Source organism: Sphingomonas pituitosa NBRC 102491 (assembly GCF_001598435.1).
Taxonomy (GTDB): Bacteria; Pseudomonadota; Alphaproteobacteria; order Sphingomonadales; family Sphingomonadaceae; genus Sphingomonas; species Sphingomonas pituitosa.
In genome coordinates this window covers 57,337-112,271 of the sequence record NZ_BCYY01000008.1, presented here as the reverse complement: position 1 = coordinate 112,271, position 54,935 = coordinate 57,337, and the positions used below count along the sequence as shown (strand labels likewise).

The 54,935-nt window shown below is 68.2% G+C and carries 54 protein-coding genes and 1 pseudogene (2 of these 55 only partly in view); 32 read left to right on the top strand and 23 right to left on the bottom strand.

From position 1 onward, the window contains the following. Both glpX and SPI01S_RS08845 read left to right on the top strand, forming a co-directional pair. A protein-coding gene (glpX, locus tag SPI01S_RS08850) for a class II fructose-bisphosphatase (protein ID WP_066721286.1) crosses the window boundary here: on the top strand, positions 1-740 show its 3' portion. Its footprint begins 229 nt before the window's first position; 740 of the gene's 969 nt are visible here — the last part of the coding sequence; its start codon lies off the left edge, out of view; it ends in the stop codon at positions 738-740. An 82-nt stretch (positions 741-822) separates the two neighbouring features. Beyond that, a complete protein-coding gene (locus tag SPI01S_RS08845; protein ID WP_066721284.1) occupies positions 823-2,670 on the top strand; it encodes a CocE/NonD family hydrolase in 1,848 nt (615 codons plus the stop codon). A 243-nt stretch (positions 2,671-2,913) separates the two neighbouring features. Here SPI01S_RS08845 and SPI01S_RS08840 read toward each other — a convergent pair whose 3' ends face one another. The 6 genes from SPI01S_RS08840 to SPI01S_RS08815 form a co-directional block, all read right to left on the bottom strand. Beyond that, positions 2,914-4,188: a methyl-accepting chemotaxis protein gene (locus SPI01S_RS08840; RefSeq protein WP_245653521.1), complete on the bottom strand. Its 1,275-nt coding sequence runs from the start codon at positions 4,186-4,188 to the stop codon at positions 2,914-2,916. Positions 4,189-4,473: 285 nt separating this feature from the next. Continuing rightward, positions 4,474-5,244, bottom strand: coding sequence for an ABC transporter permease (locus SPI01S_RS08835; RefSeq protein ID WP_066721283.1), 771 nt, complete (start codon positions 5,242-5,244; stop codon positions 4,474-4,476). Further along, positions 5,241-6,167 (bottom strand): ABC transporter ATP-binding protein, encoded by a 927-nt coding sequence (locus SPI01S_RS08830; protein ID WP_066721281.1) that lies wholly within the window; start codon positions 6,165-6,167, stop codon positions 5,241-5,243. Before SPI01S_RS08830 ends, SPI01S_RS08835 begins: the two co-directional genes overlap by 4 nt. A 139-nt stretch (positions 6,168-6,306) precedes the next feature. Next, complete coding sequence (locus SPI01S_RS08825) at positions 6,307-7,071, bottom strand: DsbA family protein (protein ID WP_066721279.1); 765 nt, start codon at positions 7,069-7,071, stop codon at positions 6,307-6,309. Further along, on the bottom strand, positions 7,071-8,447 hold the full coding sequence (locus SPI01S_RS08820) for a M48 family metalloprotease (protein ID WP_066721277.1): 1,377 nt from the start codon (positions 8,445-8,447) through the stop codon (positions 7,071-7,073). Before SPI01S_RS08820 ends, SPI01S_RS08825 begins: the two co-directional genes overlap by 1 nt. Before the next feature lie 101 nt (positions 8,448-8,548). After that, the gene (locus tag SPI01S_RS08815) at positions 8,549-11,200 is read right to left on the bottom strand and encodes an Rne/Rng family ribonuclease (RefSeq protein ID WP_218017587.1); all 2,652 of its coding nucleotides are present in this window, start codon (positions 11,198-11,200) and stop codon (positions 8,549-8,551) included. Positions 11,201-11,692: 492 nt separating this feature from the next. Between SPI01S_RS08815 and SPI01S_RS08810 the strand changes: the two genes are divergently transcribed. The 7 genes from SPI01S_RS08810 (at position 11,693) to SPI01S_RS08780 (ending at position 21,181) form a co-directional block, all read left to right on the top strand. Continuing rightward, positions 11,693-12,607, top strand: coding sequence for an N-acetylmuramoyl-L-alanine amidase family protein (locus SPI01S_RS08810; RefSeq protein WP_245653519.1), 915 nt, complete (start codon positions 11,693-11,695; stop codon positions 12,605-12,607). 65 nt (positions 12,608-12,672) lie between these two features. Next, positions 12,673-15,174 (top strand): penicillin-binding protein 1A, encoded by a 2,502-nt coding sequence (locus SPI01S_RS08805; protein WP_066721273.1) that lies wholly within the window; start codon positions 12,673-12,675, stop codon positions 15,172-15,174. Positions 15,175-15,255: 81 nt separating this feature from the next. Further along, positions 15,256-16,383 (top strand): peptide chain release factor 2, encoded by a 1,128-nt coding sequence (gene prfB, locus SPI01S_RS08800; protein WP_066721271.1) that lies wholly within the window; start codon positions 15,256-15,258, stop codon positions 16,381-16,383. 32 nt (positions 16,384-16,415) lie between these two features. Next, positions 16,416-17,153: a class I SAM-dependent methyltransferase gene (locus SPI01S_RS08795; protein WP_066721486.1), complete on the top strand. Its 738-nt coding sequence runs from the start codon at positions 16,416-16,418 to the stop codon at positions 17,151-17,153. Between the two features lie 182 nt (positions 17,154-17,335). Next, the gene (gene ileS, locus SPI01S_RS08790) at positions 17,336-20,254 is read left to right on the top strand and encodes an isoleucine--tRNA ligase (protein WP_066721269.1); all 2,919 of its coding nucleotides are present in this window, start codon (positions 17,336-17,338) and stop codon (positions 20,252-20,254) included. After that, positions 20,251-20,775 carry a signal peptidase II gene (gene lspA, locus SPI01S_RS08785; protein ID WP_245653518.1) on the top strand — a complete coding sequence of 175 codons (525 nt, stop codon included), beginning with the start codon at positions 20,251-20,253 and terminating at the stop codon, positions 20,773-20,775. The genes ileS and lspA overlap by 4 nt, the downstream gene beginning before the upstream one ends. Beyond that, entirely contained in the window at positions 20,768-21,181 is a 414-nt protein-coding gene (locus SPI01S_RS08780) for a DUF3035 domain-containing protein (protein ID WP_066721267.1), read from the top strand. The genes lspA and SPI01S_RS08780 overlap by 8 nt, the downstream gene beginning before the upstream one ends. A 124-nt stretch (positions 21,182-21,305) precedes the next feature. Here SPI01S_RS08780 and SPI01S_RS08775 read toward each other — a convergent pair whose 3' ends face one another. From SPI01S_RS08775 to SPI01S_RS08760, 4 genes are all read right to left on the bottom strand, one after another. Then, complete coding sequence (locus SPI01S_RS08775) at positions 21,306-22,091, bottom strand: TorF family putative porin (RefSeq protein ID WP_066721265.1); 786 nt, start codon at positions 22,089-22,091, stop codon at positions 21,306-21,308. A gap of 218 nt (positions 22,092-22,309) precedes the next feature. Then, positions 22,310-22,774, bottom strand: coding sequence for a RidA family protein (locus SPI01S_RS08770; RefSeq protein ID WP_066721263.1), 465 nt, complete (start codon positions 22,772-22,774; stop codon positions 22,310-22,312). 42 nt (positions 22,775-22,816) lie between these two features. Beyond that, positions 22,817-23,428 carry a hypothetical protein gene (locus SPI01S_RS08765; protein WP_066721261.1) on the bottom strand — a complete coding sequence of 204 codons (612 nt, stop codon included), beginning with the start codon at positions 23,426-23,428 and terminating at the stop codon, positions 22,817-22,819. Beyond that, positions 23,425-23,691: a DUF3572 domain-containing protein gene (locus tag SPI01S_RS08760; RefSeq protein ID WP_066721259.1), complete on the bottom strand. Its 267-nt coding sequence runs from the start codon at positions 23,689-23,691 to the stop codon at positions 23,425-23,427. Before SPI01S_RS08760 ends, SPI01S_RS08765 begins: the two co-directional genes overlap by 4 nt. A 33-nt stretch (positions 23,692-23,724) precedes the next feature. On the opposite strand from SPI01S_RS08760, the gene SPI01S_RS08755 reads away from it, so the two are divergent. Then, entirely contained in the window at positions 23,725-24,102 is a 378-nt protein-coding gene (locus SPI01S_RS08755) for a response regulator (protein ID WP_066721257.1), read from the top strand. Positions 24,103-24,192: 90 nt separating this feature from the next. On the opposite strand, the gene rpmG is transcribed toward SPI01S_RS08755, so the two are convergent. Then, positions 24,193-24,360 (bottom strand): 50S ribosomal protein L33, encoded by a 168-nt coding sequence (rpmG, locus tag SPI01S_RS08750; protein ID WP_010125625.1) that lies wholly within the window; start codon positions 24,358-24,360, stop codon positions 24,193-24,195. A 252-nt stretch (positions 24,361-24,612) separates the two neighbouring features. Here rpmG and SPI01S_RS08745 point away from each other — a divergent pair, with 252 nt between their 5' ends. Then, positions 24,613-25,107 (top strand): Dps family protein, encoded by a 495-nt coding sequence (locus SPI01S_RS08745; protein ID WP_066721255.1) that lies wholly within the window; start codon positions 24,613-24,615, stop codon positions 25,105-25,107. A 49-nt stretch (positions 25,108-25,156) separates the two neighbouring features. Here the strand turns inward: SPI01S_RS08745 and SPI01S_RS08740 are convergent, their stop codons facing one another. Continuing rightward, a complete protein-coding gene (locus SPI01S_RS08740) occupies positions 25,157-25,483 on the bottom strand; it encodes a hypothetical protein (RefSeq protein ID WP_066721253.1) in 327 nt (108 codons plus the stop codon). Positions 25,484-25,563: 80 nt separating this feature from the next. Continuing rightward, positions 25,564-26,391, bottom strand: a complete 828-nt coding sequence (locus SPI01S_RS08735; RefSeq protein ID WP_066721251.1) for a metallophosphoesterase — start codon at positions 26,389-26,391, stop codon at positions 25,564-25,566. A gap of 120 nt (positions 26,392-26,511) precedes the next feature. Here SPI01S_RS08735 and SPI01S_RS08730 point away from each other — a divergent pair, with 120 nt between their 5' ends. The 3 genes and pseudogenes from SPI01S_RS08730 (at position 26,512) to SPI01S_RS08720 (ending at position 29,809) form a co-directional block, all read left to right on the top strand. Continuing rightward, positions 26,512-28,089 carry a cisplatin damage response ATP-dependent DNA ligase gene (locus SPI01S_RS08730; RefSeq protein ID WP_066721249.1) on the top strand — a complete coding sequence of 526 codons (1,578 nt, stop codon included), beginning with the start codon at positions 26,512-26,514 and terminating at the stop codon, positions 28,087-28,089. A gap of 182 nt (positions 28,090-28,271) precedes the next feature. Further along, positions 28,272-28,409 (top strand): annotated as a pseudogene (locus SPI01S_RS23340) (hypothetical protein); the annotation flags it as partial. A 245-nt stretch (positions 28,410-28,654) separates the two neighbouring features. Then, complete coding sequence (locus tag SPI01S_RS08720; RefSeq protein WP_066721245.1) at positions 28,655-29,809, top strand: sensor histidine kinase; 1,155 nt, start codon at positions 28,655-28,657, stop codon at positions 29,807-29,809. Here SPI01S_RS08720 and SPI01S_RS08715 read toward each other — a convergent pair. Both SPI01S_RS08715 and SPI01S_RS23240 read right to left on the bottom strand, forming a co-directional pair. After that, entirely contained in the window at positions 29,806-30,450 is a 645-nt protein-coding gene (locus SPI01S_RS08715; RefSeq protein ID WP_066721241.1) for a DJ-1/PfpI family protein, read from the bottom strand. The two genes, SPI01S_RS08720 and SPI01S_RS08715, sit on opposite strands and share 4 nt — an antisense overlap. 87 nt (positions 30,451-30,537) lie before the next feature. Beyond that, the gene (locus SPI01S_RS23240; RefSeq protein WP_066721239.1) at positions 30,538-31,353 is read right to left on the bottom strand and encodes a cold-shock protein; all 816 of its coding nucleotides are present in this window, start codon (positions 31,351-31,353) and stop codon (positions 30,538-30,540) included. A 343-nt stretch (positions 31,354-31,696) separates the two neighbouring features. Here SPI01S_RS23240 and SPI01S_RS08705 point away from each other — a divergent pair, with 343 nt between their 5' ends. From SPI01S_RS08705 to SPI01S_RS08680, 6 genes are all read left to right on the top strand, one after another. After that, positions 31,697-32,317 (top strand): ribonuclease D, encoded by a 621-nt coding sequence (locus SPI01S_RS08705; protein WP_066721237.1) that lies wholly within the window; start codon positions 31,697-31,699, stop codon positions 32,315-32,317. A 53-nt stretch (positions 32,318-32,370) separates the two neighbouring features. After that, positions 32,371-33,015, top strand: a complete 645-nt coding sequence (lptC, locus tag SPI01S_RS08700) for an LPS export ABC transporter periplasmic protein LptC (protein WP_066721235.1) — start codon at positions 32,371-32,373, stop codon at positions 33,013-33,015. Further along, entirely contained in the window at positions 33,015-33,557 is a 543-nt protein-coding gene (locus tag SPI01S_RS08695; RefSeq protein WP_066721233.1) for an LptA/OstA family protein, read from the top strand. The genes lptC and SPI01S_RS08695 overlap by 1 nt, the downstream gene beginning before the upstream one ends. Positions 33,558-33,682: 125 nt before the next feature. Continuing rightward, positions 33,683-34,465, top strand: a complete 783-nt coding sequence (gene lptB / locus SPI01S_RS08690) for an LPS export ABC transporter ATP-binding protein (RefSeq protein ID WP_066721231.1) — start codon at positions 33,683-33,685, stop codon at positions 34,463-34,465. Between the two features lie 5 nt (positions 34,466-34,470). Further along, entirely contained in the window at positions 34,471-35,991 is a 1,521-nt protein-coding gene (gene rpoN / locus SPI01S_RS08685) for an RNA polymerase factor sigma-54 (protein ID WP_066721229.1), read from the top strand. Beyond that, the gene (locus SPI01S_RS08680; protein WP_066721227.1) at positions 35,991-36,833 is read left to right on the top strand and encodes an endonuclease/exonuclease/phosphatase family protein; all 843 of its coding nucleotides are present in this window, start codon (positions 35,991-35,993) and stop codon (positions 36,831-36,833) included. The genes rpoN and SPI01S_RS08680 overlap by 1 nt, the downstream gene beginning before the upstream one ends. Positions 36,834-36,840: 7 nt before the next feature. On the opposite strand, the gene SPI01S_RS08675 is transcribed toward SPI01S_RS08680, so the two are convergent. The 3 genes from SPI01S_RS08675 to SPI01S_RS08665 form a co-directional block, all read right to left on the bottom strand. Then, positions 36,841-37,308, bottom strand: a complete 468-nt coding sequence (locus SPI01S_RS08675) for a hypothetical protein (RefSeq protein WP_066721225.1) — start codon at positions 37,306-37,308, stop codon at positions 36,841-36,843. A 201-nt stretch (positions 37,309-37,509) separates the two neighbouring features. After that, on the bottom strand, positions 37,510-38,115 hold the full coding sequence (locus tag SPI01S_RS08670) for an SOUL family heme-binding protein (RefSeq protein ID WP_066721223.1): 606 nt from the start codon (positions 38,113-38,115) through the stop codon (positions 37,510-37,512). Between the two features lie 13 nt (positions 38,116-38,128). Next, positions 38,129-39,124 (bottom strand): ligase-associated DNA damage response exonuclease, encoded by a 996-nt coding sequence (locus tag SPI01S_RS08665; protein WP_066721220.1) that lies wholly within the window; start codon positions 39,122-39,124, stop codon positions 38,129-38,131. Positions 39,125-39,202: 78 nt separating this feature from the next. On the opposite strand from SPI01S_RS08665, the gene SPI01S_RS22215 reads away from it, so the two are divergent. From SPI01S_RS22215 to SPI01S_RS08645, 5 genes are all read left to right on the top strand, one after another. Further along, positions 39,203-39,376 (top strand): hypothetical protein, encoded by a 174-nt coding sequence (locus SPI01S_RS22215; RefSeq protein ID WP_157084615.1) that lies wholly within the window; start codon positions 39,203-39,205, stop codon positions 39,374-39,376. Between the two features lie 48 nt (positions 39,377-39,424). After that, a complete protein-coding gene (gyrB, locus tag SPI01S_RS08660; RefSeq protein ID WP_066721482.1) occupies positions 39,425-41,917 on the top strand; it encodes a DNA topoisomerase (ATP-hydrolyzing) subunit B in 2,493 nt (830 codons plus the stop codon). A gap of 120 nt (positions 41,918-42,037) precedes the next feature. Next, positions 42,038-43,243 carry an acyltransferase family protein gene (locus SPI01S_RS08655; RefSeq protein ID WP_066721217.1) on the top strand — a complete coding sequence of 402 codons (1,206 nt, stop codon included), beginning with the start codon at positions 42,038-42,040 and terminating at the stop codon, positions 43,241-43,243. Positions 43,244-43,313: 70 nt separating this feature from the next. Continuing rightward, positions 43,314-44,048: an SDR family NAD(P)-dependent oxidoreductase gene (locus SPI01S_RS08650; RefSeq protein WP_066721216.1), complete on the top strand. Its 735-nt coding sequence runs from the start codon at positions 43,314-43,316 to the stop codon at positions 44,046-44,048. Between the two features lie 37 nt (positions 44,049-44,085). Further along, positions 44,086-45,345 (top strand): DUF445 domain-containing protein, encoded by a 1,260-nt coding sequence (locus SPI01S_RS08645; protein ID WP_245653517.1) that lies wholly within the window; start codon positions 44,086-44,088, stop codon positions 45,343-45,345. 120 nt (positions 45,346-45,465) lie between these two features. Here SPI01S_RS08645 and SPI01S_RS08640 read toward each other — a convergent pair whose 3' ends face one another. Together SPI01S_RS08640 and SPI01S_RS08635 are read right to left on the bottom strand one after the other, a co-directional pair. Next, positions 45,466-45,684, bottom strand: coding sequence for a hypothetical protein (locus SPI01S_RS08640; RefSeq protein ID WP_066721212.1), 219 nt, complete (start codon positions 45,682-45,684; stop codon positions 45,466-45,468). A gap of 65 nt (positions 45,685-45,749) precedes the next feature. Beyond that, positions 45,750-46,730 carry an SDR family oxidoreductase gene (locus SPI01S_RS08635; RefSeq protein WP_066721210.1) on the bottom strand — a complete coding sequence of 327 codons (981 nt, stop codon included), beginning with the start codon at positions 46,728-46,730 and terminating at the stop codon, positions 45,750-45,752. Between the two features lie 149 nt (positions 46,731-46,879). Here SPI01S_RS08635 and SPI01S_RS08630 point away from each other — a divergent pair, with 149 nt between their 5' ends. Together SPI01S_RS08630 and SPI01S_RS08625 are read left to right on the top strand one after the other, a co-directional pair. Beyond that, entirely contained in the window at positions 46,880-47,710 is an 831-nt protein-coding gene (locus SPI01S_RS08630; RefSeq protein WP_066721208.1) for an amidohydrolase family protein, read from the top strand. A gap of 59 nt (positions 47,711-47,769) precedes the next feature. After that, positions 47,770-48,777 carry a zinc-binding alcohol dehydrogenase family protein gene (locus SPI01S_RS08625; RefSeq protein WP_066721480.1) on the top strand — a complete coding sequence of 336 codons (1,008 nt, stop codon included), beginning with the start codon at positions 47,770-47,772 and terminating at the stop codon, positions 48,775-48,777. 17 nt (positions 48,778-48,794) lie between these two features. Here SPI01S_RS08625 and SPI01S_RS08620 read toward each other — a convergent pair whose 3' ends face one another. Continuing rightward, positions 48,795-49,139 (bottom strand): L-rhamnose mutarotase, encoded by a 345-nt coding sequence (locus SPI01S_RS08620; protein ID WP_066721206.1) that lies wholly within the window; start codon positions 49,137-49,139, stop codon positions 48,795-48,797. A gap of 132 nt (positions 49,140-49,271) precedes the next feature. On the opposite strand from SPI01S_RS08620, the gene SPI01S_RS08615 reads away from it, so the two are divergent. Continuing rightward, entirely contained in the window at positions 49,272-50,312 is a 1,041-nt protein-coding gene (locus tag SPI01S_RS08615; RefSeq protein WP_084253349.1) for a LacI family DNA-binding transcriptional regulator, read from the top strand. Between the two features lie 16 nt (positions 50,313-50,328). Here the strand turns inward: SPI01S_RS08615 and SPI01S_RS08610 are convergent, their stop codons facing one another. Together SPI01S_RS08610 and SPI01S_RS08605 are read right to left on the bottom strand one after the other, a co-directional pair. Then, on the bottom strand, positions 50,329-51,642 hold the full coding sequence (locus SPI01S_RS08610) for a sensor histidine kinase (protein WP_066721205.1): 1,314 nt from the start codon (positions 51,640-51,642) through the stop codon (positions 50,329-50,331). Then, positions 51,639-52,310 carry a response regulator gene (locus tag SPI01S_RS08605; protein WP_066721476.1) on the bottom strand — a complete coding sequence of 224 codons (672 nt, stop codon included), beginning with the start codon at positions 52,308-52,310 and terminating at the stop codon, positions 51,639-51,641. Before SPI01S_RS08605 ends, SPI01S_RS08610 begins: the two co-directional genes overlap by 4 nt. Positions 52,311-52,422: 112 nt before the next feature. Here SPI01S_RS08605 and SPI01S_RS22210 point away from each other — a divergent pair, with 112 nt between their 5' ends. The 4 genes from SPI01S_RS22210 to arsB all read left to right on the top strand — a co-directional run. Then, the gene (locus tag SPI01S_RS22210) at positions 52,423-53,028 is read left to right on the top strand and encodes a hypothetical protein (protein ID WP_157084614.1); all 606 of its coding nucleotides are present in this window, start codon (positions 52,423-52,425) and stop codon (positions 53,026-53,028) included. Positions 53,029-53,129: 101 nt separating this feature from the next. Further along, entirely contained in the window at positions 53,130-53,459 is a 330-nt protein-coding gene (locus SPI01S_RS08600) for an ArsR/SmtB family transcription factor (RefSeq protein ID WP_084253335.1), read from the top strand. An 11-nt stretch (positions 53,460-53,470) separates the two neighbouring features. Further along, on the top strand, positions 53,471-53,899 hold the full coding sequence (arsC, locus tag SPI01S_RS08595) for an arsenate reductase (glutaredoxin) (RefSeq protein WP_066721203.1): 429 nt from the start codon (positions 53,471-53,473) through the stop codon (positions 53,897-53,899). Beyond that, positions 53,899-54,935 carry the 5' portion of an ACR3 family arsenite efflux transporter gene (gene arsB, locus SPI01S_RS08590; RefSeq protein ID WP_066721201.1) on the top strand. 37 nt of this gene lie beyond the right edge of the window, so only the first 1,037 of its 1,074 coding nucleotides appear in the window; the start codon lies at positions 53,899-53,901; the stop codon falls past the right edge of the window. The genes arsC and arsB overlap by 1 nt, the downstream gene beginning before the upstream one ends.

Here is a 54,935-nt window from a genome sequence, read left to right as displayed (position 1 = left end):
AGAAGGTGGGCTCGGCGATCGGCAAGGGCCCGAAGATCGACATCGCGCTCGATCCGCTGGAAGGCACGACGATCACCGCCAAGGCCGGCCCGAACGCACTGGCGGTGCTGGCGGTGGCCGAAGAGGGCAATCTGCTCAACGCACCCGACGTCTACATGGACAAGATCGCGGTCGGCCCCGGCTACCCGCAGGGCGTGATCGACCTCACCAAGACGCCGACCGAGAATGTCGAGGCGATCGCCGCCGCGAAGGGCGTGAAGCCGAACGAGATCATCGCCTGCGTGCTCGATCGCCCGCGCCACGAAAAGCTGATCGCCGAACTGCGGGGCATCGGCTGCGGCATCATGCTGATCCCGGACGGCGACGTGGCGGGCGTGATCGCCACCACCGACCCGACGACGACGATCGACGTCTATATGGGCCAGGGCGGCGCGCCCGAGGGCGTGCTGGCCTGTGCGGCGCTGCGCTGCGTCGGCGGACAGTTCCAGGGGCGGCTGGTGTTCCGCAACGAGGACGAGCGTGCGCGTGCGGCCAAATGGGGCATCGAGGATCTCGACAAGGTCTATGCGCTGGAGGAACTCGCCAAGGGCGACTGCATCTTCGCGGCGACCGGCGTGACCGACGGCTCGCTGCTCGCCGGCGTGAAGCGGGTGCGCGGCAAGATGACCACCGAGAGCGTGGTGATGCGCGCTAGCTCGGGCACCGTCCGCTGGGTGAAGGGCGAGCACCGCATCGACTGACGGCCACAAGCGCGCCGCCGGCTTGATCCCGGCGGCGTCTTGCCGCACCAAGTCACCCTCGCTTTCTGGGGGATCGACGAACATGCGGCACTGGCTGGTTACGGTAGCACTCGCGGCGCTCGCCGCCCCTCTGGCGGCCGCGGCGCCGTCCCAATCCGCCCCCGCCGCGACCGAGGCGCCCTTCACCTTCGAAGAGGCGATGATCCCGATGCGCGACGGGGTGAAGCTCCACACCGTCATCCTCCGCCCGCGCGGCCAGACCGGCCCGCTGCCGATCCTGTTCCAGCGCAGCCCCTATGGCTCGCCCGACGCCGCGCCGGGGCGCGTGCCGAACAGCTGGGCGCCGCTGGTGCGCGATGGCTATGTCTTCGTGTTCCAGGACATGCGTGGTCGCTTCAAGTCCGAAGGCGGGCCGTTCACCCTCTCCACCGAAGTGAAGACCGGCAAGGGTGCCGTCGACGAGGCGACCGACGCCTATGATTCGATCGACTGGCTGGTGAAGAACGTGAAGCCCAACAACGGCAAGGTCGGCATGTGGGGCGTCTCCTATCCCGGCTTCACCGCCGCGATCGCGCTCGCCAGGCCGCACCCGGCGCTCAAGGCGACCAGCCCGCAGGCCGCCTGGATCGATTACTGGAAGAACGACGATCTCCACCGCTGGGGCGCGATGCGGCTGACCTATGCCAGCGACTGGGTGAACAGCCTGCAGGCCGACAAGACCAACGACGGCATCGACCTGTACGACCGCTACGACACCTATGACTGGTTCCTCCACGCCGGCTCGCCCGACGAGATCGAGAAGCGGTATTTCAAGGGCCGGGTGCCGCGCTTCCGCGAGATGATCGAGCATCCCGACTATGACGATCACTGGAAGAAGCAGGTCTGGTCGAACGCGCTCGGCAAGACCACCGTGCCGACGCTCAACGTCGCCGGATATTGGGACCAGGAGGATCCCTGGGGCAGCTGGAAGATCTGGGAGAAGCAGCGCGCCAACGATCCGAACAAGCTCGCGTTGATGGTTGCCGGGCCCTGGGCGCACGGCAGCTGGCAGTCGCCCGCGAACAGCCTGGGGCGCATTCCGTTCGGCGTCGACAGCGGTACCCAGTTCATCGAGCAGATCGAGGCGCCGTTCTTCGCCTATTGGCTGCATGGTACCGGCACCAAGCCCGACTTCGCGCTGAAGAGCTTCCAGTCGGGCTCGTGGCAGTGGAAGACGTACCAGACCTATCCGCTCGCCAATGCGCAGGCGACCAGCCTCTACCTGCACGCCGACGGATCGCTCGGCTTCACCGCGCCGGCCGCGACCGAGGGCTGCCGCGATTATGTGAGCGATCCCGCCCGCCCGGTACCGTTCCGCCCGCGACCGATGTCCGCCACCTATGCCACGCCCGACTGGCGCTGGTGGGAGGCCGAGGACCAGCGCTTCGTCGACGACCGGCCCGACGTGCTGAGCTACGTCACCGCGCCGCTGGAGAGCGACCTGACCGTCACCGGCGAGGTCACCGCCAAGCTGATGGCCTCGACCAGCGGCACCGACAGCGACTTCGTCGTCAAGCTGATCGACGTGTACCCCGAGAACGTCGAGAAGGCGCCGACCGCGCTGGGCGCCTATGCCAAGGGCCTCAACGGCTATGAACTGCCGATCGCGATGGAGATCCGCCGCGGCCGCTACCTCAAGAGCTTCGAGCAGGCGACGCCGCTGGTGCCCGACCAGGTGACCGCCTGGGACTTTCCCCTCCGCGACCACGACCATGTGTTCAAGAAGGGCCACCGCATCATGGTGCAGGTACAGTCGAGCTGGTTCCCGGTGATCGACCGCAACCCGCAGACCTTCGTGCCGAACATCTACAAGGCCAAGCCCGAGGACTATCGCAAGGCGACGCAGCGGGTGTGCAGCGGCTCGGCGGTGATGCTGCCGGTGGTGCGCTGAATTCAGGAAGTTCAGGCCTGCGGCGGTTTCGCAGGCGTGCGTTCAGGATGTTCGGGCGCGTGCGCGGTTTTGGTGGACGCGCGCCCTGTTTGCACCTTTGCGCCCGGGCGCAGCAGAGGGGATGTGCCGCTCCACCGGTGCGTGGAGGCTTGCGAGTTCAAAGCGCGGGCCGCCGACGCGCCGGGCGCCGGCGGAACATGAATGGACGCGGCCCGCCCCCGTGCAAGCCCGCCGTCTCCTGCCTCAGGCAGCCAGCGCAACGCGGTGGGACGAAGAGCGGCGCGTCGTCCGCAGGGCCGGGCGCCGGGCAGCAGCGTTACCATCAGCGACGGTGAACTTGGCGGCGTTTTCGGCAAGGACCTCCACCTCGGCGTTGAGGTTGCGGGCGGCGGCTGAGGTCTGCTCGACCATCGCCGCATTCTGCTGGGTGCTGTTGTCCATCGTCGCGACCGCGACGCTGATCTCGCTGATAGCCGCGGACTGCGCCTGGTTGTCCAGCGCCATGCGCCCGACAAGATCGTAAACGGTTTCGACATTGCCCGAGATATCGGCGAGCGCACCATCGACCCGGCGCACCACGTCGACGGCCGAAAGAATGCCCGATTGGGTGACCGTCAGCTGTTCCTTGGCGCGCTTGGCCTCCTCTTCGGCGCGCATCGCCAGCGCGGAAACCAGGTCCGCCACCACCGCGAATCCGCGGCCTGCCTCACCGGCGCGGCCTGCCTCCACCGCCGCGTTCATCGCCAGAACGCGCGTCTGGAAGGCGATCTTGTCCAACCCCTCGATCACGCTGTCGATGCCCTTGGCATTCTCGCTGACCCGGGTCATCGCGGTCACCGCCTCCACTGCCAATGTCCGGCCGACCGCCACGGTCGCGATCGCCTCGCTGGTGCTCTGCACCGTCTGTGCCGACGCCGATGCGCTGACCCGGAGGTGCTGGTCCATCTCGGTCGTCGCGGCGGAGGTTTCCTCCAGGCTCGCGGCGTTGGCTTCGGTGCGACGCGCGAGGTCTTCCGATGCCGAAGCGATCTCGCGCGCGCCGCTGCGGATCGACTGGGTGCTGACGGTAACCGCACCGATCAGTTCGCCCAGCGCCTGCAGCGTCTTGTTGTAGCTGCCGCGCAGCGTTTCATATTCCTCGGGGAATCGCTCGTCGATCGGCCGGGTCAGGTCGCCGCCGGAAAGGGCGCCGAGATGCTCGCCCACGATCCGCACGATTTCGGCCTGCTGGGCCGCCATTCGCTGCTGGACGACGGCCGCGTCGCGAAACATGAACATCGCCTTGGTCATCCGGCCCACGCAATCCTGATAGTCGGTGAACCGGATCTCACTGTCGAGGTCGCCCGCAGCCAGCGCCTCCATGCGCACCACCGTGGTGACATAGGGGTCGCAGATCGCCCTGCGGAAGCGCAGGCCGAGCAGCATCGCCACGCCGCTGCCGACGAAGGCTGCACATATTCCCCAAAGAGCAGGTACCAGTGCGGCGACGATCGCGGTTACGAGCGCGATGATGGCCAAGCTCCCGAAAGCGACCATCGTTTTTTGGCGGATAGGTGCGACCGATTCGAACCAGAGCATCATGTGTTCCCGGATTTTTTGCGTGGGCGATCCCAATTTTCTTATACCTGTGCGCCTTGCCGGCTTCATCTAGGTATAAGCACCGCAAAACAACGGTACTTCTGATAGGTTCCAATCGATTTAGTCACTAAGTGATTATGATGCTTAATATAGCTGGTGCATCTCTTCACCGGCTATATTAACTACAAATCCTGATTTTCGTGGTACTGACGAGCGGAGCGCCGTTCAGTTCTTCAGCCGGTACCCGGTCCGGAAGATCCACACGATCAGCGCCAGGCACAGCAGCAGGAAGAGGCCGGTGAAGCCCAGGCTCCAGGCGATGCCGACATCGCCGTGGCCGAAGAAGCTCCAGCGGAAGCCGCTGACCAGATACACCACCGGGTTGAACAGGCTCACGGTGTGCCAGGGCTCGGGCAGCATGTCGATCGAGTAGAAGGCGCCGCCGAGGAAGGTGAGGGGGGTCACCAGCAGCGAGGGCACGATGTTGAGCTGTTCGAAGCTCTTCGCCCAGATACCGATGATGAAGCCGAACATGCTGAACGTCACCGCGGTCAGCACCAGGAAGGCGAGCATCGCCGCCGGATGATCCACCCGCAGCGGCACGAACAGCGCGGAAGTGGCGAGGATGATCAGCCCGATCACCACCGACTTGGTCGCCGCAGCACCCACGAACCCCACCACCAGCTCGATCGCCGAGATCGGCGCCGAGAGCAGTTCGAACACCGTGCCGGTGAACTTGGGAAAGTAGATGCCGATCGACGCGTTGGCGATGCTCTGCATCAGCAGCGAGAGCATGATCAGGCCCGGCACCAGGAAGCTGCCGTAATTCACCCCGTGGATCGCGTCGATCCGGCTGCCGATCGCGCCGCCGAACACGACGAAATAGAGCGAGGTGGTGATCACCGGGGTCGCGATCGACTGCCAGAGCGTGCGCACGGTGCGCGCCATCTCGAACTTGTAGATCGCCCAGATGCCGGGAAAGTTGATGCCGTTCATGCCTGTGCCCCCACCAGGTCGACGAAGATGTCCTCGAGGCTCGACTTGGACGTGTCGAGATCCTTGAAGGCGATGTTGAGGTCGTGCAGCTTGCGCAGCAGCGACGGGATGCCGGTCCGCTCGGCCTGCGCGTCGAAGGTATAGCGCAACCGGTGGCCCTCGTCGGCGAGGCTCAGCTGCCATTCGCCGAGCTCGGGCGGGATGGCGGCGAGCGGCTCGACCAGGCTGAGGTCCAGCTCGCGCTTGCCGAGCTTCTTCATCAGCGCGGCCTTCTCCTCGACCAGCAGCAGCTTGCCCTTGTTGATCACGCCCACCCGATCGGCCATTTCCTCGGCCTCCTCGATATAATGCGTGGTCAGGATGATGGTGGTGCCGCGGTCGCGCAGGCGCCCGATCAGCCTCCACATGTCGCGGCGGAGTTCCACGTCGACGCCGGCGGTCGGCTCGTCGAGGAACAGGATCTCGGGCTCGTGGCTGAGCGCCTTGGCGATCATCACCCGGCGCTTCATCCCGCCCGACAACTCCATGATCTTGGCGTCTCGCTTGTCCCACAGCGACAGGTCCTTTAGGAGCTGGTCGCAATAGCCATGGTCGGGCGCCTTGCCGAACAGCCCGCGCGAATAGCGCGCGGCCGAACCGACGCGCGAGAACATGTCGACCGCGATCTCCTGCGGCACCAGCCCGATCTTCGAACGCGCGGCGCGGGGCTGGCGGATGGCATCGTGCCCGTCGACCAGGATCGTGCCCGTGCTGGGCGTGACGATGCCACAGATGATCGAAATCAGCGTGGTCTTGCCCGCGCCGTTCGGCCCGAGCAGCGCAAATATCTCGCCCCGCTGGATGTCGAGATCGACATGGTCGAGCGCGGTATGGCCAGACGCATAGGTCTTGCTGACCTGGCGTAGCGACAGGATGGGTTGCATGGATTGGAGGCCCCGGCCGGAAGGAGTCCGATAGCTAGGGTGGCGCTCATCCTAGGGCAAGGTGGCGCCTCCCGTAGAATCAAGCGTTTCCTCCCCCCTGGCGGGGGAGGAAACGCTTTGAGCCGTGGCGGGAGGCCCGCTACTTCGTCTTCCGCGCTATCGCTACCGCATCGGCCAGCGCTTGATAGTCGCGCGCGCCGTAGAGGATCTGCTTGCCGACCACCCAGGCGGGCGTGCCGTTCATCGCCAGCCTGGCGCCCAGCCGGTGGTTGGCGTCGATCTCCTTGGCGATCGCGTCACTGTTGGCCAGCTTCTGCGTTGCTGCGGGATCGAGTCCGGCCTTGGCGATCGCGTCGCTGATCGTCGCGTTGCTGGGGCCGCCGCTGGCGAACAGCGCATCGTGGAAAGCGCGGAACTTGCCCGCTTGCGCGGCGGCGAGCGCGAAGCGGGCGGCGGTGACGCTCGCCTCGCCCAGCACCGGATATTCTCGGTAGACGACGCGGACGTTCGGATCCTTGGCGATCAGCTCGGCCAGGCCCGGCAGGCTCGCGCGGCAATAGCCGCAGGCATAGTCCATGAACACGGTGACGGTAACGTCGCCGTTCGGATTGCCCGCCCAGGCGCTGGCGAACGGCGTGGTGAGTGCCGGCAGCGCGGCGGGAACGGCCGCCTGTGCGCTATCCTGCGCCTTCTGCGCCTCGGCATTTTCCTGCTGCTGGAGCTTCTCCATCATCTCGCGCAGGATGGCGGGATTTTCGAGCAGATAGCTGTGGACGATCCGCTCGACCTGCGCCTTGTCGCCGCCGATTCCCGGCAGCAGCGCCTGCAGCCCGAGCACGACGAGGCCGCCGAGGATGGCGGCGGCGAGCAGCGCGCCGCCGAAAAGAAGCTTCAACCGAACCATTATTGCCCGCCGCGTCCCTTGCGCTTGTCGTCCTTCATCGCCTGTTCGGAGACCATCGCGATGTCCTGCGCGCGGATCCATTCGGGCGAGCCCTGCGGCAGGCCGCCCATCGCCCGTCGCGCGCTGACCATCGCGGTGCGGGCATCGCCGACCAGGTTGGCGCGCTCGGCGGTGGCGAGCGCGGTGCGCGGCTCGTCGCCCTTGCGATCATAGACGGTGCCGAGATTGATCCAGGCGAAGGGATTGTCGCGATCGCGCGTCAGCGAATCGCGCAGCACCTGCTCTGCCTCGTTCAGGTTCGCCTTGTCCTCGGTCGCGACCAGCGCGTGGCCGAAGGTGCTGGCGATCAGCGGGGCGTTGTTCGACAACTGGGTCGCCTTGCGCAGCGGATCGAGCGAGGCCTGGGGCTGGCCCGATTCGAGCAGGATCTGGCCCTGCAGTTCGAGGAAATAGGGGTCGTTCGGCGCCAGCTTCACCAGTGCCGCCGTCTCTTCGGCGGCCTGCTCGGGATAGCCCGACTGGTGATAGGCGTAGGCGCGAGCATAGTGCGCCGGAATCGAATTGTCCGTCTTTGGGTAAATCCGCAGCGTCTTTTTCGGATCGTTGGTATAGCCGCGCAGCTTGGCCTGGACGCGCTTGAAGCGGCGCTCGAGATCGGGGTCGAGCGGCTTGGTCCAGTTCGGCGAGCCTTCGAGATCGGCCTTCAGCGTCTGCACGCGGTCCTGCGACATCGGGTGCGTCTGCGCGAACGGATCGACTTCGGGATCGGTGCTGTAATAGCCGTAGCGATGCATCTCCTGCGTCAGCTTCTCGAAGAAGCCGAGCATGCCCTTGCCGGTGATGCCTGCGTTGTTGAGGAAGCGCACGCCGGCCGCATCGGCCGAGGATTCCTGCACGCGGCTATAGGCGAGATACTTGCCGATCGCGGCGCGCTGGCCTGCCATCAGGATGCCGGTGCCGGCCTCGGCCGAGCCCGCCGCCATCGCCGCGGCGCCGAGCAGCAGGCTGAGGATCGAGATGTTGCCATAGCCGCCGTCGCGCTGGAACACGGCATGGCCGCCGACGATATGACCGATTTCGTGGGCGACGACGCCCTGGACCTGATTGGCGGTATCCGCCGCGTCGATCAGGCCGGCGTTGACATAGACGATCTGCCCGCCCGCGACGAAGGCGTTGATCGACGGATCGGCGATCAGCACCACCTTGCCGTTGGCGGGATTGAGCCCGGCGGCGGTGAACAGGGGCTTCGCCATGTCCGCCAGCAGCGCCTCGGTCTCGGCGTCGCGCAGCACCGACTGCGCCATTGCCGGGCGCGACGCGAACGATGCGAGGCAGAGCATCGCGAGCAGCGTGGCCAATCGGTGGATGCGCGCCATGATCGATACTCCCGGGGACTCGTTCAAAGGGCTGCCCTGGCAATAACGCCCTGAACCAACATTGAAAGTCCCGGCGCGACACGTCGCGCCGGGGATCTTCCTCAGGCGCCGAAGGTCCGCTGCCACCAGCCGCGACGGGGCTGGCCGTCTTCGGACGATGTGTCGGCTGCGGGCGCTTCATCGGCGTCCGCTTCCTTGGCATCGTCCTGCGCGATCGGAGCTTCGACGGCAGGCGCTTCCGGCGCCGCTTCGGCTGCGGCATCCGCCTTCTTGCGACGCGTGCGTTTCGGCTTGGCAGGCGCTTCTTCAGCCGCCGCCTCGACGACGACCGGTGCGGCGTCCGCCTCGACGTCCGCCTTCTTGCGACGGGTGCGCTTCGGCTTGGCCAGCGCTTCGTCGGCCGGTGTCGCTACCGCGACCGGCGCTTCTTCCGCGGGTGCGGCTTCGGCATCGGCCTTCTTGCGGGTGCGCCGCTTCTTCGGCGCGGGTGCTTCGGCTTCCGCCTCTACAGCTTCCGGTGCAGGCGCGGCTTCGGCGACGGGCTCAGGCGCGGGGGCCTCTGCCTCGGCATCGACCGATTCGTCGGCCTCGTCCGAAGCCTGCTCGGCGCCCTCCTCGCCGGCACCGCGACGACCGCCGCGACGGCCGCGACGACGGCGCTTGCGGTTGCGCTCGCCTTCCTCGCGCTGGGCGGCGGTTTCCTCGGTCTCGGCTTCCGCCTCGACTTCGGCCGGTTCGGCCTCGTCGGCTTCACCCTCGGCGCCTTCGGTCTCGGCCTGCTCGTCCTGGCCTTCGCCTTCCTCGCGACCACGACGGCCACGACCGCGACGACGACGACGGCGCTTGCCCCGGCCTTCGCCGTCACGCTCGGCACGCTCGGGGCGTTCGCCACGCTCGCGCGGCTCGGCGGTTTCGGCTTCCGCCTCGACCTCCAGCTCTTCTTCTTCTTCCTCGATTTCCTCGACGAAGTCCTCTTCCGGCTCCTCGATCAGCGGCTCGATCTTCGGCGCATAGGCCGGCGGCGGGCCCGAGGCCTCGACGGTCATGCGCGCGCCTTCCAGCTCGCCGTCCGCCGCGACTTCGATCATCACGCCGTAGCGATCCTCGATCTCGGCGAGTTCGCCGCGCTTCTTGTTGAGCACGTAGAAGGCCGCTTCCTGGCTGGCGCGCAGCAGGATCTCCGAGCCGCGGCCGCGGGCGGCCTCGTCCTCGATCATGCGCAGCGCCGACAGGCCGGCCGACGAGGCGGTGCGGACCAGGCCGGTGCCCTCGCAATGCGGGCAGGTGCGGGTGGAGGCTTCGAGCACGCCGGTGCGCAGGCGCTGGCGGCTCATTTCCATCAGGCCGAAGGGCGAGATGCGGCCGACCTGGATGCGGGCGCGATCGTTCTTCAGCGCCTCCTTCATCGCCTTCTCGACCTTACGGACGTTGGACGAATGATCCATGTCGATGAAGTCGATCACGACCAGGCCCGCCATGTCGCGCAGGCGGAGCTGGCGGGCGATTTCCTGGGCGGCCTCGAGGTTGGTCGCGGTCGCGGTCTGCTCGATATTGTGCTCGCGCGTCGAGCGGCCCGAGTTGATGTCGATCGAGACCAAAGCCTCGGTCGGGTTGATCACCAGATAGCCGCCGGACTTAAGCTGCACCACCGGGTGGTACATCGCCGACAGCTGCTCCTCGACGCCGGCGCGCTGAAACAGCGGCACCGCATCGGCATATTGCTTCACCTTGCGCGCATGGCTGGGCATCAGGAGCTTCATGAAGTCCTTGGCCTGGCGATAGCCGTCCTCGCCCTCGACGATCACCTCGTCGATGTCGCGGTTGTAGATGTCGCGGATCGCCCGCTTCATTAGGTCGCTGTCGCCATAGACGAGCGCGGGCGCCGACGAGGTCAGCGTCTTCTCGCGAATCTCGTCCCACAGGCGGGCGAGATAGTCGAAGTCGCGCTTGATCTCGGTCTTGGTGCGCTGGAGGCCTGCGGTGCGGACGATGCAGCCCATCGAGGCGGGCAGCTTGAGGTCCGCCATGATGCCCTTGAGGCGCTTGCGATCGGCGGCCGAGTTGATCTTGCGCGAGATGCCGCCGCCATGCGCGGTGTTCGGCATCAGCACGCAGTAGCGGCCGGCGAGGCTGAGATAGGTGGTCAGCGCCGCACCCTTGTTGCCGCGCTCTTCCTTGACGACCTGGACCAGCAGCACCTGGCGGCGGCGGATCACGTCCTGGATCTTGTAGCGGCGGCGCAGGTTCATGCGGCGCTGGCGCAGCGCCTCGGCCTCGTCGCCATTGGCGCCGCGACCGCGACGGCGGCGGCCGCCCTGCGGCGCATCCTCGCCTTCCGACGCCTCTTCGTCGTCATGGCCGCGCTCGACCATTTCGACGCCGTCTTCATGGTCGTCGTGATCATGGTCGTGGTGATCGTCGTCGTCGTCCCCATCGGCCTCGCGCAGCGCCGCTTCCTGCGCGGCGTGCTCGGCCTCTTCGCGCAGCAGTGCTTCGCGGTCTTCCTTGGGGATCTGGTAATAGTCGGGGTGAATTTCCGAGAAGGCGAGGAAGCCGTGGCGGTTGCCGCCGTAATCGACGAACGCCGCCTGCAGCGACGGTTCGACGCGGGTCACCTTCGCGAGATAGATATTGCCCTTGAGCTGCTTGCGCTCAGCGGACTCGAAGTCAAATTCCTCGATTCGATTCCCTTTGACGACGGCCACGCGGGTTTCCTCCCGGTGGCGTGCGTCGATCAGCATACGCATGGTCATTTATGATTCTCCGGGCGCGCCGGCACAGTTCCTCGAAGGAATGGGGCGCGAGCGCGCGATACAAGAAGCGCACCCGGCGACCGGCGAGGCCGATCCGGGTGGCGCGGGTTTCAAAAACTGCTGTTGCTGCACGGGCACGAGCGGACCGGCGGTCCCCTTGCTCCACCATCGCCACGCTGCCGGCCGCGAGGGCCTGGCGATGCGGACGGTGGGGAAATTGCCTCATGCGAACGTCAACCTGAACTGTCGCGACAAAAGAAGCGTCGCGGGCCTTATCCGGCGCAGTGCCGGAAGCTTATCCTGCCTAGCACCGCTGTGTCGTTGCGGCAACTGGGCGCAGATGGGCAAGATTTCATTCCCCGGCGGCACAAAGCTTTTCCGGGAATTTCGATCCCTGTCGCTAGCAGATGGGGCTTAGCGCGCGGTTAACCAAACGAGTCGGGTCGATTTCCGGGCTGGACCATGCGGCGGGACGCGCGGCATAGCCGCGCGGTGTCGTGGATCTTGGTTCTGCTTGCCGGGTGGCTCACCGGTGCTCCCGGCTGGGTGTTCCTGGCGGAATGCGTGCGCATCGAGCAGGCCGCGCTGGTCGTCTCGGCGGATCCCCTGGAGAACGGGCAGGGGCTTCGCTTCGCCTTCGGCACACCGGATTACAGCGTCAGTCTAGCGATGCCCGTGCCGGTGCCGGCGGCGGGCGGCGTGCCGCTTCCGCCCGTGCAGGGCGCGCCGGGGCTGCCCCTGGTGGTGCTCGACCCGGGGCATGGCGGGCGCGATCCCGGGGCTCCCGGCCTCGACGGGGCGACGGAGAAGAGCCTGACGCTTGCCGCCGCGCGAGCCATCCGCGATGCGCTGCTCGCCTCGGGCCGCGTCCGCGTGGCGATGACGCGCAACGATGATTCGTTCGTGCCGCTGCAGCAGCGGACCGATATCGGCCGCCGGCTGGGCGCGGCGTTGTTCCTTTCGCTCCACTGCGACAGTGCGGCGGACCCGCTCGCCTCTGGCGGCACGCTCTACACCCTCTCCGAAGTCGCCTCGGACAAGGAGGCGGCGCGAATGGCGGCGCGCGAGAACCGCGCCGATCTGCTCGCCGGCGTCGACCTCGGGAGCGAACGGGCGGACGTCGCCTCGCTGCTGATCGATCTCGCCCAGCGCCGCACCATGGGCGTGTCCGCGCGCTATGCCGACCTGCTCGCGCGCGAGGTTGCGCCGGCGATGCGGCTGCACGTTCGGCCACGACGGATGGCGGCGCTGATGGTGCTGAAGGCGCCCGACATGCCCTCGGTGCTGTTCGAACTGGGCTATGTCTCCAACGAAGACGATGCCCGTGCGCTCGGTTCGGCCGAGGCGCGTGCACGGCTCGCCGCGGCGGTGCGCCGGGCGACCGAAATCTTCCTCGCCACGCGCTGAGCCGGGACAAGCGCCGGGCGCGGCTCCCTTTCTTCCGGGCGAAAAGGTGCTACACCGCGCGCCGCATGGCCGACGGCGACACTCCCCAAACCATCCGCCTCGAACGCGCGCCCGGCCGCTGGGCGCGGTTGCGGCGCCGTTGGTGGTTCCGCACGCTCGCGATCCTGGCGCTGCTCGCCGGGCTGGTGGTGTTCCTGGTCTGGCTGCTCGTCGCGCGCGACCTGCCCTCGGTGAACACGCTGCGCAGCTATGAGCCGCAGCTGCCGAGCTATGTCCGCTCGGCCGACGGCACGCCGATCCACGCCTATGCGCAGATGCGGCGCGTGCAGCTCAGCTACGACGAATTCCCGCCGCTCCTCGTCCGCGCCTACATGGCTGCCGAGGATCGCACCTTCTTCTCGCACCATGGGCTCGATTTCCCCGGGCTGGTGCGCGCGGCGGGCGAGGGGCTGATCCGCGGCAAGACGCCGCGCGGCACCTCCACCATCACCCAGCAGGTGGTGAAGAACATCGCGGTCGGCAACAAGGCGACCTACACCCGCAAGCTTCGGGAGGCGATCCTCGCCTGGCGGATCGAGGACACGCTCACCAAGCCGCAGATCATGGAGTTGTACCTCAACACCATCGAGCTGGGGCGCAATTCGGGCGGCGTGGCGGCGGCGAGCGACGCCTATTTCGGCAAGCCGCTCGACAAGCTGACCCTGGCGCAGATGGCCTATCTGGCGATCCTGCCCAAGGGGCCGGCCAATTACGATCCCGATCGCAACACCCAGCGCGCGCTCGATCGCCGCAACTGGGTGCTCGGCGAGATGCTGCGCAACGGATTCATCAACCAGGCGCAGCATGACGCGGCAGTGGCGTCGCCGCTCGGCACCGTGCCGCGCCAGACCCCACGCTTCGAGCGGGTGGGCGGATATTTCGTCGAGGAAGTGCGCCGTCAGCTGTCCAAGCAGTTCGGCGACAGCCGCGAGGATGGGCCCAACAGCGTCTTCGACGGCGGGCTGTGGGTGCGCAGCTCGCTCGACCCGCGGCTTCAGGCCTATGCCCAGCGCGCGCTGCGCGACGGGCTGCTGCGCTTCGATCGCGGGCGTGGCTGGTCCGGGCCGCTCGGCAAGGTGCAGTTCGAAGGCGATGGCTGGTATTCGGCCTTCGCCTCCAGCAATGTCGGCGTCGATTACGACGATTGGCGCGCGGCAGTTGTGATCGCGCGCGACTCGCAGGGTGCGCGGCTCGGCTTCGACAATGGCGAGACCGGGACGCTGGCCGCCGGCGCCGCAGCGATGCCGATCCGCGGCAAGGGCGGCCACGCCTTCGACGCGATCAAGGTTGGCGACATCCTCGCGGTCGCCCCCGAAGGCGGGGCGTGGAGCCTGCGGAGCGTACCCAAAATCTCCGGCGGCATGGTGGTGGAGGATCCCGCGACCGGCCGGGTGCTGGCGATGCAGGGCGGGTTCGATTCGCGGCTCCAGTCCTTCAACCGTGCCACGCAGGCGGCGCGCCAGCCTGGTTCGACGATCAAGCCGATCGTCTATGCCGCCGCGCTCGAGAACGGCATGACGCCCGCCTCGATCGTCGTCGATGGGCCGTTCTGCGTGTGGCAGGGTGCCGGACTCGGCAACAAGTGCTTCCGCAACTTCGGCAATGCCCGCGGTGCGGGCCCGCACACGCTGCGCTGGGGAATCGAGCAGTCGCGCAACCTGATGACCGTCCAGATCGCCAACGCCACCGGCATGGACAAGGTGGTCGACGTGATCCAGCGGCTGGGCGTCTCGAAGAACCGGCTGCCGCCCTATCTCTCCTATGCGCTGGGCGCGGGCGAGACGACGGTGCTGCGGATGGTCAACGCCTATTCGATCCTGGTGAACCAGGGGCGCGCGCTGAACCCGACGCTGATCGACTTCGTCCAGGATCGCCGCGGCCGGGTGATTTTCCCGGCCGGCTGGCGCGCCTGCCCGGGCTGCAACGCCCGGGACTGGGACGGCAAGCCGATGCCCCGCCCGATCGTGCGCGCCCGCCAGCTGATCGACCCGATGGTGGCCTATCAGATGGTCCACATCACCGAAGGCGTGATCCAGCGCGGCACCGCGACCGTGCTGCGCGACCTCAACCGGCCGATGATGGGCAAGACCGGCACCACCACCGGCCCGACCGACGTGTGGTTCGTCGGCGGTACGCCGCAGATGATCGGCGGCCTGTATCTCGGCTACGACACCCCCTCGAACCTGGGCGGCTACGCGCAGGGCGGGGTGATCGCCGCGCCGATCTTCAAGGAATTCGCGGTGCCCGCCTATGCCGGTCTGGAGCCGCTGCCGTTCACGGCGCCGCCCGGCATTCGCATGGTCCGCATCGATCGCGGCAGCGGCCGCCCCGTGCAGGGCGGCTGGCCGACCGACGATCCGCTGGCGCCGGTGATCTGGGAGGCCTTCCGTCCCGATAGCGATCCGCGCCGCACCCGTCGCACCGCGGGCGAGGAAGCGGCCCCGGCTGCCGCGGCCGCGCCGGTGCAGCGCAAGGCCGATCGCCAGGGCGATAGCGATTTCTTGCAACAACAGGGCGGAATCTACTAGCGAGGCCGCCGCACCCTATATGGCATGGAATCGCCGCATCGTTCGTGGTGCGGCCAGCGGTTACTTCGGAAGGTTTGGAACATGCGCGCTGAAGCGCAGGCATATGTCGACAAGATCAACGCGGCCCTCGCGCTGCTGCGCCGCTCGCTCGACTGGGACCGCGCGCTGCGCCGCCTGGACGAGCTGAACGCGCGCGTCGAGGATCCGACGCTGTGGAACGACGCCAAGAAGGCGCAGGACGTGATGCGCGAGCGGCGCCGGCTCGACGAATCGATCTCCGCCACCCGCGCGATCGAGAGCGAGCTGAGCGATACGGTCGAGCTGATCGAGATGGCCGAGGCCGAGGGCGACGAGGAAATGGCGGTCGACGGCACCGCCAGCCTGCGCCAGCTCGCCGAGCGCTCGGAGGGCGACAAGGTCAAGGCGCTGCTCTCGGGCGAGGCGGATGCCAACGACACCTATGTCGAGATCAACGCCGGCGCCGGCGGCACCGAATCGAACGACTGGGCCGAAATGCTCCAGCGCATGTATTCGCGCTGGGCGGAGCGGCACGGCTACAAGGTCGAGCTGGTCGATTACCACGCCGGCGAACAGGCGGGCATCAAGTCGGCGACGCTCTTGTTCAAGGGCGAGAACGCGTACGGCTATGCCAAGACCGAGAGCGGCGTGCACCGCCTCGTCCGCATCAGCCCGTTCGATTCGAACGCGCGCCGCCAGACCAGTTTTGCCAGCGTCTGGGTCTATCCGGTGATCGACGACAATATCGACATCGAGATCAACGAAAGCGAACTGCGCATCGACACCTATCGCGCCTCGGGTGCGGGCGGGCAGCACATCAACACCACCGATTCGGCGGTGCGCATCACCCACTTGCCGACCGGCATCGTCGTGCAGTGCCAGAACCAGCGTTCGCAGCACAAGAACCGTGCCGAGGCCTTCAACCAGCTCCGCGCGCGGCTGTACGAGCGCGAACTCGCCGAGCGCGAGGCGGTGGCCGACGCGCAGAACGCGACCAAGACCGATATCGGCTGGGGCCACCAGATCCGCTCCTACGTGCTCCAGCCGTACCAGCTGGTGAAGGACCTGCGCACCGGCGTGACCTCGACCGCGCCGAGCGACGTGCTCGACGGCGATCTCGACAGCTTCATGGCCGCCGCGCTAGCACAGCGCGTGACGGGCGAGGCCGTCATGGTGGAGGATGTCGATTGAGCTTGGCTGCGCGGCCGCTGTTGCTGGGCGTCATGCTGCTGCTCGCGGCATGCGACGGCAGCCCGCGGGGGCCGCGCAACGAGCGCCATGATCCGGCCAATTCGGGCTTCCCGGCGGCGGACCGGCCGGTGGCGACGATCGTCTCCTCGCGCTGGTCGAGCGAGGAAGAGCGCGACCGGCTGAACGAGGCGGCCAAGGTGATGGACCTGGCCGGCATCAAGCCGGGCATGACCGTCGCCGATATCGGCGCGGGCGAGGGCTATTACACGATCCGCCTCGGCCAGCGCGTCGGCGCGAAGGGGCGGGTGGTCGCCGAGGATATCGTCCCCGATTATATCAGCCAGCTCGCCACCCGCGTGGTGCGCGAGAAGCTGGACAATGTCAGCGTCCGGCTGGGCCTGCCCGCCGATCCGCGGCTGCCGGAGAACAGCTTCGACCGCGTGCTGATGGTCCACATGTACCACGAGATCGAATCGCCCTACGAATTCCTGTGGCGGTTGCGGCCGTCGCTGGCGCCGGGGGGCCAGGTGGTGGTGGTCGATGCCGATCGCGCGACGGAGAATCACGGTACGCCGCCGGCGCTGCTCCAGTGCGAGTTCGCCGCGGTGGGCTATGCGCAGGTCTCGATGCGACCGATGGCGTCGGCGGGCGGATACATGGCGGTGTTCGAGGCACGCGGGGCGCGGCCCGAACCCGAAGCGATCCGTGCCTGCAAATCCGGCGCGCGCGCCAAGGCGGTGACGGTGCAGCCCAACGGCGCGCACGAGTAAAGAAAATCCGTTTCCTCCCCCGCCAGGGGGAGGTGGCAGGCGCAGCCTGACGGAGGGGGAGGATGCCAGAACCTCCCGGCCGTCGTGCTTCCTCGCCTGGCGGGGGAGGAAGCACGGTGCGGCAAGGGCCGCTAAGAGCGGGGATGACTTCCCTTCGCACACCGGCTAATCCCGCGCGACCCATGACCGAAGCATCCGACACCCAGCGCGACTGGCGCGACACCGTCTTCCTGCCGAAGACCGATTTCCCGATGAAGGCCGGCCTTGCCGCCAAGGAACCGGCGATCCTCGAGCGCTGGGCGAAGATCGGCCTGTACCAGAAGCTGCGCGAGGCCCGCGCGGGCCGCGAGCGGTTCATCCTGCATGATGGCCCCCCCTATGCGAATGGCGACATTCACATGGGCCATGCGATGAACAAGGTGCTGAAGGATATCGTCGTCCGCAGCCAGAGCCTGATGGGCAAGGACGCGCCCTACATCCCCGGCTGGGACTGCCACGGCCTGCCGATCGAGTGGAAGGTCGAGGAGGCGTATCGCGCCAAGAAGCTCAACAAGGACGAAGTCGACCCCGTCGCCTTTCGCGCCGAATGCCGCGCTTATGCCGAGAAATGGGTGGCGGTGCAGCGCGCGCAGTTCGAACGGCTGGGCGTGATGGGCGACTGGGACGACCCCTATCTCACCATGAAGTTCGACGCCGAGGCGCGGATCGCGGCCGAGCTGCTCAAGTTCGCCGAGAGCGGCCAGCTCTATCGCGGCGCCAAGCCGGTGATGTGGTCGCCGGTCGAAAAGACCGCGCTGGCCGAGGCCGAGGTCGAGTATGAGGACATCATTTCGACGCAGATCGACGTGGCGTTCGAGATCACCGAGGCGCCGAACGCGCCCGAGCTGGTCGCCGCGCATGCGGTGATCTGGACGACCACGCCGTGGACGATCCCGGTGAACCAGGCGCTCGCCTATGGGCCTGAGATCACATACATGGTCATCCGCCCGATGTATGCGGATGACGCTGAGCCGCATTTGCCGAAGCGATTGCTTGTCGCTGATGTGCTTCTCGAGTCCGTTCAACGGCGTCTCGGCTTCATTGATCAGGCGGTTGATTGGGTTGGGGTCGGCTCCGAGCTCGCCGGCGCCACCGCCCGGCACCCGATGCACGCGCTCGGCGGGTTCTTCGCCAAGCCGCGGCCGTTCCTGCCTGGCGAGTTCGTCACCACCGATGCGGGTACCGGCCTCGTCCACATGGCGCCGGATCACGGCGAGGACGACTTCCTGCTGTGCAAGGCGCACGGCATCGACCCGGTGTTCGCGGTCGATGGCGCGGGCATGTACCGCGCCGACTGGCTGTGGCTGGGCGGCCAGGGATCGGTGATCAACAAGAAGTTCACCAGCGCCGAAGGCCCGATCTGCTCGGACCTGCGCGCCGCAGGGGCCCTGCTCGCCGCCTCGGACGACTTCCAGCACAGCTATCCGCACAGCTGGCGGAGCAAGGCGAAGATCATCTTCCGCGCCACGCCGCAGTGGTTCATTCCGATGGACAAGCCAACGCCCTCTCCCCTTGTGGGAGAGGGAAGGGGCCCGCTCGCGCAAGCGAGTGGGAAGGGTGAGGGGGACTTATCCGCCACACCCGACACTCCCCCCCACCCTTCCGCGCCTTCGGCGCTCCCTCCCTCTCCCACAAGGGGAGAGGGAAATATGCCCACGCTCCGCGGCATCGCGCTAGACGCGATCGAGCAGACCCGCTGGGTGCCCGAGCGCTCGATCAACCGCATCCGCGCGATGGTGGAGGGCCGCCCGGACTGGGTGATCAGCCGCCAGCGCGCCTGGGGCGTGCCGATCGCGCTCTATGTGAACCGCGCCACCGGCGACTATCTGCGCGACCCCGCAGTCAACGCCCGCATCCTCGACGCCTTCCGCGCCGGCGGGGCCGATGCCTGGTTCCAGGCCGACCACCAGGCGCTGCTCGGCCCCGACTACCGGCTCGAAGACCATGAGGTCGTCACCGACATTCTCGACGTGTGGTTCGACAGCGGCTCGACCCACAGCTTCGTGATCGAGGCGCGCTACGGCGAGGGCGTGCGCGCCAACCTCTATCTCGAAGGCTCGGACCAGCATCGCGGCTGGTTCCAGTCGTCGCTGCTCGAATCGGCAGGGACCCGCGGCCGGGCACCCTATGACGCGGTGCTCACCCATGGCTTCGCGCTCGACGGCCAGGGCAAGAAGATGTCCAAGTCGCTCGGCAACGTGGTCGATCCGCTGAAGATCATCGGCGAGAGCGGCGCGGACATCCTGCGCCTGTGGGTCGCGCAGACCGATTATTTCGACGACGTCCGCATCGGCAAGGAAGTGCTGGCCGGCACCGGCGACGCCTATCGCAAGATCCGCAACACCTTCCGCTATCTGCTCGGCGCGCTCGACGGCTTTGCCGATGCCGAGACGGTGGCGGTGGCCGACATGCCCGAGCTGGAGCGCTATGTGCTCCACAAGCTGGCAGCGCTCGATACCGAGCTGCGCTCGGCGGCGGAGGCGTTCGAGTTCAACCGCTATGCGCGCGCGCTCGGCGATTTCATGAACGAGGACCTCTCGGCCTTCTTCTTCGATATCCGCAAGGACTGCCTGTACTGCGACGCGGAGAGCGATCCCAAGCGCCGTGCCTATCGCACGGTGCTGGACGTGCTGTTCCACGCGCTGGTCCGCTACGCCGCGCCGATCCTGGCCTTCACCGCCGAGGAAGTGTGGCAGGCCCGTTTCCCGAGCGAGGACGGTTCGGTGCACGAACTGGAATGGCCGGTGCTGCCGGAAGGCGCGTCGGTCGAGCATGACTGGACCGCGATCCGCGCGCTCCGCCAGACGGTGACCGAGGCGATCGAGCCGTTGCGCCGCGAGAAGCAGGTCCGCTCCAGCCTCGAGGCCGAAGTGACGGTGCCGAGCCTGCCGATGCCGGCGGCGCACCTCACCGAGCTGTTCATCGTTGCGAAGGTCGATTCCGCCGCCGATGTCACGGTCACGCCCACCGAGCGCCACAAATGCGGCCGGTGCTGGCGCCATCTTCCCGAAGTGACGCAGGATGGGGCATTGTGCGATCGTTGCGCAAAGGTGGTGTCATGATGAAGTCCGTACGGATCTATGGCTTTGCCGCGGCGCTGGCCGTGTTCGTGCTCGACCAGCTGACCAAATATATCGTCACCGGCCCGCTCGGGCTGGTGGTGCAGAATGATTCGGTCACGATCGCGCCGATCTTCGACCTGCGGTTCGTCAAGAATATCGGTGTGTCGCTGGGCCTGCTCTCGGCGAACAGCCCGACGATGCGCTGGCTGCTGGTGCTGATGACCGCGTGCATCGCCATCGGCGTCTGCGTGTGGATGCTGCGCGAGAAGAAGACCGGCGACGTCGTCGCGCTCGGCCTGGTGCTGGGCGGCGCGTGCGGCAACATCCTCGACCGCTCGCGCCTCGGCTATGTCGTCGATTTCGCCGATCTGCATTTCGGCGAGTGGCGCCCCTTTTTGGTCTTCAACGTGGCCGATGCGGCGATTACCGTGGGTGTGGTGATCCTGCTGCTTCGTGCCCTGCTCGTTCGCGACAAGAACCCCAAGTCGCCTGCCCCTGTGGAGAAGAAATTCAATGCGTAAGTTGATCCTCGTCGCGACCGGCGTCGCCCTGGTGGCCTCGCTGTCGGCGTGCGGCAAGAAGGGGTATGATCGGGCGCGTCCGGACGAGTTCGCGGTCGCCCGCCAGGCACCGCTGGTGATCCCGCCCGATTTCTCGCTGCGTCCGCCGCAGCCGGGTGCCGCCCGCCCGCAGGATACCAACCCGTCCGACCAGGCGCTGGAAGCGTTGTTCGGCGGCACCGCGGCGCGCAGCCCGGCGGAGACCGCGACGCTCGACCAGGCCGGCGCCGCCAGCGCCGACGCGGGCGTGCGCAGCAATGCCGGCAGCCCGGCGACCACCGTGGTCGACAAGGGCACGACGACGCAGGACATCCTCAAGTCGCCCCAGGGCGACAACAAGGACGCGAGCGTCAAGACGCCGCAGTAACCTTCGCCCTCCGGGCAATGAAAAAGCGCCGGTCCGCATCGTGCGGGCCGGCGCTTTTCTTTTGGTGGTCGCAAGGGCGGGGCAATCGGGAGCGGACCCCCGCCGCTCCCGCGCCCCCCGGCGATCAGAAGCTGACGCCCACCGAACCCAGGATGCTGCCCTTGGCGGCGTCGTGCCCGCTCGGCGTGATCAGCGAGGCGTCGGTATCGACATAGGCTACACCGAAGGTGAGCGCCTTGTAGGTAACCGCGGCGCCCAGGCTCCAATCGGTATATTCCTTGCCGATCGCCAGCCAGTCAGGCCCGAAGGTGTGGCCGATATGGGCGGTGAGGCTGACCGGCGTCTTCGGGATCGCGGCGGAGAAGTCGCCGGCGATATAGACATTGTCCTGCTTCGGCGTCTTCGGGTCGGCCCCCTGGTCGAGCTCCAGCGCCTTCTGCTTCGGCGCATAGTTGACCGTGCCCTTCGCGGTCACCGGGCCGAACGCGTAGGAGACCGAGGCATAGGGCTCGATGAAGTCCGAAGAGGTGTGGTCGCCGCCGGGGCGGGTGCCCGGATAGACATAATAGAGTGCGCCGACGTCGACCGTGATGCCGTTCGAGAAGCCGTGCTTGTACCCGGCGATCAGGTCGATTTCCTGGTGCGCGGTGCCGTGCGCGGTCACGTAATTGTCGACCGACGAACCCCAGAAGCTGACGTAGAAGCCGGAGGCGTGGCTGACCGTCGCGCCGCCCTGTACTGCGAAATTGCCGTCGGTCTGCGAGATGCCGCGAAACTTGTAGTCGCTGATCAGCGTCGCGTTGCCGTTGATCGTGATGGTGGGAGCCGGGGCCGTAGCCGCCTCCTGTGCCAGCGCAGGTGCGGTCGTGGCGAGCAGGAGCGCGCCGAGGCTGATGGAGGAGAAGCGCATGGAGTCCCTTTCATTGCTAATAAAGGATCCTGCCTGCTGCACCTGGCATCGCATGATATTGGACTCTGCGGCCCCGCGACTTCCAGTTTGCAACGAAACATTGCCGGACGGACCCGGCCGCGCGCAACAGCCTTCGCGAGAAGCCCCGCGCTTTGTTACATAGTGTTGCTATGGGGCCACAGGCACCCGCAGGCATGCGCCGGCGGGTGCCCGAGGAATCAGACGAGTTCGACGATCGCGTCGACTTCGACGGCTGCGCCCAGCGGCAGGGCGGCGACGCCCACGGCGCTGCGGGCATGGCGTCCGGCTTCGCCGAACAGCGCCTGCATCAGCTCCGACGCACCGTTCGCGACCTTGGGCTGGTCGGTGAAGTCGGCGGTCGAGTTGACGAACACGCCCAGCTTCACCACCCGCTTCACGCGCGAGAGGTCGCCGTCCAGCGCCTTCTTGATCTGCGCGACGAGCATCAGCCCGCAACGCTGTGCCGCCTCGGTGCCGAAGGCGATGTCGCGGTCTTCGCCGAGACGGCCGGTCATCAGCGCGCCGTCCTTGAACGGCAGCTGGCCCGAGATGTGGAGCAGCCCGCCGGCGGCGACGGCCGGGACATAGGCGGCGACGGGAGCGGCAGCCTCGGGAAGGGCGAGGCCAAGCTCGGCGAGCTTGCGATCGATGGCAGTGGTCATGCCCGGACCCAACCACCGGCCACGGGCAGGGTCAAGGCCCCGTCAGGCCCCGGCGAAGCGCTCGAGGATCCAGGTCTCGGCCGCGCGCCAGTCGTCGATGCGGGCATGGGCGTGCGGGGCAGGGGGCACCTTGGGCGCAAGGCTCGGCTCGGCGACCATGTGGAGGCGGAACACGTCCGGCGCATGCTTCGCGACCGATTCGTGGTGGACGGCGAGGTCGTCGACGAACACCGCGACCGGTGCGCCATGCTCGGCCACCAGCTTCGCGACGGGCGCACCCTTGCCGCCCTGGTTGCACTCCACCCGGTGGACGATGCCGTGATTCGCCAGCTGGGTGATGCGATGGTCGCGGCAATGGTCCTGAAGGTTGGTCAGCACGACGATATCGGCCACCTCGGCGATCCGTCCCAGCACCTCGCGCGCATGCGGCACCAGCGTCTGGCGCTCCATCTCGGCGGGAAAGAAGCCGTCGAGCAGCGCCCACATCTCCTCTGGCGCAAGTACGCTGCCATCGCCGCGGCGGCGCATCGATTCAGCGAAATCGCTGCCGTTCAGCGCAAAGTCGATTGCATGGGTGTCGCCCAGCCATTCGCCGAAATGCCGCACCATGTGCAGCAGGACCTCGTCGCAATCGGTGATGAGCAGGGGTTTCATGCGCGTTCCAGCTGGCGGCGGGCATCGACCAGCGCCGCGGGGGGAAGATCGAGCGCGTCGGCGCAGGCGATCAGATCGGGTTCGTGGGATTCGAGAAAACCGAGCGTTGCGGCAAGCAGGGCGGGTTCGCCCGCGCGGGCGCGCAACGTCGCCGGATCGAGGCCGGTGAGGTCGAGCAGCCGCCCGGCTCGGCCAGAATCACTGAGAATCCAGACGAGTGCCTGCAGCGCTACCGTTTCGGGATTTGTCACGTCGCCCGCCATCGCTTAACACCCCCCGCAGAGTAGAGGTAGCGCGTGCCAAAAAGAGTACTCGTTGTCGAGGACAACGAACTGAACCTGAAGCTGTTCTGCGACCTGTTGCGCGCGCACGGCTATGAAGCCGAGCCGGTACGCGACGGGCGCGAGGCCGTGCCGACGGCGCACCGTTTTCGGCCGCATCTGGTGATCATGGACGTGCAGCTGCCGCACGTGACCGGCTTCGAACTGATCGGCCTGATGCAGGCGGACCCGGTGCTCGGCCGCATCCCGATCATGGCGGTGACCGCCTATTCGAGCCATGAGGACGAGGAGCGGATCCGCGCCGCGGGCGCGCGCTCCTATGTCGCCAAGCCGATCTCGCTGGCCCGATTCGTCGACCAGGTCGAAAAGCTGATGGCGGCGATCGACGAATAGGCGACCGATGCAGCGAAAACGCCGGACCCTGCAAAGGATCCGGCGCGATGCGATCAAACAGCGCGGGCGCGGCCTGCGCGCCCGGCGGCGTTACTTGATCTTCGCTTCCTTGAAGTCGACATGCTTGCGCACGACCGGATCGTACTTGCGGAAGCTCAGCTTCTCGGTCTGCGTGCGCGGATTCTTCTTGGTGACATAGAAGAAGCCCGTATCCGCCGTGCTGACGAGCTTGATCTTTACGGTGGTCGGCTTTGCCATGACCCGGAACCCTTGATTCGTGCGAAAAGAAAAGAGCGGCGCGCTTGTGGCACACCGCTGACAGGTGGGAGCGGATGCGCGAATCGCCCGTGAAAGTCAAGTGTGTTGGCGCCGCGAGGCCATCGCTGCCTATCGCGTCCTTCGATCAAGCTTATCGGGATAATCCATGGGTATGGCTGTTTTCCTGGGGGAACCCCACCCTATATCCCGATCGTTAGGGCAACGAATCGACCGCCTTCAGGAGGAACCCCCATGGCAGAAAACCCCGCACTCGCGACGCCGACCGACCTCAACCGCAACGACACCAAGAGCGTTGCCGATGCCCTGAACAGCGCGCTGGCGGACTGCTTCACGCTGTATTTCAAGACCAAGAACTTCCACTGGCACGTCTCGGGCCCGCACTTCCGCGACTATCACCTGCTGCTCGACGACCAGGCCGCGCAGATCCTCGGCGTTACCGATGCGATCGCCGAGCGCGTCCGCAAGACCGGCAACACCACGCTGCGCTCGATCGGCGACATCGCGCGCCGCCAGACGATTTCGGACAATGATGCCGACTTCGTGGCGCCCGGCGACATGCTCGCCGAGCTGCGCGACGACAATCTCAAGCTGGTCGAGAGCTTCCGCGCGGTGAAGGAAGCGGCCGAAGACGCCAAGGACAATGCCACCAGCGGCATCGTCGACGAATGGACCGACCAGGCCGAGGAGCGCGCCTGGTTCCTGTTCGAGGCCAGCCGCAAGGGCTGACCAGATACCGGCCGGCGCCGCCGCACGGCGGGCGCCGGCCTTTTGCCGCTTATTTGAGGGCGGCGAGGTCGGTTTCGACCTTCTTCAGCATCTCGTCTGTCAGCGCGCCGTTCGAGAAGGGCTGCACGGCCTTGAGGCTCATCGCCTTGAACTGGTCGAGCGCAGGGTGCGACGACAGGCCCGGAATGTCTGTATCGAGTACCGCCTTGGCCTTTTCGTCGGCAATCAGCGCTTCGATCGGCGTATCGAGGCTGAACTTGGCGGCGGCAGGCGCGGCGGCGGCAGGCGCTGCGGCGGCTGGCGCCGGGGTTTGCTGCGCCATGGCGGCGGTGCTCAGCATGGCGGCGGCAACCGCGCCTGCGACAAGAAGCTTCATCGGAAAGGCTCTCCCTGAACGGGCGCGACGCGCGCCCGGATGCGGAGGCTAGGTGCGAATTGCGGCAGCTTTGCGAAACCTCAACGCGCCACCCCGTCGAAGGTCAGCAGCCAGAAATCGGGCACCGCGCCGATCCGCATCGGCACCCCGCTGGTGCCGATGCCCGCCGTCACCAGCACGTCGCGACCCGGCTCGCGGATCAGCCCGCAGACATAGCGCAGGCCATAGTTGGACGAGGCGGTGATCGGTCCGATCAGCGGCGGCACGATCTGGCCGCAATGGGTGTGGCCGGCCAGCACCAGTGGATAGCGCGGGGGAAGCGACGGCGCGACATCGGGGGTGTGGCTCAGCACCACGGTCGGCCCCGGCAACGCCCGTGCCGCGCGGTCGAGCGCATGGACACGCAACTCCCCGTGATAGGGGTCGTCCGCGCCCGCGATGGTGAGCGGCCCCCGGCGGGTGGCGGTGTTGCGAAGCAGGGTGATGCCGGCCCTGGCGAGATAGGGCGGCAGGTCCGTCTTGTGCCACCCGGCATAGTCGTGGTTGCCGAGAACCGCGACCACGCCATAGCGCGCGCGCAACGCGGCCAGCGGCGCGGTCGCCTCCGCCGCGTCGTAGGTGCGCGTCGTGATCGTTCGCTCCTGCTCGAAGTCGCCGGCGATCAGGACGAGGTCGGGCTCGAGCGCGTTGATCTGCGCCACGATGCGGGCGAGCCGCGACGGCGGCGTCTCCGGCCCGGCGACGTGCAGGTCGCTGATCAGCACCACCCGCATCGGCGGCGCCTGGGCGGGCCAGTCGCGCAAATGCACGGTCATCCGCCGCACGACGGGATCGCGCATCGCGGTAGACAGGCCGAAGGCGATCACGCCGAGCAGAAACAGCAGGATCAGGACCAGGGCGCGCTTCATCGCCCCGTCCTAGGATAAGGACCGGCGATTTCGAAGCGTTGTTTGCTGCGCGTGCGAACGGCTCGACCAGCCGTCGCCTCGCCCTAGCGCCGATCGCCCGGGGTTCCCATCTATCTCGCCATGCGCGCTTTTGCCGACCTGCTCGACCGGCTGATCTACACCCGCTCGCGCAATGCCAAGCTCCGCCTGATCGGCGACTATCTGCGCGCGACGCCCGATCCGGATCGCGGCTGGGCGATGGCGGCGCTGACCGGCGCGCTCGATCTGCCGGCCGTCAAGCCGGCACTGCTCCGCGCGATGATCGAATCGCGCGTCGATCCCGTGCTGTACGGCATGAGCCGCGACTTCGTCGGCGATTCGGCCGAGACGATCGCCTTGCTGTGGCCCGAGCCTGCGGTGCCACCGCCCGAAAGCGCGCCGCTCACCCTCTCGCAGGTGGTGTCGACTTTGGCCGCGCTTTCCCGCTCCGATGCGCCTGGGGTGCTCGCGGCGATGCTCGACCGGCTGGAGGCGGACGAGCGCTATGCGCTGCTCAAGCTGGCCACCGGCGCGCTGCGGGTCGGCATTTCCGCGCGGCTGGCCAAGACCGCGCTCGCCCAGGCCTTCGGGCTCGACGTCGATGCGGTGGAGGAGGTGTGGCACGGGCTGCACCCGCCCTATGACCGGCTGTTCGACTGGGCCGAGGGACGCGCCGCGCAGCCGCGCGTCGAGGACGTGCCGGTGTTCCGTCCGTTCATGCTCGCGCACCCGCTGGAGGAAACGCAGGTCAGCCTCGCCGACTATGCGGCGGAGTGGAAGTGGGACGGCATCCGCGTCCAGCTGGTCCATGCTGGCGGCGAGACCCGGCTGTACAGCCGTGCGGGCGACGACATCACCCGCAGCTTTCCCGAAGTGGCGGCGGCGTTCGTAACGCCCGGCGTGCTCGACGGCGAACTGCTGGTGCGCGGCGAGGTGCAGGGCGGCGAGGCGGGCAGCTTCAACGCGCTGCAGCAGCGGCTGGGGCGCAAGGTCGTCTCGCCCAAGACGCTCGCCGACTTCCCGGCCTTTGTTCGGCTGTACGACATCCTGTTCGATGGGGGCGAGGATCTGCGCGAACTGCCCTGGCACGCGCGGCGGGAGCGGCTGGTCGCGTTCGTGCCGCGGCTCGAGTCGGAACGGTTCGATCTTTCCGCCGTCATCGATGCTGCCGATTTCGCTGCACTGGAGGAAATCCGCGCCGGCGCACGCGATGCAGCGATCGAGGGCGTCATGCTCAAGCGGCGCGATTCGCCGTACGTCGCCGGGCGCAGGGTGGGGCTGTGGTACAAATGGAAGCGCGATCCGCTCACCGCCGATTGCGTGCTGATGTATGCGCAGCGCGGCTCGGGCAAGCGCAGCAGCTTCTATTCGGACTTCACCTTCGGCGCCTGGACCGAGACCGGCGAGCTGCTGCCCGTCGGCAAGGCCTATTTCGGCTTTACCGACGAGGAGCTGAAATGGCTCGATCGCCATGTCCGCACGCACACCGTCAACCGCTTCGGCCCGGTGCGCGAAACCGACAAGTCGCTGGTGCTGGAAGTGGCGTTCGATTCGATCCACGAATCGAAGCGGCACAAATCAGGCCTCGCGATGCGCTTCCCGCGAATCGCCCGTATCCGCACCGACAAGCCCACCGCCGAGGCGGATACCATCGCGGGGCTGCGAAAGCTGGCGACCTGAGGGGCAAATTCCTTGGGGTGGATGCCAGCAGGTTGGCGACGCCGCATGCCGGTTCGTACAAGCGGGCATGGGCATGGGGGAAGTATCGCCACCGCAGCGCAGCGACGGCGCGCTGACCCAGCGCGAAAAGACGATGCTTCGGCTGTTGCTGGCGGGGCATACCGTCAACGAGCGGCTGCGCGATGCGCGACGTCCGCTGGGCGGAGATGGTGACGCCGGTCCGGAACCCGCTGGGCGCGCTGGTATCGCGCACGTTCCAATCGTGCTCAAGAGCCGGACGCTGCCGGGCGCCGGACGGCGACCATGAAATTCTCAAGCTCCAGACCGCCTTCGCCGATCGGCGCGACTCGGCGGAGACGGTGATGCTCGCGCGCGAAAGGCAGCGGCTGGCGCGTGGTCGGCTATTTCATCCGCTGATCGCCCCGGCATGCCTGGCCGGCATCGCACCCCTTAACCTCGATTGGCCGAAGGCTATTGGACAAGCCTTTGTCCGCAACGGTAAGACTTGCCTGGACAGCATCGCCTGCGACCTTCTCGTCGGCGATGCCCGTCACGGGGAGATTGCATGCCGACCAGATCGGGCTTCGAGTCCGAAGCGTTGTCGGAACGCTTCACCGGGCGTGATGCCCTGTTACGGCGCGTCGCGGGCGACGCATCGGAGGCATGGGTCCGGCAGGTCGCCGAGCATACCGCCCGTCAGAGCGACATCTTCGTTGAACTGATCAACAAATGCCCGTTCGGCATCTATCTGGTCGACGACGCGCTGACGATCGTCGCGATGAACGAGCGCAGCCAGGAAGGGGCCTTCCAGAATGTGCGGCCGGTCATCGGTCGCCCGTTCGAGGAAGCGATGCGCATCCTCTGGCCGGAGACGGTGGCGCAGGAGATCATCGGCCATTTCCGCACGACGCTGGAGACCGGCGAGCCCTATCGCTCGCACGCGTTCGTCGAGCCCCGCGCGGATCTCGACCAGATCGAAGGCTATGAGTGGGAGCTCCATCGTGCGCGCCTGCCCGAAGGCCGGCAGGGCGTGATCTGCTATTATTTCGACTCGACCGAGTTGCGCGAGGCGCAGCGGGCGCTCGCGGAAGCTGCGCGGCGCCAGCGCCTGCTGATCGACGAGCTCAACCACCGGGTGAAGAACATGCTGTCGGTCGTGCAGTCGCTCGCGCGGCAGACGATCGGCCGCAATCCCGATCCCGCCGCCGCGCAGCTGGCGTTCGAGGGCCGGCTCGGCGCGCTCGCCCGCGCGCATGACACGCTGACGCGGGTACATTGGGAGAAGGCCGAGCTGGCCGATGTGGTCGAAGGCGCGCTCGATTCGTGCGGGGTCGCCGATCGGGTGGAAACTCGCGGGCCGACGTTCTGGCTCGATTCGCGCATCGCGGTGACGGTGGCGATGGCACTGCACGAACTGTGCACCAATGCGATCAAATATGGTGCGCTGTCGAACGAGGCGGGTCGCGTCGATTTCACCTGGAGCGTGGAGCAGGGGCCGCCACCGCGGCTCCGCCTCGAATGGCGCGAGCGCGGCGGACCGGCGGTGACCCCGCCTGCCCGACGCGGCTTCGGCACTCGCATGCTCGAACGCGCGCTGGCCGGCGACCTCAAGGCGCAGGTGCGGCTCGACTTCGCACCCGAAGGGCTGGTCTGCACGATTGCGGCAGCCGCGCCTGCCCTGTTCGAGGGGCCGCCCGCGCCCGACAGGGACCGCGCCTAGGCGTTGGCGAAGCGGCCCGCTGCGTCGCCTGCGTTCGCCGCAGCGGGCAGAAATGGCGTGACGATGTCGAGGATGCGGGCGACGTAGGCGTCCTTCTCGCCGACGGGGGCGACATAGTGGAGCGCTTCCGCCGCCGCCGCCAGCGATCCGCCGCGCGCGAGCATCCAGGCAGCGAGATATTGCGAGGCCATGCATCCCCCGGCAGTCGCGACATTGCCGTGCGCGACGAACGGCGCGTCGATCACCGCGACGCCGGCATCGATCACCCAGGGCTTGGTGGTGAGATCGGTGCAGGCGGGGAGGGTGCCGATCAGGCCGAGCCTCGCCAGCAGCAAGGTGCCCGAACATTGCGCGCCGATCAGCTGGCGCTCCGGATCGAGCCGGATCTGCGCCAGCAGCGCCGCATCGGCGGCAATCTCGCGCGTCTTGCTGCCGCTGCCGATGATCACCGCATCGGCCTCGCCTGCGAAGGCAAGCGGGCGCTGGCGGCGGATCGTCACGCCGTTGAGCGATGTCACTTCCTCGCTGGGGGAAGTGATATGCGCGGCCCAGCCCTGGGCCCGCATCCGATTGAGGATCGCGGCCGCGACGAAGCTGTCGAGCTCGTTGAACCCGTCGAAGGTCAGAACCGCAATCTGCACGTGCTTCTCTCCAGCAACTGCTTCCCGCAAACAAAAAGGCCGGGCGTCGCCGCCCGGCCTCTTCGATCCGTCAGTATCCCGTGCGGGTTACTGCTGCGGCGAAAGGTTCACCGCCGCGTACTTGCCGCGACGATCGACCTCCAGCTCGAACTCGAGCCGGTCGCCTTCGTTGAGCGTCGGCATGCCGGCGCGCTCGACGGCCGAGATGTGCACGAACGCATCGGGCTGTCCGTCATCGCGCTGGATGAAGCCGAAGCCCTTCATCGCGTTGAAGAACTTGACCGTGCCGGTCGCCTTCTCGCCGGTCAGCTGGCGCTGCGGGCCGCCACGCGGTGCACCGCGGTCGCCGCCGAAGCCGCCACCACCCTGTGCATCGTCGCGCGGTGCGCGCTCGGTGACGGCCATCGGCTCGCCGTCGATCTTCAGCGTGGTCGCAGAGATGCGGCCGCCACGATCGACGAGCGTGAAGCCGAGCGGCTGGCCTTCCGCCAGCGCGGTCAGGCCCGCCTGCTCGACCGCCGAGATGTGCACGAACACATCCTCGCCGCCGTCATCGCGAACGATGAAGCCGAAGCCCTTCTGCGCGTTGAAGAACTTTACGACGCCGGTGCCTTCGCCGATGACCTGGGGGGGCATGCCACCGCCGCCGCCGCCGCGGAAACCACCGCCGCCGCCGCCGCCGCCGAAGCCGCCACCACCGCCGCCGAAGCCGCCGCCGCTGCGGAAGCCGCCGCCACCGCCGCCGCCGAAGCCGCCACGATTGCCGCCACCGAAGCCGCCACGATCTTCGAAGCCACCGCCGCCGAAGCTGCTGCCGCCGCCGAAGTTATCGTCGCCGAAACCATCGCGCTTGTCCCTGCCGCGCCCACCGCGTTCACCGCGACGTCCTCTATCGAAACTCATGCCCTGTTCGTCTTCCCGGTTCGCCCTCAAACTACCAATCAAAACCGAGCGCCGGACGAAAAACGCAGGTCTTACGGCACTAACGTAGTGCCACAGTGCATGTCATACCCCAAAAAAATCGGGTGCGCGAACGAAAATCGCGCGCATGGCCGCTTTGCGGCAGGAAAGTGTCCGTTGCGACACGGTCTCGGCCCAAGCCGGCGACGAGCCGACCGATTCCCACGTCGGCTGGATCCAAGTCGACGCGTGAAGATCTGCCCTGGCAGCCCGAATCGACCATTGCAAAGCCGTGCAGACGCGGCAAAGCATTGAGGTGCGGCGCCAACCCCGCTACGCGGACGCGATGACCGTCCATTTCCACGAAGAAGACCTGCCCGAAGGCGTGTTCGCGCCCGGCGCCTCCATCGCTGTCGATACCGAGACGATGGGCCTGATCACCCCGCGCGACCGGCTGTGCCTGGTTCAGCTGTCGGACGGCTCGGGCGACGAGCATCTCGTGCGCTTCGGCCCGCAGTCCAATTATGCCGCGCCGAATCTCCGCGCCGTCCTGGCCGATCCGGAGCGACTGAAGCTCTATCATTTCGCCCGATTCGATCTCGCGGCGATTCGCTTCTATCTCGGCGTGACCGCCGGCCCGGTCTACTGCACCAAGATTGCCTCGCGGCTGGTGCGCACCTATACCGACCGCCACGGCCTGAAGGACCTGGCGCGCGAGCTGGTCGGTGCCGAAATCTCCAAGCAGCAGCAATCGTCCGACTGGGGCGGCCCCGATCTTTCCGACGCGCAGCGCGACTATGCCGCTTCGGATGTGCGCTTCCTCCACGCGATGAAGGTCGAGCTCGACAAGCGGCTCGAGCGCGAGGGCCGCGTGGAAATGGCGCAGGCCTGTTTCGACTTCCTGCCCTGGCGCGCCGAGCTCGACATCGCCGGCTGGCCCGAGGTGGATATCTTTGCCCATGCGTGATTGCGCGGATCGAGTGGTTGTCTCGGCCGTTTCGGCTTCCCACAAGGAAGCCCATGTCTGAGATCGCCGCCCGATTGCGCTCGCAGCGCCGCGCCTGGGCCCATCCCGGGAGCAACCACGACCGCGCCGTGCGCGTGGCGCTGGTACTGTTGCCGATCCTGATCGGCGCGCTGGCCGCGTTCCTGGTCAGCGCGCCCTTGTTCATGGGCGGCGACGTCAGCTTCGTGCTCGACAAGAACAAGGTGGCGATGTCGCCCGAGCGGTTGAAGATCGTCGCGGCGGATTATCGCGGCGAGGATGCCAAGGGCCGACAGTTCGAGCTGCACGCGGGTTCCGCCGTGCAGAAGAGCTCGGCCGAGCCGGTGGTGCAGCTCAACGAGCTCAACGCCCGGCTGAGCCTGACCGACGGCCCGGCCACGCTGGTGGCGAATCACGGGCGCTACAACCTCAACACCGATCAGATGATGATCGACGGCCCGATTCGCTTCCAGACGAGCGACGGCTATCTGCTCAACACCCATGACGCGACGCTCGACCTGAAGACGCGGCAGCTGGAAAGCGGCGGCGCGGTGACCGGCAACACGCCCACCGGCACCTTCCGTGCCGATCGCCTGCGGGCCGATCTCGACAAAAGGCTGATCTCGCTAGAAGGCAATGCGCACTTGCGGATGACGCCGAAGCCGGCAAGGAGGCCCTGATGACCCGCGCTCTCGCTCCGTTCGCCCTCGGCCTGCCGCTGCTGCTCGCCGCCGTTCCTGCCGCGGCGCAGGCCCGGCACGATTCGAACGCCCCGATCGATTTCGACGCCCGCAACATCCAGCTCGACGACAAGGCCAACCGCGCGATCCTGAGCGGCGGGGTCGTCATCAAGCAGTCGGACATGACGCTGCGCGCTGCGCGCGTGACGGTTGCGTACAGCGGCAGCGCGCTCAACGGCTCGCCCCAGGCCTCGCGGCTCGACGCGACCGGCGGCGTGACGGTGACGCGGCCGAACCAGACCGCGCGGTCCAGCTATGCGGTGTACGACGTCGATCGGCGGATCATCACGATGATCGGCAACGTCACGCTGCAGCAGGCAGGATCGAATGTCGCCAACGCAGCGGGGCCGCGGCTGACGATCAACCTCGATACCAGCCGCGCCACCTTCGGCGGCGCACCGGCCGGCCCGACGACGCAGAATTCGGGCGGTCGCGTGACCGGCCGCTTCTCCGTGCCCAACCGCGACGCGTCGAAGCAATAGGCCGGGGCATTGCCACGGTACGCCGTGCAAAGCCTTTTCTTCGCGCGCGTTATCATGCAGGAACCTTGCCAAGCGGCCACGCAGCGGGCGGGGACCAGACCAGCGTTTACCTAGCAGGAGCCGTCATGACCGACGTCGCCATCGCCGCCCCCGAAAGCTCCGCCCCGGATCCCGTGCCGCTGCCCGATCGCGGCCTCGCGGTCGTCTCGATCGCCAAGTCGTACGACAAGCGCACCGTGCTGACCGACGTGTCGGTCTCGGTCGGTCGTGGCGAGGTGATCGGCCTGCTCGGGCCGAACGGCGCGGGCAAGACCACCTGCTTCTATTCGGTGATGGGCCTGGTGAAGCCCGACAGCGGCCGCATCATGCTCGACGGCGAGGATATCACCCGCCTGCCGATGTATCGCCGCGCGATCCTGGGGCTGGGCTATCTGCCGCAGGAGACCTCGATCTTTCGCGGCCTCAGCGTCGAAAAGAACATCTCCGCGGTGCTGGAACTCGCCGAGCCCGATCGCGATGCGCGCCAGGCGCGGCTCGACGAGCTGCTCGACGAATTCGGCCTCACCCGGCTGCGCAACTCGGCGGCGATGGCGCTGTCGGGCGGCGAGCGGCGGCGGGCCGAAATCGCCCGCGCGCTGGCAGCCAACCCGACGATCATCCTGCTCGACGAGCCGTTCGCCGGCATCGACCCGATCTCGATCAGCGACATCCGCGACCTGGTGAAGCAGCTCAAGCAGCGCGGCATCGGCGTGCTGATCACCGACCACAATGTCCGCGAGACGCTCGAAATCGTCGATCGCGGCTATATCATCTATGACGGCCGGGTGCTGTTCGCCGGCTCGCCCGACGATCTGGTGCGCGACGAGAATGTCCGCCGCCTTTATCTCGGCGAGAGCTTCTCGCTCTAAATGCCATGAGTCTCGCGCCTCGCCTCGATCTGCGCCAGTCGCAATCGCTGGTGATGACGCCGCAGCTCCAGCAGGCGATCAAGCTGCTGGCGCTGTCGAACCTCGAGATCGAGACGTTCATCGCCGAGGAGGTCGAGCGCAACCCGCTGCTCGACGCGGGGGGCGGCGACGACGGGCCGCCCGAACCGGTGGAGGGCGGCGGTGACGAGTTCGAGGTTCGTGACGGCCCGGCCGACGCCAGCGAGCTGATCCTCGGTGGTGGCGAAGCGGCGGGGGAGGCTGCGCTCGACGTCGATCTCGCGACCGAAAGTTTCCACCATGATTCGGCCAGCGACTCGATCGGTGGGCTGGATGGCGGTCTGGGCATGAACGGCGCGGGCGCGGGCGCGGGCGCGGGCGGGTCGGAGGATGGGCCCGATCTCGACAGCATCGGAAGCGGCGACCTCACCCTTGCCGACCATCTGCTGGCCCAGGCCGGATCCACCGTGGCCGGACCCGACCTGTTCATCGCCCAGCACCTGATCGACCAGATCGACGAATGTGGGTACCTGACCATATCCTTGCGCGAGATCGCCGAGCGGCTGGGCGTGCCGCTCGCCCGGGTCGAGGCGGTGCTGGCGATCATCCAGACCTTCGATCCTACCGGCGTCGGCGCGCGCGATCTCGCCGAATGCCTGGCGCTCCAGGCCAAGGAGGCTGACCGCTACGATCCGTGCATGGCGCGGCTGATCGACAATCTCGAACTCGTCGCGCGCGGCGATCTCGTCCGGCTGCGCCGGATCTGCAACGTCGATGACGAGGATCTGGCGGACATGATCCGCGAGCTGCGCAGCTACGATCCCAAGCCCGGCTGCCGCTATGGCGGCGATCCGGTGCCCGCGGTGACGCCCGACCTGTTCGTCGCGCGGCGCGGCAATGGCTGGGCGGTGGAGATCAACGCGGCGACGCTGCCGCGGCTGCTGGTCAACCGGGCCTATTATGCCGAGGTTTCGGGGGGCAAGCAGGACAAGGCGAGCAAGGCCTGGCTGACCGACATGCTCGCCAGCGCCAACTGGCTGGTCAAGGCGCTCGACCAGCGGCAGCGGACGATCATCAAGGTGGCCAGCGAGATCGTGAAGCAGCAGGAAGGCTTTTTCCTGAAGGGCGTGGCGCATCTCCGCCCGCTGACGCTGCGCCAGGTGGCCGATGCGATCGAGATGCACGAATCGACGGTCAGCCGCGTCACCAGCAACAAATATCTCAGCTGCGCGCGCGGGCTGTTCGAACTGAAATATTTCTTCACTAGCGCGATCCAGTCGGCCGATGGCGGCGAGGCGGTTTCGGCCGAGGCGGTGAAGAGCGCGATCAAGACGCTGATCGCGGCGGAGGATCCCAAGAAGATCCTGTCCGACGACACGCTGGTCGAACTGCTCAACGCCAAGGGCTTCGACATCGCGCGCCGGACGGTAGCCAAATACCGCGAGGCGATGGGCATTGGCAGCTCGGTGCAACGCCGGCGCCAGAAGGCACTCGAAGGAGCGGGTTGATGAAACGGATCTGGGGTGTGGTGGCGGCGCTGGCCGCGATGCTGGCGTGCGCGCCGGCACTGGCGCAGGGCGCGCCCGCGCTCACGGTGATGAGCCTCAACATCCGCATGCCGAGCGACGGCGACGGCGCGAACCTGTGGGAAAAGCGCCGCGACCTCACCTTCACGACGATCCGCGCGGCGGACCCCGACCTGATCGGCACGCAGGAGCTGTTCCAGCGGCAGGGCGACGACGTGGTGAAGGCGCTGCCGCAGTATAGCTGGTTCGGTACCGATCGCTATGGCGGCCACAAGGACGAGCACATGGGCATCTTCTACCGGCGCGACCGGCTGAAGATTGTCGAGCAGGGACAGTTCTGGCTGTCGGACACGCCCGAAGTGCCGGGCAGCATCACCTGGGGCCATCCGCTGCCGCGCATGGTGAACTGGGCCACGTTCGAGACGCGCGAGGGCCGCCGCTTCCGCTTCTACAACACCCATTTCCCGTATCGCGACCAGGATGACGACGCCCGCACCCGCGGCGCCCAGCTGCTGGCCGATCGCATCGCCGCGGGGCCGAAGGACCTGCCGGTGATCGTCACCGGCGATTTCAACACCACCGCCGACAAGCCCGCCCATGCGGTGCTGACCAGGGCGCTGGCCGATGCATGGCTGGGCGGCGCGCCGCGACAGGGGCCGGACGTCACCTTCCACGGCTTCACCGGCAAGGGCGACCGCCGCATCGACTGGATCCTGACGCGCGGCGTGACCGTCGAGCGGGTCGCGACGATCGATACCCATCGGGGCGAGGTGTACCCGAGCGACCATTATCCGGTGGTGGCGCGGGTGCGGTTCGGGCGCTGAGCCGGGCTTAGCCCCCCGGGCGCAGGCCGCCTTCCATCAGCATCATCGTGATGCTGCCCATGTCGGTGTACTGCAGCACGCCCGCCAGCGTGCCGACGACGTTGGGATCCTGCGCCAGGTCCATCAGCGCGACACGGCCGAGCGCGGTAAAGCTGTTCTGCAGTGCGCCGGGGTCGCGCTTCATGCGGTCCATCGCTTCCACGCGGCAGTCGCGGGTGACGAGGCGGGTGATCAGCTGGCCGGCCTGCTGGCTGGCCTGGACGCGGCGGCCTTCGTCCACCTTCACCATGTCGCGCACCGCGGCGCTCTGGGCGACGGCGGTGAATACCCAGCGTACCAGCACGTCACGATCGGCGCGGCTGGTGCGTGCGCGCAGGCACTCGCCGAAGGGATCGCGCGCCTGGGCCTGCGCGGCCGGTGCTGCGAGGAAGGAACCAAAGGCCGCGGCGGCGGCGAGGATGGGGCGAATCTTCATGGGGATTCCGTTAGTAGAGGTCCGCGGCAAGATCGCGGCAGAAGGTTTGCGAGCGCCCACCCATCGATCGTCATCCCGGCGAAAGCCGGGATCCATTGGGGCCTCCGGACCGGGTCCTGCTGCGAGCGAGAGGCGAATGGATCCCGGCTTTCGCCGGGATGACGGATGGCAGAGATGGCGGGAGCCGCCACATCTCCGCAATTACAACGCGATCAGCACTTCGTTGCGGCGCAAGGGGCCGGGGATGAAGGGCGAGTTGTAGAAGGCATATTCCACTGCGCCGCCGTTGATCCCGCGTGCCGCCAGCCAATCGCGCAGCTCGGCCTCACGCTGGGCCAGCGCCGCGTCGTCGGGCGAGCCCGCGAAGCGCAGCACCGCGACGCGCCGCGCCGGGCGGGTGGTGAGATCGACATTGTCCGAAGGCTTGGGCAGCGTCGCCAGGGTGAACTTCGCCGGCATCACGAACTGCGTCCGCCAGCTGGCGTCCTGCCTGGCGCTCAGCACCGGGGCGGTCATCGAAATCCTCTCGCCGCCGCTGCCGCCATTGTCGCCGCGCCGCTTGGCGAAGATATAATCGGCGAGGCGGCCGAAGCCCGCATTCAGCGCCGCCTCGCGGGTGCCGATCGCACGCGTTTCCGCCACCACCAGCTCGGGATAGTCGCGGATCTCGAAGGCGCCGTCCCTTTCCACCAGCGTGAAGGGCGGCTGCTCGCTCGCCTTTTCGAACGCATAATAGGTCGCCGCTCCGGCGATCGCCGCACCGCCCAGCAGGCCGCCTATCCAGGCCCAGGTCTTGCCGTTCGCCATCGTCAAACCTCCCTCAATCGTCTTCGTCCTCGAACCCCGAAAGATCGAGCGCACGGGCGCGTATCTGCCGGAGCCTGCACCAATGTACCAGCGCATCCTCGCGGCCATGTGTCACCCACACTTCGCGCGGGGCCAGTTCCTCGATGGTGCGGGTCAGTTCGTCCCAATCGGCGTGGTCGGAGAGGATCAGCGGCAGCTCGACGTTGCGCTGGCGGGCGCGCTGGCGGACCCGCATCCAGCCGCTCGCCATCGCGGTGATCGGGTCGGGCAGTCGCCGCGACCAGCGATCGTTGAGCGCGCCGGGCGGGCAGAGGATGATCCGCCCTTCCAGTTCCTTCTTGGGCACGCCGGTGGCAGGGCGAAGTTCGCCCAACTCCACGCCATGCTGGGCATAGAGGTCGCACAGCGCCTGCAGCGCGCCGTGGATATAGATCGGGTCGTCGAACCCCATCGCGCGCAGTTCGGTGATCACGCGCTGGGCCTTGCCGAGCGCATAGGCGCCAACCAGCACGCAGCGCTCGGGCTCGGCACGCAGGGCGGCGAGCAGCTTGTCGATCTCGTCGGTCGTCTCGGGGTGGCGGAACACCGGCAGCCCGAAGGTCGCCTCGGTGATGAACACGTCGCACGGCACCGGCTGGAAGGGCGTGCAGGTCGGATCCGGCCGGCGCTTGTAATCACCCGACACGACGATCCGCTCGCCGGCATGGTCGAGCACCACCTGCGCGGAGCCCAGCACATGGCCGGCGGGGACGAAGCCCACCTCGATCGGGCCGAGCGTGATGCTTTCGCCATAGCCGACCGGGTGGCCGTTCTGCGGGCCGTAGCGCGCGGCCATGATCGCCAGCGTGCCCGGTGTCGCCCACACCTCGCCATGGCCGCCGCGCGCATGATCGGCATGGCCGTGCGTGATGATTGCCCGCGCGACCGGCTTGGACGGGTCGATCCACGCATCCGCATCCGGAAGGTAGATCCCGCTAGGATCGGGGGTGAGCCAGCTGCCGAGCGCCATGGGCCGCGATATGGGGGCGCGGGCGCGGATCGAAAGGGGCACCGGCTTCGTTGAACCAGGCAAAACGGGAGAGATGCCATGGACTTGTCGAGCATGCAGGGGCTGATGGTGATCATTGGCCCGATCGTTCTTGCCGCGGCGCTGATCTGGGCCATCGCGCGCAACCGCACCTCGAAGCGGCAGCTCGATGAAACGGAGGCAGCGACCCGCCGCAATTACGACGCGCAAGACGCGGAAGACCGGAACCGCTAACCACCCATTTTGCTTTCGTTCCGTGCCCTGAATCCCTATATCCTCGGCATGGCAGACACTCCCAAGACGAACGATCCCAACGCGAACGAATATGGCGCGGACTCGATCAAGGTCCTCAAGGGCCTGGATGCGGTCCGCAAGCGCCCCGGCATGTATATCGGCGACACCGACGACGGCTCGGGCCTGCACCACATGGTGTTCGAGGTTTCCGACAACGCGATCGACGAAGCGCTGGCCGGGCATTGCGACCTGATCCTGATCACGCTCAATCCGGACGGATCGGTCTCGGTCGAGGATAACGGCCGCGGCATCCCCACCGGCATCCACTCCGAAGAGGGCGTGTCCGCCGCCGAAGTGATCATGACCCAGCTCCATGCGGGCGGCAAGTTCGACAACACCTCGGATTCGAACGCCTACAAGGTCTCGGGCGGTCTGCACGGCGTGGGCGTGTCGGTCGTCAACGCGCTGAGCGAGTGGCTCGACCTCAACATCTGGCGCGACGGCGAGGAGCATTACATGCGCTTCCGCCACGGCGATGCCGAGGCGCCACTCAAGGTGATCGGCCCGGCCAACGGCAAGAAGGGCACGCGCGTGACCTTCCTCGCCAGCCCGGACACGTTCAAGATCACCGAGTACGACTTCGAGAAGCTCGAGCACCGCTACCGCGAGCTCGCCTTCCTCAATTCGGGCGTGCGGCTGTTCCTGCGCGACGCGCGGCACGAGGAAGTGAAGGAAATCGAGCTGTTCTACGAAGGCGGCATCGCCGCGTTCGTGAAGTATCTCGATCGCAACAAGGTCGCGCTGATGCCCGATCCGGTGGCGATCAGCGGCACCCGCGACGACGTGACGATCGACGTCGCGCTGGAGTGGAACGACAGCTATTACGAAAATGTCCTCTGCTTCACCAACAACATCCCCCAGCGTGACGGCGGCACCCACCTCGCGGCGTTCCGCGCGGCGCTGACCCGCACGCTCAACAACTATGCCGACAAGTCGGGGATGCTGAAGAAGGAGAAGGTCAGCCTCACCGGCGACGACATGCGCGAGGGCCTGACCGCGATCGTCTCGGTCAAGCTGCCGGACCCCAAGTTCAGCAGCCAGACCAAGGACAAGCTGGTCTCCTCCGAAGTCCGCCAGCCGCTCGAAAGCCTGATGGCCGACAAGCTGGCCGAGTGGCTGGAAGAGAATCCTGCCGTCGCGAAGCAGATCATCCAGAAGGTGATCGACGCCGCCGCCGCGCGCGAAGCCGCCAAGCGCGCCCGCGAGCTGACCCGGCGCAAGGGCGTGATGGACATCGCCAGCCTGCCCGGCAAGCTCGCCGACTGTCAGGAGCGTGATCCCGCCAAGTCCGAACTCTTCTTCGTCGAGGGTGACTCGGCCGGCGGATCGGCCAAGCAGGGCCGCGACCGCCATTTCCAGGCGATCCTGCCGCTGCGCGGCAAGATCCTCAACGTCGAGCGCGCGCGCTTCGACCGGATGCTCGCCAGCCGCGAAATCGGCACGATCATCACCGCGCTCGGCACCGGCATCCGCGACGATTTCAACATCGAGAAGCTGCGCTACCACAAGATCGTCATCATGACCGACGCCGACGTGGACGGCGCGCATATCCGCACGCTGCTGCTCACCTTCTTCTACCGCCAGATGCCCGAGATCATCACCAACGGGCACCTCTATATCGCCCAGCCGCCGCTGTATAAGGCGACCAAGGGCCGGTCCGAAGTGTATCTGAAGGACGATGCCGCGCTGGACCAGTATCTGGTCGATGCCGGCGTCGGCGGCACGGTGCTCGACACCAATGGCAGCCAGCGTTCGGGCGAGGACCTGCGCACGCTGGTCGAGCATGCCCGGCGCATGCGTACCCTCATGCGCTACGTGCCGCGCCGCTACGATCCGATGATCATCGAATCGCTGGCGCTGGGCGGCGCGCTCGATCCCTCGGTGAGCCGCGAGCGGCATGCCGAGGAGCTGAAGACGGTGGTCCACCGCCTCGACGCCGCCGATACCGAAGCCCGGTGGAGCGCGCGCATCACCGAGGATGGCGGCTATCATTTCGAACGGCTGTGGCGCGGCGTGACCGATCACCACATCGTCGAGGCGAACTTCCTCACCTCGGCCGAGGCGCGCAAGCTGCACACGCTGGCGAGCGAGCAGGCGGCGGCGTATCTCACGCCGTCCAAGCTCGTCTCCAACAAGGGCCTCGCGACGGACATCGACGCGCCGGTGCCGGAGGACGAGGCGCCGGTCGCGGTCGGCAAGGGCGAGAGCCTGGTGTCACGCCCGTCGCAGCTGCTCGACGCGATCCTCGCCTTCGGGCGCAAGGGCCTGGCCATCCAGCGCTACAAGGGTCTGGGCGAGATGAATGCGGAGCAGCTGTGGGAGACCACGCTCGATCCGCAGAACCGCTCGATGTTGCAGGTCGCCGTCGACCAGGCGGATGTCGCCGACGCGATCTTCACCCAGCTGATGGGCGACGTGGTCGAACCGCGCCGCGACTTCATCCAGGAGAATGCGCTCAGCGTCGCCAATCTCGACGTCTGATCGGTTTCTTCCGAAGTAGAAAAGCGCGCCGAGCCTCGGGCTTGGCGCGCTTTTTCTTTGTCGATCTTGTGCCCGTGCGGCAGCCCCTGCACAGTCCGCGAAACCGGGGGAGGAATCGCGATGCAGGACAGCACCGGGCGGCTCGATGTGCTGGACGTCTTTCGCGGGCTGGCGGTCGCCGGCATGATCCTCGTGACCAGCCCCGGCGACTGGATGCACAGCTATTGGTGGCTCCAGCACGCGCACTGGCAGGGCTGGACGCCCGCCGACATGGTCTTCCCCGGCTTCCTCGTCGCGGTGGGCGTCGCGCTCGGCCTGTCGTTCCCGCGTAACCTCTCCCGGCCCGGTGCCACGGGCGCGCTGTGGCGGCGCGTGCTGCGGCGGGTGGCCGGGCTGATCCTGCTCGGGCTGTTCGTGAATGTCCTCTACAGCCTCAAGATGCTCGATCACGCGCCGTGGATCGACTTTCCCGGCCTGGACATGGTGCGCCTCCCCGGCGTGCTCCAGCGGATCGCGCTCTGCTATCTGGCCGGCGTCGCACTGATCCTCGCCTTCCCGCAGCGCCTGCCGGACGGCAAGACCGATGCCGATCCGCGCGTGCTGCTGCTGGCCGCCGCCTTGCTGCTGATCGGCTATTGGCTGCTGCTGACCTTCGTGCCGGTGCCGGGCTACGGCGTCGGCCGGTTGGATCAGGAGGGGAACCTTGCCGCTTATATCGACCGCGCACTGTTCACCGTGCCGCATCTCTGGCCGCTCGGCGCGGTGCAATGGGCGGGGCCGGTGGTCTACGATCCGGAAGGGTTGCTGGCGACGCTGCCGGCGATCGTGAACGTACTGGCGGGCATCCTCGCCGCACGGGCGCTGCGGCGCGGGCCGGACCTCGCGGCGTTGCTGCCCCTGCTCGGTGCCGGCGCGGCGCTGGTAGCGGCCGGGCTGCTGCTCGATCCGCTGATCCCGATCATCAAGCCGCTGTGGACGAGCAGCTTTGCACTGCTCAGCAGCGGCGTATCGCTGATCGTGCTGGCGGTGCTCTCGGGCGCGCTGCAGAGCCGGGCGGTGGCCACGCTGTTCACCCCGGTCCGGGTCCTTGGCACCAATGCGGTGCTCGGCTTCCTGCTCTCGGTCGTGATGGCCAAGATCGGCGAGGCGCCCTGGGTGCCCGGCCCCGCGGGCCCGATCACCCCGCAAGCCTGGGGCTTCGGCATCGCCTCCCGCCTGTCCGCCGATCCGACCGTCGCCTCCACCGCCTGCGCTTTCGGCGTGGTCGGCATCATCGTCGCCTGCCTCTGGCCGCTGCACCGGCGCAACTGGCGCTTCCGGCTGTGATCCGCAAAAAGCTGATCCAAACCGCCTGCGTCCGCGTATAGACAGGCGAAACGTCATTCCAGGAGTTGCCATGCCTACCGTACTCATCACCGGCGCCACCGCCGGGATCGGCGAAGCTTCGGTCCGCGCCTTTGCCGATGCCGGCTGGCATGTGGTGGCGACCGGCCGCCGCGCCGATCGGCTCGAGAAGCTTGCCGGCGAGCGCGTCCACACCCTCGCCTTCGACGTGCGCGACGACGCCGCCCGCGACGCCGCGCTGGCCAGCCTGCCCGCGCCGTTCTCGGACATCGACCTGCTGATCAACAATGCCGGCCTCGCGCTGGGGCTGGAGCCGGCGCACAAGGCGTCGCTCGAGAACTGGCAGACGATGATCGACACCAACATCACCGCGCTCGTCTCGATCACCCACAAGCTCCTGCCCGGGCTGGTCGCGCGCAAGGGCGGCATCATCAACCTGTCGTCGGTCGCCGCCACCTATCCCTATCCGGGCGGCAATGTGTACGGCGCGACCAAGGCGTTCGTCCGCCAGTTCACGCTCAACCTGCGCGCCGACCTGATCGGCACCGGGGTGCGCGTCACTTCGATCGAGCCGGGCATGGTCGAGACGGAATTCACCCTGGTCCGTTCCGGCAGCCAGGAATTTTCGGACCAGGTCTACAAGGGCGTCAACCCGATGACCGCCGAGGATATCGCCGAGACGATGCTGTGGGTGGCGACGCTGCCGCCGCACTTCGCCGTCAACACGCTGGAACTGATGCCGGTGAACCAGGGCAACGGCCCGTTCGCGGTGCATCGCGAAGGCTGAGCGGAGCGGACGGGGCCTTCCCGGCGTTGCACCTGCCATGAGCCTTACCCCCCGCCTTCGAACCGATCCTCCGCCCGCCGGCCTGCGCCGGATGCGGATGGTCGCGACCGGGCTGCTGCTGGCGATGGCGGCGCTGTTCCTCGTCGCGCGCCATTTCCAGGGACTGCATCCGGCGCTGCCCTTCGTCCGCGCCTTTGCCGAGGCGGCGATGGTCGGCGGGCTGGCCGACTGGTTCGCGGTGACGGCGCTGTTCCGCCACCCGCTCCATTTGCCGATCCCGCACACCGCGATCATCCCGCGCAACAAGGATCGCATCGCCGAGACGCTGGGCCAGTTCCTCCGCGCCAATTTCCTGATCCCCCGCGTGGTGGCGCGGCGGATGCAGCGGCTCGACGTCGCGGCGGCTGCCGGGCGCTGGCTGGCGGCGCCGTCGCACGGCACCGGCCGGATCGGCGCGGGCGCATCACGGCTGGCGGCAAACGTCCTCGAATCGCTCGATCAGGAGCGGCTGGGCGGCATGGTGAAGGGCGCGATCGCGAGCCGGCTGCGCGCGATCGACGTGGCGCCGCTGTTCGGCCAGGCGCTGGCGGCGGCGATCGCCAATGGCCGACACCTGCCGCTGCTCGATTCGATGATCCGCGGCGGCGCGCGCATCCTGGAGGCGAACGAGCACCTCATCCGCGAGATGGTCCATGCCCGCGCCGGTTCGGTGATGCGCTGGACCGGGCTCGACGAGACGCTGGCGACGAAGATCATCGAGGGGCTGAAGAAGCTGATCGACGAGATGGCCGAGGATCCCGAGCACCCCGTCCGCGCCAAGGTGGAGGAGGGGCTGGAGAGCCTCGCCGACCGGCTCCAGCACGATCCCGAGCTCCAGGCGCGGGTCGAGAGCTTCAAGCTGGAAATGCTGGAGAATGCCGGCTTCCAGCGCTGGGTGGAAGGAATGTGGGAGCAGAGCCGCGCGGCGATGCTGCGGCTGGCGCGCGATCCCGAGCGTGCACTGGGCGGCCGGATGGGCGAGGCGCTGCGCCAGTTCGGCGGCACGCTGCAGACCGACGCCAGGCTCGCGCGGACGATCAACCGCTTCGTGCGGCGCTCGGCAGTGGGTGCGGCGTCGGACTATGGCGACGGCATCGTCCGGCTGGTCTCCGACACGATCCGCGGCTGGGACGCGCAGACCGTCACCTCGCGGCTGGAAAATGCGGTGGGTCGCGACCTGCAATATATCCGGATCAACGGTACCGTCGTCGGCGGGCTGGTCGGCGTGGCGATCCACGCGGTCGACGTGCTGCTGTAAGCTGTCTCAAGCCCTTCCTCCTTGGAGGGGGGGCGGGGTGGCGGAATTCCAGACGCTTGTCGGTCCCGGTGATACACGGCCCCGCCCCAACCCCTCCCTGAAGGGGAGAGGCCTGTCGGGTTACGACGGGTGCGCTTCGGGCTCGGCTTCGGCGTCGCCGCCGTCACCCAGCTGCTCCACCTCGACACACGGATCTTCTTCCCCGGTCATCGGGATACCTTCCGAATCGTCCCCGGCCAGCGCATCCAGCCGCCCGTCGCGCGGCGGGGCGCCCTGGGCGTCCACGGCATGGGCGTGGCGTTCGGTCTCGGTGCGGTCGCGCGTCGGATTGGTGGTCATCGGCATTCCTCTCCACTCGGAGTCGAGGCGACGAACATAGCGCGGCTTGGTTCCGCGCGCGACGCTCAGCCCTGCGCTGCGGTGCGGCGGCGGAGCAGCGCGGCACCGCCCAGCGCGAGCACGGTCCCGCTCGCGAGCAGCAGCGGCAGGCGGCGCGTCAGCGGCTTGCGGAAGCCGCCGTCGACGCGGGGCGTATCGCCGGGCGGCTGGAACAGGTTGCCCTCCCTCACTGCGGCCGGCCGGGCCTGGGCGAAATAGCCCTCGAACCAGCGATCGACGATCTTCAGGCTCAGCGTCGGTGCCAGCGCATGGCCGATCCGCGCCGCCCAGTTCTGTGCACCGACCAGCGTGGTCGCGCGCGGATGGTCGGCGAGGCGCACCACCGCCGCCGCGACGCGGCGGGGATCGAGCAGCGGCGTCGGGGGATGGATCGCCTTGCCGGTATAGTTGCCGGCATGCTCCAGCGCCGGCGTGTCGACCAGCGCCGGGTAGACGTCGCAGATATGGATGTGCGGCTGTGCCGCCATTTCCGCGCGCAGGGCTTCGGAAAGCCCCTTGAGACCGAACTTGCTCGCCGAATAGGCGGCGGCGAGCGGCGCGGCGGCAAAGCCGACCATCGAGATCATGTTGACGAACACGCCCTGGCCCTGCCGCAGGAAGATCGGCAGCGCGGCATGCGCCTCGTACAGATGGCCGAGCAGGTTTGATCGAAGCACCTGTTCGTGCGCCTCGACCGGCACCTCCTCGAACCGTCCGACCGCGCCGACGCCGACATTGGCGAACCACAGGTCGATCGTGCCGCCGAACGCCTGCGCGGCCTCGGCGAGGGCCAGCACGGCGGCATTGTCGCCGATATCGGTGGGCACCACCTGCACCTGGGCCCCGGTGGCGCGCAGATCCCCGGCAAGCGCCTCCAGCGCCGCTGCGTCGCGCGCGGCGAGCACCAGCCGCCAGCCATGCTCGGCGAACAGCTCGGCCGTGGCGCGGCCGATGCCGCTGGAGGCGCCGGTGATCACCGCAGTGCGGTTGGAAGTCGTCGTCGCCATGAACCATCTCCGGGGCAGCCGGCGCGAAACGCGCCGTGCCGCTGGATCAACCGGATTGGCGGGCAGGGGTTGCAGGCCTTTCGAAACAAAGCCTTGCGGCGGATGGCGGCGCGCTTCCCGAGATGCGTCGGGTTCGGCTATGCAGGGGCATGCGGATCGATGCTCACCACCACCTGTGGCACTATACCTCCGAAGCGTTCGGCTGGATCGAACCCGGCAGTGCGATTGCGCGGGATTTCGACACCGACGATCTTGCCCGCGAGATGCAGGCAGCCGGCGTCGACCGTGCGATCGCGGTGCAGGCGCGGCAGAGCGACGCGGAAACCGCCTTCCTCCTCGACTGCGCCGCCCGCCAGCCCGCCATCGCCGGCGTGGTCGGCTGGATCGACCTACGCGCGCCCGATGTCGCCGAGCGGGTCGCCGCGCGCCCGGCGGGGCCGATCCTTGGCTACCGCCACGTCGTGCAGGACGAGCCCGACGCCGATTTCCTGCTGGGCGAGGCGTTCGTGGCGGGCGTGCGCGCAGTACTCGCCGCCGGGCTCAGCTATGACGTGCTCGTGAACGGCGCGCAGCTCGGCACCCTGCCGGCGTTCCTTGCGCGCTGCGGCGAGGGTCGGCTGATCCTCGACCACGCCGCCAAGCCGGACATCGCCGCGGGCGCCTGGCAGCCCTGGGCCGAGCAGATTGCGGCCGCCGCGCGCCACCCGACGCTGTTCTGCAAGGTCTCCGGCCTGATCACCGAGGCGGCGCGCGACTGGCAGCCGAGCGACTTCGAACGCTATCTCGACCACGTCTTCGCCTGCTTCGGCCCCGATCGCATCCTGTGGGGATCGGACTGGCCCGTCTGCGAACTCGCCGGCCGCTATGGCGACACGCACGACCTCATCGCCCGCTACGTCACCCGGCACTGCCCGGAGGCCGAAGCGGCGGTGTTCGGCGGCAATGCGATCCGCGCCTACGAACTGCGTCCGCTCATTTAGAAAACCGACTTGCATATATGCGAACGGCCATGGCAGGGCTCGGGCAGGAGACCCATGCCATGCGTACCATCCTCTGCAACGCACCGTTCGAGCTGACCCAGATCCAGCGCGAGGCGCCAACCCCGGGCCCGGGCGAAGTGCTGGTTCGCATCCGCCGCGTCGGCCTGTGCGGCACCGACTATCACATCTTCGCGGGCCGCCACCCGTTCCTGCAATATCCGCGGGTGATGGGGCATGAGCTGGGCGGCGAGGTCGTGGCGTTGGGCGAGGGCGTTGCGCTCCCGCTCGGCCGGACGGTGGCGATCAACCCCTATCTCGCCTGCGGCTGCTGCGTGGCCTGCCGCAAGGGCAAGCCCAATGCCTGCGTCAACATCCGTGTGCTGGGCGTGCACAGCGACGGCGGCATGGCCGAGCTGCTGGTAGTGCCGGCGAGCGCGGTACTCGATGCCGAGGGGCTGAGCGTCGACCAGGCCGCGATGATCGAGTTCCTGGCGATCGGCGCGCACGCCGTCTCGCGCGCGCCGAAGGACGGCGAGGGGCGGGTGCTGGTAGTGGGGGCGGGCCCGATCGGCATCGCCAGCGCGCTGTTCGCGCGGCTCGACGGGTTCGACGTGACGCTGGTCGACCAACGTGCGCAGCGGCTGGCCTATGCCCGCGAGCAGCTCGGCTTTGACGGGCTGGTTGTCGACGACATGCTCGGCGACCGGCTGGCGGAACGCACCAACGGCGACGGTTTCGACGTGGTGATCGACGCCACCGGCTCGCTGCCGGCGATGCGCCGCAGCCTCGATTTCGTCGGCCATGGGGGCGCGCTGCTGCTGGTCGGCGTGGCGCCGGGCGACCTCAGCTTCGCCGATCCGGAATTCCACAAGCGCGAGGCGGTGCTGATCGCCAGCCGCAACGCCCTCGCCGCCGATTTCCAGCGGGTGATCGCCGCGATCCGTTCGGGTGCGATCCCCACCGACCGGCTGCATACCCACAGCGTCGATGCGGACGATCTGCCGCAGCGCCTGCCGACGCTGATCGAAGAGGCCGACCAGGTGCTGAAGGCGATCGTCGCCTTTTGACGGCACGCGCCGGCCGGTCAGGGCTGGTCGGCAAGGGCGAAAATCGGTTCGGTCGGCACCCATTTCACGCCGGGTTCGGCGAAGGCGAGCCGGCGCTGGAAGCCGTCCATCAGCGTTTCCCACGCCTGCACGTCGGGGTCCGCGGCGTCGCGCTCGCGCTTGGCCTCGGGGTCGAAGCCGGGGCCGGTTTCCATCACCATCACCAGCCGGTCTCCGGCATGCCAGATCTCCATTGCCTCGATCCCCGCCTCGCGGATCGAGCGGATCACCGCGGCCGGCGGACCGCCCGGCCGATGCCAATGGGCATAGGCGGCGATCGCCTCGGGATCGTCGTTCAGGTCGAGCAGCAGGACGTGGCGCATCGGGGGTCTCTCTCCTTGGGAATCTTGCATAGCTGCCCACGGCGCCCGCACAAGCCGAGGGTGCATCGCGGCTTTTCCGAACCGGCCGCATCGCGTAGGTCCTGCCAGATGCGGGGAAAGAAGAACGAGGGCGTGACGAAGGCGAACCGGCCGGCGCAGGGCGCGACGGTGATCGACGTGGCCGCAAGGGCGGGCGTGTCCGCCATGACCGTCTCGCGCGTGATCAACGGCCGCAGCGGGGTGAGCGCCGCGACCCGCGAGGTGGTCGAGCGCGCCATCATCGACCTTCATTATGTCCCCAACGTCGCCGCGCGCAGCCTAGTGACCGCGGCGGAACTGCGCATCGGCATCATCTATTCCAATTCCAGCGCAGCGTTCATGAGCGAGCTGCTGACCGGCGTGTTCGAGGAAGCCTCGACCCGCGGCGCGCGACTGGTGCTGCTGAAGGGGGAGGGCGGGCGCGCGCCTGCCGAGCAGGAGCTGCTCCGCTTCGTCAACGCCGGCCTGTCCGGCATCCTGCTGGCACCGCCGCTGGGGGAGGCGCCGGTGGTCCTGCGAACGCTGCGCGGCCTGGACGTGCCGATCGCGGCGATTGGCGCCTATCACGTGCCGGGCGCCACCTGCGTGCGGATCGATGATCGCCGCGCCGCATTCGAGATGACGCGGCATCTGCTCGATCTCGGCCACCGCCGTCTCGGCTTCGTGCTGGGCAATCCCGACCAGTCGGCGAGCGCGGAGCGCCGTGCGGGGATGGAAGACGCGATGCGCGACCTGCCCGGTGCAGGGGTGCAGCTGGTCCAGGGGGACTTCAGCTACGCCTCGGGTCTTGCCGCGGGCGAGCAGCTGCTGGACGGGCCGGCTCCGCCCACGGCGGTGTTCGCAAGCAACGACGACATGGCCGCCGCCATCGTCTCGGTCGCGCACCGCCGCCAGCTGGACGTGCCCCGGCAGCTCACCGTGGTGGGATTCGACGATACCACGGCGGCGGTAACCTTGTGGCCGCCGCTCACCACGGTCCACCAGCCGGTCCGCCGCCTGGCTGCCGAGGCGCTGGCGCTGCTGGCGGACGAAGCGCGCGGCGGCGGGCAGAAAGCCCGCGGCCGCCGCGACCGCGTGCTGGAACATGCGATCGTCAAGCGCAGCTCCACCGCAGCGCCGCCGGGGGACGGCTGACCGCAGGCGGTCGGCGTCAGCCTGTTGCGCTCGCGGGGCAGCTCAACGCCACGCGCAGTCCGCCGAGCATGCTGTCCTCCAGCGCCATCCGGCCGCCATACAGCGCCACCAGATCGCGGACGATGGCAAGCCCGAAGCCGTCGCCCGCCGGTCCTTCGTCGAGCCGTACGCCGGGTTGCAGCACCTGCTCGCGGCGTTCGGGCGGGATGCCGGGTCCGTCATCCTCCACGGTCAGGCGGATCGTGCCGGGCGTATCCTCCCCCGCGGCGAGCAGGATACGGTGCCGCGCATGGCGGGCCGCATTGTCCAGCAGATTGCCCAGGATCTCCGCAAGATCGTGCGGATCGATCGCGATGCGGTAGCCCTGCGGCACCTCGATGCACATCGCGATCCCGGGGCGGAGCGTGCCGATCACGCCCGCCACATCGGCGGCGATCGGCGCGAGCTCCGTGCTGGCGCGCCGGTTTACCGCCGCGGCGCGCGCGCGTGCGAGCGTGTGCCGGATCACGCCCTCGATGCGCCGCAGCTGCGCCGCCTCGGGGCTGTCCGGCGCGAGGGTGAGGGCAAGCGTGGCGACCGGGGTCTTCAGCGCATGGGCCAGGTTCGCGGCCGATTGCCGTGCCGCCGTCAGCGTCGCCGCATGGGCGGCGGCCAGCGCGTTGAGCGCACTGGCCAGCGGCTGGAGCTCGCTCGGCTGATCCTCCTCGACCGCTTCGCGCTCGCCGCGACGGATCGCACCGATCTGGGCGACGAGGATGGCGAGCGGCCGCAGCGCGAATCGCAGCTGCACCCAGGCGGCCAGCGCGAAGATCAGTGCCAGGAGGAGGATCACCGTCGCCAGCGGGACCAGCGCATCGCGGACCGGGCGGCCGATCACCCGGCCCGGCGCCGAGGCGGTAAGCGTCACCGGGCCGGCAGCGCTGTCCACCACCAGCCGCCGGGCATGGACGCGGCCATGCGCATCCTCGCCTTCGAGCGGCGCCGGCGGCAGCAGCGTCGGCGCCGCGCCGCCACGTCCCGGCCCGGGCGGCCGCAGCGCCGGGAAGTCGGTGCTGCCGAGCGTGCCGCGCGGGCCTTCGATCCGCCAGCGCCAGCCCGGCCCGGCGGCCAGGCTTCCCTGTCGCGCCGCGAGCCGCGCGCGGTCGACGCCGCCATCGTCGCGGACGGCGCTCGCCAGCACCGCAAGCTGGGCGTCGAGACGCTGGTCGATCCCGCCGGTCACCACGCGGCCGAGCACCCCGGCCATCGTCCAGCCGGCCAGACCCAGCGCGGCCAGCGTGGCCAGCGCCGAAAGCAGGATCATCCGCGTGCGGAGCGAACGCCGCTTCATGGCATCTGCCCGCCGCAGGTAAGCCGATAGCCGCGGCCGCGCACGGTTTCGATCCGCTCGGCGCCGATCTTGCGGCGCAGGCGGCCGATGATGACCTCCAGGCTGTTCGAATCGACGTCGGCATCGCCTTCATAGACCCGCTCCAGCAGATCGAGCCGTTCGATCACCACCTCCCGCCGGAGAATCAGTTGCGACAGCACGCGCCATTCGAATGCGGTGAGTTTCAGCGGCAGCCCATCCAGTTCGAACTGGCCGGTCTGGCTCTCGAAGGCGAGCGGGCCGCAGGTGATCCGGGTCTGCGCGTGCCCGGCGGCGCGGCGGACCAGCGCGCGGAGCCGCATCATCAGTTCCTCCACCCGGAAGGGCTTGGTCAGATAATCGTCGGCACCGGCCTTGAACGCGGTGACCTTGTCGGCCCAGGCCTCGCGGGCGGTGAGTACCAGCACCGGCAGCGCCCGCCCGCCCGCGCGCCAGGCGGCGAGGATCTCGGCGCCCGTGCGGCCCGGCAGGCCGAGATCGAGCACCGCCGCGTCATAGGCTTCGGTCTCGCCGAGATGCTGTGCATCGATGCCGTTGGCTGCCAGATCGACGGCGCAATGCTCCGCGCGCAGCGCCCGGGCGATGGCGGGGCCGAGATCGGGGTCGTCTTCTACCAGCAGGATCCGCATCATTCCTCGCCTATCGCGCCGGCTTAAACCGAAACTGAACCGCGAGGTTCAGCGCCGGTCGGGAGCGATTCGCTAGGCCGGTCCCATCGAACACCCAAGAGGAGTAGATGGCATGTCCGAGTGGAAGAACCGAGTTTGGTCGTCGCGCAACCGGCGGACGCTCGCCGCGGCGGCGCTGCTGGCACTGGGCGCGGCGGGCGGCGCGGGCGCGGTGCAGATGACCCGGCCGTCGGTGGAGATGGCGCCGACGGTGCCCACGGCGGTCGCGCGGCTGTCGCAGGCCAGCGGGATCGTGACGGTGAAGGGCCGCGTGGCAGAGGTCTATGGCGATCGCTTCGTGCTGCAGGACGGTTCCGGGCGCACGCTGGTGGATGTCGGGCCCGCCGGGGAGGGCGTGCAGTCGGGCAGCATGTTGACGGTGCAGGGCCGCTATGTCGACGGCCAACTGCACGCTTCCTATCTCGTGGACGGCGCAGGGCAGGTGCAAGCGGTGGGAGCGCCGCCGCCGCATCGGCGGGGCGGACCCGGCACCCCGCCACCGCCGCCGCCTGCTGGCCCGAATGCTCCGCCGCCGCCGCCGCCGCCGCCGCCGCCGCCGGGCATCGTGCCGCCCATGCCCGCCAGCGTTCCGCCACCCGCAGCCGCTGCACCCGTCGCAGGCCCTGCAGCGGCGGCAGTGCCCCCTGCGCCGTCGCCGGGCGCGACGCCCACGCGCTGATCGCCGGTACGGAGCAAGGCCGGCCCGCACGTCGCTCGACGCAGCGGGCCGGTCGCCGCATTCCCCTCGACCTGCGCAATGGAATCGGTTATTCCCGATATATGGATATGGATTCCGCCACCGCAGCATTGGCCGGATTGGCGCAGGCAACGCGCCTCGATGCCTTCCGCCTGCTCGTCCGACATGAACCCGAAGGCCTTCCTGCGGGGGAAATCGCGCGGCAGATGGGGGTGCCCCAGAACACCATGTCGACGCACCTCGCCGTGCTCGCCCGCGCCGGGCTGGTGACGGCGGAGCGCAGGAGCCGGTCGATCGTCTATCGGGCCAATCTCGGGCGCCTTCGGGTGCTCACGCTCTTCCTGGCCAAGGACTGCTGCCAGGGACGCCCGGAGCTGTGCGAGCCGCTCGCTGCCGAACTCGCCTGCTGCTGAAGGAGCACGCCATGTCCATGGACGTCATCATCTACCACAACCCGGAATGCGGCACGTCCCGCAATGCCCTGGCGATGATCCGCAATGCGGGCATCGAGCCGCATATCGTCGAGTATCTGAAGACGCCGCCGGCACGACCGCTCCTGATCGCGCTGATCGCGCGGGCCGGGCTCACTCCGCGGCAGCTCCTGCGGGACAAGGGCGCGCCCTTCGAGGCGCTGGGCCTGGCCGATGCGGGGCTGGCGGACGACGCGCTCATCGATGCGATGATGGCCCATCCGATCCTGATCAACCGTCCGCTGGTCGTGAGCCCGCTGGGCGTGAAGCTGTGCCGTCCGTCCGAAGCGGTGCTGGACCTGCTGCCGACCGCGCAGCGCGGCGCCTTTGCGAAGGAGGATGGGGAGCAGGTGATCGACGCCAGCGGCACGAGGGTCGGCTGATGGCAGGGGAGGTGGCGGCCGGGCGCCCGCCGCGTCCCGCGATGGGCGTTTTCGAGCGCTATCTCAGCCTGTGGGTGGCGCTCTGCATCGTCGCGGGCATCGGCCTGGGCCGCCTGCTGCCGGCGCTGTTCGGCACCATCGCCGGTGCGGAGCTCGCCCATGTCAACTTGGTGGTGGCGGGCCTGATCTGGCTGATGATCATCCCCATGCTGCTCAAGATCGACTTCGGCGCGCTGGGTGCCGTCCGGCGGCACTGGAAGGGCGTCGGCGTCACGCTGTTCATCAACTGGGCGGTGAAGCCGTTCTCGATGGCGCTGCTCGGCGCGGTGTTCATCGGCTGGCTGTTCGCGCCGTTGCTGCCGTCCGGCTCGCCTCCCGCCTATATCGCCGGACTGGTGCTGCTGGCGGCGGCCCCTTGCACGGCGATGGTGTTCGTCTGGTCCAACCTGTGCGACGGCGAGCCTACCTACACGCTCAGCCAGGTGGCGCTGAACGACTTGATCATGGTCTTTCTGTTCGCCCCGCTGGTCGCCCTGCTCCTCGGCGTCGCCTCGGTCGCGGTGCCCTGGGACACGCTGTTGCTGTCGGTGGCGCTTTACATCGTCGCACCGGTGATCGTGGCGCAGCTGGTTCACCGGGGGATCCTGGCCAATGGCGGGCAAGCCGCGCTGGATCGCCTGCTGGCGACGCTCGGCCCGGTGTCGCTGGTGGCGTTGCTCGCCACGCTGGTGCTGCTGTTCGGATTCCAGGGCGAGCAGATCGTGGCGCAGCCGGGCGTGATCGCGCTGCTCGCCGTCCCGATCCTGCTCCAGGTCTATCTGAACGCCGGCCTGGCCTATTGGCTGTCCCGTCGCTTCGGGGTTGCGTGGTGCGTCGCGGCGCCGGCCGCGCTGATTGGTGCGTCGAACTTCTTCGAGCTCGCGGTAGCGGCCGCCATTTCGCTGTTCGGCCTGAAATCGGGCGCCGCGCTGGCGACGGTGGTCGGCGTGCTCGTCGAGGTGCCGGTGATGCTGTCGGTGGTCGCCATCGCGAAGCG

Excerpts from the sequence above, each read along its gene's own strand:
- SPI01S_RS08825 (WP_066721279.1), bottom strand. The coding sequence starts at position 7,071 with ATGGTTCGGTTGAAGCTTCTTTTCGGCGGCGCGCTGCTCGCCGCCGCC.
- SPI01S_RS08775 (WP_066721265.1), bottom strand. The coding sequence starts at position 22,091 with ATGCGCTTCTCCTCCATCAGCCTCGGCGCGCTCCTGCTCGCCACGACC.
- SPI01S_RS08620 (WP_066721206.1), bottom strand. The coding sequence starts at position 49,139 with ATGCGCCACGTCCTGCTGCTCGACCTGAACGACGATCCCGAGGCGATC.
- lptB (WP_066721231.1), top strand. The coding sequence starts at position 33,683 with ATGACCGACGTCGCCATCGCCGCCCCCGAAAGCTCCGCCCCGGATCCC.
- SPI01S_RS23240 (WP_066721239.1), bottom strand. The coding sequence starts at position 31,353 with ATGAGTTTCGATAGAGGACGTCGCGGTGAACGCGGTGGGCGCGGCAGG.
- SPI01S_RS08600 (WP_084253335.1), top strand. The coding sequence starts at position 53,130 with ATGGATATGGATTCCGCCACCGCAGCATTGGCCGGATTGGCGCAGGCA.
- SPI01S_RS08845 (WP_066721284.1), top strand. The coding sequence starts at position 823 with ATGCGGCACTGGCTGGTTACGGTAGCACTCGCGGCGCTCGCCGCCCCT.
- rpmG (WP_010125625.1), bottom strand. The coding sequence starts at position 24,360 with ATGGCAAAGCCGACCACCGTAAAGATCAAGCTCGTCAGCACGGCGGAT.
- SPI01S_RS08630 (WP_066721208.1), top strand. The coding sequence starts at position 46,880 with ATGCGGATCGATGCTCACCACCACCTGTGGCACTATACCTCCGAAGCG.
- SPI01S_RS08675 (WP_066721225.1), bottom strand. The coding sequence starts at position 37,308 with ATGAAGATTCGCCCCATCCTCGCCGCCGCCGCGGCCTTTGGTTCCTTC.
- SPI01S_RS08705 (WP_066721237.1), top strand. The coding sequence starts at position 31,697 with ATGACCGTCCATTTCCACGAAGAAGACCTGCCCGAAGGCGTGTTCGCG.
- SPI01S_RS08770 (WP_066721263.1), bottom strand. The coding sequence starts at position 22,774 with ATGACCACTGCCATCGATCGCAAGCTCGCCGAGCTTGGCCTCGCCCTT.
- SPI01S_RS22210 (WP_157084614.1), top strand. The coding sequence starts at position 52,423 with ATGTCCGAGTGGAAGAACCGAGTTTGGTCGTCGCGCAACCGGCGGACG.
- SPI01S_RS08635 (WP_066721210.1), bottom strand. The coding sequence starts at position 46,730 with ATGGCGACGACGACTTCCAACCGCACTGCGGTGATCACCGGCGCCTCC.
- SPI01S_RS08795 (WP_066721486.1), top strand. The coding sequence starts at position 16,416 with ATGCTGCTGCTCGCGGCATGCGACGGCAGCCCGCGGGGGCCGCGCAAC.
- ileS (WP_066721269.1), top strand. The coding sequence starts at position 17,336 with ATGACCGAAGCATCCGACACCCAGCGCGACTGGCGCGACACCGTCTTC.
- SPI01S_RS08655 (WP_066721217.1), top strand. The coding sequence starts at position 42,038 with ATGCAGGACAGCACCGGGCGGCTCGATGTGCTGGACGTCTTTCGCGGG.
- SPI01S_RS08830 (WP_066721281.1), bottom strand. The coding sequence starts at position 6,167 with ATGCAACCCATCCTGTCGCTACGCCAGGTCAGCAAGACCTATGCGTCT.
- SPI01S_RS08610 (WP_066721205.1), bottom strand. The coding sequence starts at position 51,642 with ATGAAGCGGCGTTCGCTCCGCACGCGGATGATCCTGCTTTCGGCGCTG.
- rpoN (WP_066721229.1), top strand. The coding sequence starts at position 34,471 with ATGAGTCTCGCGCCTCGCCTCGATCTGCGCCAGTCGCAATCGCTGGTG.
- SPI01S_RS08765 (WP_066721261.1), bottom strand. The coding sequence starts at position 23,428 with ATGAAACCCCTGCTCATCACCGATTGCGACGAGGTCCTGCTGCACATG.
- SPI01S_RS08605 (WP_066721476.1), bottom strand. The coding sequence starts at position 52,310 with ATGCGGATCCTGCTGGTAGAAGACGACCCCGATCTCGGCCCCGCCATC.
- SPI01S_RS08805 (WP_066721273.1), top strand. The coding sequence starts at position 12,673 with ATGGCCGACGGCGACACTCCCCAAACCATCCGCCTCGAACGCGCGCCC.
- SPI01S_RS08820 (WP_066721277.1), bottom strand. The coding sequence starts at position 8,447 with ATGGCGCGCATCCACCGATTGGCCACGCTGCTCGCGATGCTCTGCCTC.
- SPI01S_RS08670 (WP_066721223.1), bottom strand. The coding sequence starts at position 38,115 with ATGGCGAACGGCAAGACCTGGGCCTGGATAGGCGGCCTGCTGGGCGGT.
- lptC (WP_066721235.1), top strand. The coding sequence starts at position 32,371 with ATGTCTGAGATCGCCGCCCGATTGCGCTCGCAGCGCCGCGCCTGGGCC.
- lspA (WP_245653518.1), top strand. The coding sequence starts at position 20,251 with ATGATGAAGTCCGTACGGATCTATGGCTTTGCCGCGGCGCTGGCCGTG.
- arsC (WP_066721203.1), top strand. The coding sequence starts at position 53,471 with ATGTCCATGGACGTCATCATCTACCACAACCCGGAATGCGGCACGTCC.
- SPI01S_RS08650 (WP_066721216.1), top strand. The coding sequence starts at position 43,314 with ATGCCTACCGTACTCATCACCGGCGCCACCGCCGGGATCGGCGAAGCT.
- SPI01S_RS08720 (WP_066721245.1), top strand. The coding sequence starts at position 28,655 with ATGCCGACCAGATCGGGCTTCGAGTCCGAAGCGTTGTCGGAACGCTTC.
- SPI01S_RS08760 (WP_066721259.1), bottom strand. The coding sequence starts at position 23,691 with ATGGCGGGCGACGTGACAAATCCCGAAACGGTAGCGCTGCAGGCACTC.
- SPI01S_RS08730 (WP_066721249.1), top strand. The coding sequence starts at position 26,512 with ATGCGCGCTTTTGCCGACCTGCTCGACCGGCTGATCTACACCCGCTCG.
- SPI01S_RS08815 (WP_218017587.1), bottom strand. The coding sequence starts at position 11,200 with ATGACCATGCGTATGCTGATCGACGCACGCCACCGGGAGGAAACCCGC.
- SPI01S_RS08740 (WP_066721253.1), bottom strand. The coding sequence starts at position 25,483 with ATGAAGCTTCTTGTCGCAGGCGCGGTTGCCGCCGCCATGCTGAGCACC.
- SPI01S_RS08780 (WP_066721267.1), top strand. The coding sequence starts at position 20,768 with ATGCGTAAGTTGATCCTCGTCGCGACCGGCGTCGCCCTGGTGGCCTCG.
- SPI01S_RS22215 (WP_157084615.1), top strand. The coding sequence starts at position 39,203 with ATGGACTTGTCGAGCATGCAGGGGCTGATGGTGATCATTGGCCCGATC.
- gyrB (WP_066721482.1), top strand. The coding sequence starts at position 39,425 with ATGGCAGACACTCCCAAGACGAACGATCCCAACGCGAACGAATATGGC.
- SPI01S_RS08625 (WP_066721480.1), top strand. The coding sequence starts at position 47,770 with ATGCGTACCATCCTCTGCAACGCACCGTTCGAGCTGACCCAGATCCAG.
- SPI01S_RS08640 (WP_066721212.1), bottom strand. The coding sequence starts at position 45,684 with ATGACCACCAATCCGACGCGCGACCGCACCGAGACCGAACGCCACGCC.
- SPI01S_RS08665 (WP_066721220.1), bottom strand. The coding sequence starts at position 39,124 with ATGGCGCTCGGCAGCTGGCTCACCCCCGATCCTAGCGGGATCTACCTT.
- prfB (WP_066721271.1), top strand. The coding sequence starts at position 15,256 with ATGCGCGCTGAAGCGCAGGCATATGTCGACAAGATCAACGCGGCCCTC.
- SPI01S_RS08645 (WP_245653517.1), top strand. The coding sequence starts at position 44,086 with ATGAGCCTTACCCCCCGCCTTCGAACCGATCCTCCGCCCGCCGGCCTG.
- SPI01S_RS08745 (WP_066721255.1), top strand. The coding sequence starts at position 24,613 with ATGGCAGAAAACCCCGCACTCGCGACGCCGACCGACCTCAACCGCAAC.
- SPI01S_RS08680 (WP_066721227.1), top strand. The coding sequence starts at position 35,991 with ATGAAACGGATCTGGGGTGTGGTGGCGGCGCTGGCCGCGATGCTGGCG.
- SPI01S_RS08695 (WP_066721233.1), top strand. The coding sequence starts at position 33,015 with ATGACCCGCGCTCTCGCTCCGTTCGCCCTCGGCCTGCCGCTGCTGCTC.
- SPI01S_RS08835 (WP_066721283.1), bottom strand. The coding sequence starts at position 5,244 with ATGAACGGCATCAACTTTCCCGGCATCTGGGCGATCTACAAGTTCGAG.
- SPI01S_RS08735 (WP_066721251.1), bottom strand. The coding sequence starts at position 26,391 with ATGAAGCGCGCCCTGGTCCTGATCCTGCTGTTTCTGCTCGGCGTGATC.